We start from the raw sequence: 57,671 nt of genomic DNA on the forward strand, positions 1-57,671 counted from the left end.
AACGAAGCAAGGATGATGCCCCAGATCGGCAGCGACAGCCTTGCGCGACGGACCCTTGCGAACGCGATCAGGATGATCGGCCACACGATGTAGAACTGTTCCTCGACACCCAGCGACCACAGGTGCAACAGTGGCTTGGTCTCGCTGCTTGCGTCGAAGTAGCCGGCCTCCGACCAGTTCAGGATGTTGGATATGAAGAACGCCCCGGCGAACGTGTGCTTGCCGAGGCTGCGGAATTCGTCGGAAAGCAGCGTGAACCAGCCGATGGCATAGGTCGTCGCCAGTACCAGGAACAGCGCAGGAAAGATCCTGCGGATGCGCCGCGAGTAGAACTCGATGTAGTTGAAGCTGCCGGATTTCGCCATCGACGAGAAGATGATCCCGCTGATCAGGAAACCCGAGATCACGAAGAAGATGTCGACGCCCACGAAGCCGCCGTGCACCCACTGCGGGAATCCGTGGAAGCCCAGCACCGCAAGCACGGCGACGGCGCGCATCCCGTCGATGTCGGCCCGGTACGCCAGGTGTCCGTAGCCGTGCGTGCGGGGCTGGACCGGGTGCGCGTGGAGGTGCTCGGCGGCGCTGTCGGACACATGTCCGTGCTGTATCCGCAGGCTCGCCGCGGATTCCCGGTCGAGTGCATTCGGATCGGGCGTGGTCAGCGGGATGTTCGACATGATCCTGTGTTTGAACGCCCTGGACGCACGATACGCCCGACCATGACAACGGGCCTTCCTGATCAATCCGGACAGAACGCAGCCGCCTCTCGGCGCGCAAGGCCAACGATGTGATGCGATGCGCAGCCGGCCGTGCCTTGATTGCCGCTCGACGGCTCAGGCACCGTCGAGCATGGCCCGCCAGCGGTAATACACCATCCCCACCATCTCGTGCAGCGCATTCTCCGTTTTCTCCAACGCGCTGCGTTGCGGCACGATCAAGCCCGGGAAGTCCAACGGCACCTGGCGCCTGTCCGCCACCACCGCGCAGACATCGAAGCCTGCCACGCGCATTGCGTACACCGCGCGTTTCATGTGCGCCGCCGAGGTCACCAGTGCAATCCGCTTCGGCAGCGCAGGACGCATCGCCGCGAGCTCCTGCGCGCTGGCCCACGTGGTCAATGACCCGTCCTCGACCCGGATCGCGGACTCCGGAACCCCGAGTCGCCGCGCGTAGCCCAGCATCAGGCCGGCATCCGCAATGCCGTCGCCGAACCAGCTTCCACCCGACATGACCAGCTGGCGTCCGCGGCCCCCATGCCACCAGGCCACCGCGCGATCGAGGCGACGCCGACTGGCGAGGCCGAGCACCGCGAGATCGTCCGGGCCCGATGCCCTGCCCGACAACCCGCCGGCCAGCACCACGGCCGTCGTCGGCATCCGGGACCGGCAATCGTGCGCGCCCACGGTGGTGTTCTCGAGGCGGCCAAGCAGGATGTTGGCCACCAGCGGCGTCATCGCCGCGACCGCCACGATGGCGACGACCGCGCAGGCCCGGAGCGCCATGCGTCTGCGTTTCCCACATCGCAGCGAAAGGCAGGCAGCCAGCACGGCCACCAGCAGCCAGGTCAGGGGCGACAGGATCAGCCACATCGCCGCTTCAGCCTGGCCACTCCGTCGTGCCGTTCACGCTGATCGCGCGGCCCGCTGCTTGTGCAATTCGATCTGCAGCAGCCAGGCCTGGTCCTGGAAGATGCGGTGGCGCAGCAGCCGGTCGTCGACCCAGCGCGATGCGCGGATGACCGCCTTGTTGTTGAGGCACAGCATCGGCGCATAAGGGCGCACCAGGGCCTGGTAGGAAATCCGCACATCGAAGTGGCGGCGCAGCAACGCGATCGCCCCATGGTCGAACGGATATTCATCGGGCGTCCGCAGGTGCGGCGTGAGTTTCCGGAATGCGCGCAGCAGCATGTTGCCCTGTGCCGGCTCCACGAAACGCGCGAACCCGCGATTCGACAGCTTCCTCGCCAACGCCGGCGCGAAGCGCGGCAGGTCGAGGTGGTGCAGTACGCCGTGCCCGAACGCATAGTCCACGCTGCCGTCAGCCATGCTGTCGAGCACGTTCGCATCATCGACCTTGAATTCAAAGCCGCCCGGCAAGCCGAGCTGCTTGCAATGTTCGATGGCCGCCGGGCTGATGTCGATCCCGACGTAGCGTCCGCAGAATCCCCGCAAGGCCAAGGCCTGGTCGCCGCGGAAGCAGCCAATCTCCAGCACCGTGCGGTCCAGGCACTCGTCCGGCACGGCACCGAACTCGTAGACGTCCGCGACCGAGACATAGGCATAGCCGAGCCGGTCCTCGTCCTCGTCGTTGATCCGGGCGTCATGGAAGTCGGCCTCGATCTTGGCCCGGACATCGAGTGGCTGCTGGCTATTCATGCGGTTCCCCGCTGCATGCGGCTTTCCATGAATCACGCGAACCGTGCCGCAAAACGGTCAGGCGCAGGTTCCGCGGCACCCGGATCAGGCGGTGCCGGCCAACCCCCGCTTCGCCCGGCGCCAGCCCAACAGGAGGTTGCGCAGGCGCGCATCGAGCAACAACACCGGCACCACGTACGCCAGCAGCCACAGTCCACCGGAAGCGAGCAGGCGCAACCATTCGGAACGCAACCCGAACAGGCCACTGGACTTGAGCGCCACGAAAAACAGCAGGGCCGCCGAACCCGCCGTCAGCAGTGCACGCCGGTCAGGCAACTGCAGCAGGTCCCTCGGGCAGCACAGGCAGACCCCCAGCGCCAGGAACCCGTAGCTGATCGCCGTCGCGTAGACCGCCCCCATCATCCCGATCGCCGGGATGAAGAACAGGTTCAGCACGATGTTGATCACCGCCGCGGCGAACGTGAGCTTCAGCACGGTCATGGTGCGCTTGTGCAGCAGCAGCCCGTAGGCGCTGATGTCGATGAGCGGGTAAAGCGCGTACAGGGTGCCGATCCAGGCGAACACCGGCCCGGACGCCGCCTTGTCCGAACCGCTCACCGCGCGCAACAGTTCGCTGCCGGTGCTGGCGATGGCCACGGCGATGCCGAGCGAGACGTAGGTCATCGGTAGCAGGATTCGCCGCTTGAGCGCTTTCACCTGCTCCGCACCGCCGGTCTCGTACATGCGATTGGCGACCGGGATGAAGGATTCCGACAGCGATGCGCTCATGAACACGCTGACCTGGATGGCCAGCGAGTAGCCGATCGTATAGATGCCCACCGCCGCATAGTCGCCGAGCATGCCCTTGAGCATCACCCGGTCGATCGAGATCAGCGCGATCGCGGCGATCTCGTTGGCGACCAGCGGGAACCCGTAGCGCAGCGCCTCGCGGAACTGATCGTAGTCGACCGCCTCGCGCGAGAACTGCAGGGTCTTGCGGACCCAGCGCACGTAGAACGCGAGCACCAGGATGGCGGCGAGGATCCTGCCGCCATAGGCCGACAGCGCGCTGCGCTCGATCAGGATCACCGCGGCCAGCATCAACACCAGTTCCAGCCAGCGCCCCGCCACCCGCGTCACCGTCAGCAGCCCGGACATCTCGCCGGCGCGCAGCACCATCTGCACCAGGCTCGCGAACACCATCAGCGGGATCGCCAGCACCGCGCACCACATCACCGGCGAGAATTCCACGCCGCCGAACCAGGCGATGGAACCGAGCACCGCCACTGCCAGCAACCACAGCAGCAGCGACGCCAGCATCGGCAGCAGCAACAGGTTGGTGGCGAACTTCTCCAGACGCCCGAGGTCGCCGCCGTGCGGATAGAAGCGGATGATCGCGTGCTGGGCGCCGAGCTTGGCCACCGCCACCGCCATCATCACCCAGGTCTCGTAATAGCCGAGGATGCCGTACTGGGTGTTGTCGAGCAGGCGGGTCAGCGCCGGGAACGACACCGCGCCCGCGAGCAGCACCAGCACGTTCGCGGTCGAATAGCGCAGGTAGTGGGTTCCGATGCCCACCGTGCGCACCGGGGAACCCGCACGCTGCTGCGGGCGGCCAGGCGTGACTGCCGGCGCGCTGGTCATGGCTCCGCGCGAAACTGTCGCACACGCGCCAAGTGGCTGGAACGAAGGGATTGCGGGACCGTCGGCATTCCTTGTTGAACGGATCACGGCACGGAATCAGGCCAGCGGCCGTCAGCTGGCGACGACCGATTCCCTGAACCGTTCAACCAGTTCCGGTTGCTCGACGACACTGTCGTGCCGCGCATCGACATCGATGACGTCGACGCAGTCGGCGAACCCGCCCCAGCCCAAGGTGGGATCCTCGTCCGCCCCTGCCTGCGTGGCCTTGAAGAGCACGACCCGCCCCGGATAGGGCCGGGGGCGGTAGGCCGCAAGCGCAAGCTGGTTGGCCCGTTCCACCAGGTGGATGCGCAACTCCCGCGGCACGGACCGTCCCTGTCCGAACCATTGCCGCAGACGCATTGCCGGCAACCGCCAGAGCCTGAACCAGATGCGGCGCCAGAGCCAGGAGCGCTGGCTGGCGTCGAGCCGGCGATAGAGTGCCGGCCAGCGATGCGGGCGCCACGGACTCTCTCCGCCCGCTTGCCCGATGCCGGGGCAATGGGTATCGAACAGGCCGAGCAACGCGATCCGCCCACCGGCGTCGAGCAGGCGCCGCGCGACCTCAAGCGCCACCACCCCGCCCATCGAGCCCCCGGCCAGCAGGTAGGGGCCGGCAGGATGGACGGCGCGGATCTCCCGCGCGTACCGGTCGGCCATCGCCGCGATCGAAGACAACGGTGCCTCGTCGTCGTTCAGGCCGCACGATTGCAAGCCGTAGACCGGCTGGGCCGGCGGCAGCGCACGCGCGATGTGCAGGTAGTTCAGCACGTGGCCGCCGACCGCATGCACCAGGAACACCGGCGCCCCCCCGCCGCCTGAGCGCAGCACCACCAGCGACGACCCGCCATCACGCGCATGTGCATCGGGGACGCCGTCCCCGCCCGGAGCCGGATCGAGTTCGACTGCCTTGCGCAGCACTTCGGCCAGTTGCGCAACCGTCGGGTGCGCGATCAGCACAGACAGCGGCAAGTCGATGCCGTGGCTACGGCGCAGCTCGGCAAACATGCGTACCGCAAGCATCGAGTGGCCGCCCAGTTCGAAGAAATTCTCGTGGATGCCGACTGGTTCGCGCGCGAGAAGGCGTTGCCACAGGCCACACAGTTCACGTTCGAGTCCGTCGCGCGGCCCGGCCATCGCGACCGCTCCCGCCGGAACCCCGGCTGCAGGCGCCGGCAGCGCACGTCGGTCGATCTTGCCATTCGGCGTCTTCGGCAAGCTCGGCAGCACCACGATCCGATGCGGCCGCATATACGGCGGCAGTGCCGCGTCGACCCTCGCGCGCAAGCGGCTGCCCAACTCCGCCGGCTCATCGCCGCTGCCGGCATAAAGGACAAGCTCGAGATCGCTGCTGGCCGCGGTGCGCGCGACTGCCGCGCATTCGACCACGCCCGCCTCTGCTGCAGCCACCGCTTCGATCTCGCCGGGTTCGATCCGGAACCCGCGCAGCTTGATCTGCGCATCGACGCGGCCGTGGAAATACAGCTGGCCGTCGCGGATGCGCCCCAGGTCGCCGCTGCGGTACATGCGCGAACCGTCGCCGGCGAACGGGTCTTCGACGAACCGCTCGGCGCTCAGCCCGGGAGCATGCAGGTAACCATCCGCCACGCCCGCGCCACTAATCCAGATCTCGCCGATCACACCTGGCAGCACCGGCCTTTGCCCCGAATCGAGCAGGTAGAGGCGCGTATTGGCCACCGGCTTGCCCAGCGTGACCGCCGGCGAATCCGCGCCAAGCCGCGCGGCGCTCGACCAGACCGTGGTTTCGGTGGGCCCGTACAGGTTCCACAGCTCGCGGCAGCGAGGCAGCAGTGAGGTTGCCAGCGCCGGCGGCAACGCTTCGCCGCCGACCAGCAGCTTCAACGGCCGCAGGACCTCGGCGCGCCCCACCTCCTGCAACAGCGACAACAGGGTGGGCGTGGTCTGCAGCACCGTGCAGCCGCGACGCTCGATCAGCCGCGACAGGGCCTCGGGGTCGCGGTGCTCGTCGTCGTCGGCGACCACCACGCGCCCGCCGCACAACAGCGGCAGGTACAGTTCGAGCGCGGCGATGTCGAACGAAAGCGTGGTCGCCGCACAGATGGCGTCATCGCGCCCGAAGCCCGGCGCTTCGCGCATCGCCTGCAGGAAGTTGGCCAGGTTGCGATGCAGGATGCGCACGCCCTTGGGGTCGCCGGTGGAGCCCGACGTGTACAGCACGTAGGCCAGGCTGCCCGGATCGATCGCCGGCAGCGGTCGCATGCCGGCCACGCCCCCGGCTGCCAGCGCGTCGAACGCCAGCACTTCGCGCCCGTCCGCGACGCCATCGGGCAGCGACTGCGGATCCGACGCCATCACCAGCGACAAGCGCGCATGCGTGGCCATCCACGCGAGCCGCTGCGCGGGGAACGCGGGATCCAGCGGCACGTAGGCTGCGCCGCTGCGCAGCACGGCGAGCACCGCCACCAGCATGTCGATCGAACGAGCCATGCAGATGCCGACCAGTTGCCCCGGCGCGACGCCGCGAGCGGCCAGCGCCGAAGCCACCGCGCGGCTGGATTGGTCCAGGGCGGCATAGCTGATCCCGCGATCGCCACATTGCGCGGCGCAACGGTCTGCGAAGTCGACGAAGGCGCGATCCAGCAGCGCAGGCAGCGATGTTTCCGCCGTCCAGTCGCGCGCGCGTTCGTTCACCAGCGCAAATCCGGCGGTCGCGGAGGCATCCCCGCAACCGATCGCGGCCACCGGAACGTCTTCCCCCGCCGCCATCTGCGCGAGCAGGTCGACATAGGCCTGGCACCAGGCGCGCGCGGTCGACGGGTGGTAGAGCGCGGTGTGGTACTGCAGTTCGAGCAGCATCCCGCCCGGCAGCGGCCGCCACTGCCACGCCAGTTCCCAGGCCGTCGCCAGGTGCGGCAGCACGCGCAGCCGGCAACCGACACCGTGGAAATCCAGTCGCCCGATCCCGGGATTCAGGCTCAGGATCGATTCGACCAGCAGCATGCGGCCGGGCTCGCGCACCAGGGCCAACGCATCGACGATCCTGCCCAGCGAGACGTCCTGATGATCCATCGCTTCGCGCATCGCATCGTGGACGCGCTGGACGAAATCGGGCAACGATTCCTGCTCAAGGATCCGGATGCGCAGCGGCAAGGTGCTGCCGGTGTCGCCGACCACGCGCCGGCCACGCCCGCGCGCAGCGCCGGCGACGGGAATGCCGCAGACCAGGTCATCCTGGCCGGACAGGCGGTGCAGGAGTAGCAAGTAGCCCGCCAGCAGCAGGCTGAAGCGGGTCACGCCCAGCTCCCGTGCCGCCGCGCGCAGCCGGTTCCACAGGTGCGCCGGTATTTCCAGCTCGAGCGTTTCGGCCGCGAATGCCAGTTGCGGCTTGCGCGGGAAGTCGGTCGGCAGGCGCAGGGGCTCCGGCAGGTCGCGATAGCGTTCGAGCCAGTACGCCAGCGAGCGTCGACCCGCGTCCCCATCGCGCACCGCCCGCTCGGCGGCCAAGTACTCGATCCACGAGTCCACGGGCGGTATCGCGCCCGTGCCCGCGACGGCGTCGTTGTAGTGCGCGGCCAGGTCTTGCAGCACGATGCGCAGCGACCAGCCGTCGAACACGAGGTGGTGCGCGCGCAGGAGCAGGCGCCATTCCCCGGCGGACAACCGACACAGCCACGCCTCGACCAGCGGCGGCCTTGCCGGATCGAAAGGGATTGCCGCGCGCTGCGCGGCGAATGTCGCGTATGCGTCCACTGGATCGAGCGCACTGCGGAAATCGTGCTGTCGCAATTCGATGCGGCTGGGCGGCTCGTGGACCTGGGAGCTGCCACCTTCGTCGAAGCGCATCGACAGCGCCTCGTGTCGATCCACGACCGCACGAAACGCACTCGACATCGCATCGACGTCCAGCGATCCGTCGAAAGCAAGTTCGCAACCTTCCCCGAATGCCAGTCCGGCAGTCTCGCTGTAACGACTGCCCAGCCATTTTTCCGCCTGGGCATCTGTCAGCGGGTAGTGTCCGCGCCAGGACTGGACATCGGTCGCCCACTCCGCAGTTGCCTCCCCCAATTCACTACTCCTGCAACTCATGGCGTACGACCGGGACGCCGACCTTTGTCGAACCGGCACAAGCGGACCTGCGCCATCCGACACGAATCAGGCAAGGCCTGCACGCATCCACGTAACTGCACAAGCTCCATTCCCATAAACGCAACAAGCACACGAATCCGGCAATACAACCTGCTCGACACATCGGTTCCATCGCGTTGAAGTTCCAGCATTCACCCGACAAGGTCGTTCAAACCACTTCCTTAACAGGGGAATTTCACGATCGATTCAGAAATTCACATTAACTCGCCATAACCACCTGTCGCTCACGCGCCCAAATTAGGAACCGCATTCCAGAAGCCGCATAAACGATGGATACACTTGCAATCGGACATCCCCCGTCCAGCAAAACCCCGCCCTCTCCACAATCGCAGCGTCGCCGAATGCGGCCTGCAGGAGTCTTGTTCCCTAGATGATTACCCGTACTCGCAGGCGCGGCCTGCCCTTGCTCCTCCTGGCAACTCTTGCTCCCTCGCTCATGCTGGCCGCCGGAGCCAGCAATGCAGCCACCCTCTGCGACAACTTCTACTCTCCGGCATTCGAGCTCGCCCAAGGCAAGCTCAATCCCAAGATGGTTTCCCGTTCCAAGCCCGCGAAAGGCGTTCCGACCCGCGAGCCCAACTTCAACACCTGCCTGGTCAGGGCGACCGACCACCGGACCGAACCGTCCGATACCTTCGTGCGCAACGACTATTCGCGCAGGCAGGCATTCAACACCAGCAGCAGTTACTTCATCACCTATTCCAATGACGGTTCCTGGCATCTCTACAACGCCAATACGCTGAAGCACGTGCGCAGGCTCACCACCATGGCCGGTGATGCGGAGCCGCAGTGGCATCCGACCAATGCCAACATCCTCTACTACCTGCCCACGATGGGCGGCACCAAGCTGATGAAGGTGGACGTGCGCACCAATACGGCCAGCGTCGCCGCCGACTTCAAGGGCCGGCTGCCTTCGTGGGCCCGGACTGCCGCCCACATCCGCACCAACTCCGAAGGCTCGCCGTCCGCCAACGGACGCTACTGGGGTTTCCTGGTCTACGACGCGAGCTGGAACATGCTCGGCCATATGGTCTGGGACCTGCAGCAGAACAGACTGGTTGGCAGCCGCAAGACCTCCGCTTCGGCGGACAATGCCAGCATCTCCCCATCGGGGCGCTGGTTCGTTGTCTCCGGCGCCAATGGCGTCTGGGCGTGGTCGGCCGATTTCAGCAAGAAGAAGAAGATCGATGCCAGCATCGGCGCCCACTCGGACATCGCGATCGGGCCCAACGGCAACGACTATTACGTCACGGTCGACTACGAAAGCAGCAATGGAGATGTGTTCTTCGTCGACCTCGACAAGTGCCCCAGCGTGAGCGCGTCTTCGTCGTCGGCCCCCGAATGCCCGCGCACGGTGCTGTTCTCGATGTACCCCACCGGCGGCTGGGCGACGTTCCATTTCTCGGGCAAGGCGTACAAGAAGCCGGGCTGGGTGCTGGTCAGCAGCTACGACGCCGGCAGCAGGGACGGATCCAGCCCCTGGTTCAAGGACAAGGTCTTCGCGGTCCAGCTCAAGGCATCGCCGAAGATCTATCCGCTGGCCTACACCCGTCGGGTTCCGGTCACCAGCGGTGACACCACCGGCGCCGGCAATTATTGGTCCGAGCCACATGCCACGACGAATCGCGCGTTCACCCGGATCTCGTTCAATTCCAACTGGGGCAACAGCCGCGGCGTGGACATCGATGTCTACACGATCAAGCTGCCCCCCGATGTTCTGAAATGAATGCGAGCGCGGAAACGGCGGTGCCCAGCATCCCCCGGTCGCTTCCAGCGAAGAAGGGCACTGCCGCCGCGGCGCAAGTCAGTCGCGCCCGTTCACAGCCCCATCCTGCGACAAACGTCACGGGCTAGAAAAGCGTCACGCAGGTCCCTTGGATTATGCAACGACAAGGCCGGCGCATGCCGGCCTTGTCGTCCGTGCCCGACCGCAAAAACGATTTAGCGGCGCCCGCGAAGTGGGAGCAGCTGGCCAGGCGACGTAAGCGCAAGGCAGTCGCCTGGAAAGCAAGAACAATGCCAATAAAAGTCAACGTATTGCGTCATATTTCACGCCTAAATCGCGAGTTTTATTAACCTGTCGTAACCATTTCCGGCAACAAGTGCCCATTTTCTGAACACGCATCCCAGAAATCCAGAAAACGGCCTATACACTCCGAACCGGACAAACCCCCTCATTCACAAAATCAAGTGTCGCTGGATGCGGCCAACAGGAGCCTATCCGGATGATTTTATCTGCCTCAGGCAGGCGCGGCCTGCCCTTCTTCCTCTTATCCCTCTTATCGTTATTGGCCCCCACGCTGTTACTCATGCCCGGGGACAGCCAAGCCGCCACATGCGACGGCTTCTACTCTCCGGGCTTCACGCTCACCGAAGGCAAACTCAATCCCGCAACGCCTGCCCTGGCCAAGCCCGCAAAGGGCGTCCGGATCCAGGAACCCAACTTCAAGACCTGCCTGTTCAGGGCCACCGACCACCGGACCGAGCCCTCCAGCTACTACCTTCGCAACGACTACTCGCGCAGGCAGGCCTTCAACGCCAACAACACCTACTTCCTGGCGTACTCGAACGACGGGTCGTGGCGCCTGTACGACGCCAACACGCTCAAGCAGTTGCGGGTCCTGACCCCGGGCGGCGACGCCGAGCCGCAGTGGCATCCCACCGACCCCAATACGCTCTACTACCTGCCGACCACCGGCGGCACGAAGCTGCTGAAGCTGGACGTGCGCAACAACCAGTCCAGCACCGTGATCGATTTCGTCGGCAAGCTGCCGACGTGGGCGAACTCCGCGACGCACATCTGGACGCGCTCGGAGGGCGCGCCCTCGGCCAACGGTCGCTACTGGGGCTTCCTGGTCTACGACAACAGCTGGAACATGCTCGGCTACATCGTCTGGGACCTGCAGCAAAACAAGCTCGTGGGCAGCCGCCAGGCCTCCGGCAGCGTTGACAATGGCAGCGTGTCGGCCTCGGGCCGCTGGTTCGTCGTGTCCGCCGACAACGGCGTCTGGGCATGGTCCGCCGACTTCAGCAGGAAAATCCTGATCGACTCGATGGGCGGCGTCCACTCGGACCTCGGCCTGCTGGCCAACGGCAATGACTTCTTCGCCTCGGCCGACTACCAGAGCGACGGCGGCGACGTCTACTTCGTCAACCTGGACACCTGCCCCACCGTTCCGGCTTCGGCGACGTCGGCATCGCGCTGCCCGCGCACCGTGTTGTTCTCGATGTACCCGACCGGCGCCTGGGCCACCCTGCACTTCTCGGCCAAGGCATACGACAAGCCGGGCTGGTTGCTGCTCAGCACCTACGACAGCCAGAGCAACCGTGGTTCGGTGCCGTGGTTCGACAACAAGGTCATGGCAATCGAGGTCAAGGCTTCACCGAAGATCTATCCGCTGGCGTTCACACGCCGCGTAGCACCGGCAAGCGAGCAGGGCCAGACAGGCGCCGACGCCTACTGGACCGAACCTCACGGCACGGTCAACCGCGACTTCACGCGGGTGTCCTTCAACTCCAACTGGGGCAACAGCTCCGGTGCGGACATCGACATTTACACGATCCAGCTGCCTGCCTATGCGCTTGGCGGCGGTACCACGCCCCCGCCGCCGACTCGCGTGCCGAGCACCGGCGGCAACCTGCCGCCGGAGCAGAAGGGTGGCAGCTCGGTCGCAGCATCGAATCCCGCAGCCGCATTGCCCGCCAGTTCCGGCAGCACGGAAACGGTTTCGATCGGGTGCGTGCTATGCGCGCATCTCGACCAGGCCCGTTCGACGATGTCGGCGTTCGCCAGTTACATGTGGCGACACGCCAAGCCGCTGCTACGCTCGGCGGCCAACGTGCTGGATTTCGGATCCGACGCAGACGCCACGCCCGCTCGGGCAGTGCATGCGGCCCGCGCCACCGCCGCTACCGCATTGCGCCAGCCGGAACCGGCCAGTACTCCGGTCACGCTGGCCGCCCCGAAGGCAGACATGGAGACCACGACCACTGCGCCGACGACCCGCGAAACCCGCGCCAGGGCGCCCGCAGCAGCAGCGGCGGGCGCCTGCGATGCCTCGGACCGTGCCGTGGCTTCCACGCCGCGTGAGCCCGCGGACGACAAGTGCAGGGCAAGGATCGCCACGACGCCCTGAACCGGGCGCACGAAATGGCGCACGGAAGCGATCATCGAACCCACACGAAGCCGGCGCATGCCGGCTTCGTCGTTCATGCATGCTCCGACCGGCTGCGATCGCGGACATCGAGCACCTCGAGTCCATCGATCGCGCTGTAGGTGTGGCAGCCATCCATGCCGAGCCCCCAAGCTGCGAGCCGGCCGAGCGGCCGCTCTTCGTAGCGGGTCGGACTGAGCACCGTGACCTCCCGGAATGCGACTTCCGCGCCATAGCTGGGCCCGCAGTTCTGCGCGGGCCGGACCAGGCGGCCACGATGCTTGAACAGGCGCCCCGCCGGGCGCGCATGGCGCACGTCGCTGACGATCGGGTTGGCCGGATGCGGCAGGAAGGGGCTGGTGAGGCTGTCGGCCACGAACAGGAACAGTTCATCGCAGGTGCTGCCGCCGCTCTCGGACACATTGGCGAACAGGTACCAGCGCCCGTTGTGGCGGTACAGCGTCGGATCGACGCAGGCGCGTCCCTGGATCAGGTCGGTCACGCGCGTCCAGCGCAGCGGGAATGCTTCGGCGCGATACAGACTGGCACGCCGCGCCGCGCCGGATTCCACCGTCATGTACCACTCGCCCTGCCAGCGGAACGGCTGCGGGTACGACAGGTGGAAAGGTTCGTCGAGCACGACGCCCAGTCGCTCCACGGTGCCGTCATCCCGCACCTGCAGGCAGATGATGATGCCCTTGCCGCCCATGTCCTGCGGGAATTCCTCGACGAACAACAATCGTCGCCCGCCGTCCTCCACCAGGCACGGGTCGGCCCAGGCATAGCCGTGCGGCGGGCGCAGCGTGGTGTATGCGCCCATGACCGGGGCCGCCGGGTCCAACGGCGCAGCGGCCTTGCGCAACACGAGTCGCCAAGGCTCCCCCTGCCCCAGGCCACGCAGCCGGTCGAGGCGGCGACGGACGAAATGCATGCCGGCGATCACGAATGCGCGCAGCCCCGAGGCGAATGCGCGCGGTCGTGGCGTCAATCGCATGCGCGCGACCTGGCGCACCGGAGCGCCCAGTTCGCCGGCCGCCAGCCCGCGCAGCGAGCGCATCAGCAGTGCCGGCAGCTTGCGCATCGCCAGCTCGCGCTGTTCGACGAACGAGTGGTGCTGGGTCGAACCGCGGCTGGCCTCCAGTTTCTGCACCTGGCCGCCTGGATAGACCAGTTCCAGCGCGAACACGGTCGCGCCATCGCCCGCCAGCATCGGCGCGAGCAGGTCAAGCCCACCGTGGACGGCGTCCACGAGGCTGGCATCGAGTATCCAGCATCCCGATTCCGCGCAATCGGCAAGCACGTCGGCCCAGTCTTCCTGGCCGAGCAGCAGGATCACGTCCGGGCGCAGCGCCTGCACGCGCGCCCGCAATTCCTCCAGCGGCGCGCCGGGTTCAAGCATGGGCAACGGCAGCATCGGGCCGAAATCCTCGACCCTGGTTTCGTCGAGCGTGCCGGCGTCCTCGCGATGACGCCTGCGGATGCGTTCCAGGGCGAGGTGGACCTGCACGTCCACTGCAACGCTGGCGACCGAGGGTGACTTCGCATCCGCCACCGGGATCACGATCGGTTCGATCCATCGGCTCGACGCCGCGAGCTCGACGAACCGGAACAGCCATGCCGGTGCCGTCTGCGGCAGCAGGAGCACGACGCGCAGCGGAGAGAACCCCGCGGGCGGCGCCGCGTACAGCGGGGTCGCGGCGACACTCGGGGGCGCGGGTGTGTCCGTGGCGGAACGGCCCTTCATCGCGCGCTCCAGCCCGCCCGTTCCTGCGTGAGCATCCATTGCTCGATCGTGCCCAGCAGGCGGTCGCGGTGTTGCCGCGCGTAGAACGTATGGTCGCAGTCGGGCCAGTAATGCATCTCCACCACAGGGCTGCGCGCCACCCGCCCGAACATGGCCACGAACTGACGCGGATGCAGGAACAGGTCCGCGTAGCCGCCCGTGTAGATCCAGAGCGAACGGGCACCGCGCCGCACGAGCGCCGTGAACTGTCGCCGGGCTTCGGCGCGCCCGGGCCAACCGCGCTCGGCCGCGATGAAGGGCATTCTGCCGGCGCCCGCTGCCGCCGCCGTGGCATTCGCCGCGGTCCGGCCCAGCAGCCGGCGCGCGATCCCGAACCATGCCCCCGGGCCGCGCCTCAATGCACCGGCGATGCGGGCGAAGTGGAACCAGAAACCGGTGAAGCTGATGCCGTCCAGCATCAGCATGCCGACCACGCGCCGATCGCGTGTCGCCAGCGCCCAGCCCAGGTCGGCGGCGCTGCATACGCCACCGACCACGAAACGATCGACGCCATGGTGCGCGGCAAGGTGGTCCAGCGCGGCCAACGTCGCCTCCTGCGTGTCGCATCCTGGCAGCCGCGGCGCTTCCCCCACGCCCGGCGTGTCGAAGCGGAAGGTGCGGATGCCATGCGCGGCGAGCCGTTCGGCCAGCTCCACGTGCAGGCGAAACGGGCCTGCGCGCGGGATCAGGCCGGCGTTGGGCAGTACCAGGACCGGCGAGGTCGAGACTGGATCGCCGCTGAGGATGCCGACCAGGTGCTGGCCGGGACCGAAAGTCACCAGCTGGCTCACGATGCAGAAGCCTCCTGCACTTCGGGCCAGCCGGGTCGCACCTGCGACCTTGGATGTGTGCATGGCTGCGCCAGCGCCGTTGCGAGCGCGTCGACCACCTGTTGCAACCCCGGCGAGACGAACAGCGCCCCGTCCATGCGCGTGCTGTCGCCCATGCGGGCGGCATCGGCTGGAAGTTCGAACACCCGCTGCAGTTGGAGCGATGGCAGCTGCACCCCGGGGCGCAACACGCCCCAGGCGGGGGGACGATGGCGCCAGCCATCGGAGCGGGCCTGCACGCCAGCCAGGTCACGCCGTAGTTGCCGGGAAACCTCGAAACCCATCAGCTGCCGGTCGCTGCCCTCCATCGGCAGCCCGCCGCGCCGCGGGTAACGCGCGGTGGAACGCAGTTCCGCGGCATCGGCATCCACAAGCTCGCCTATCCAGCCCGCACCGTCGACCACGGGCTCCCAAAGCACCACCCGCTCGACCTCCCCACCCGAGGCCAGCCACGACGACAGCGCCAGCGCGCCGCCGCGGAACGCGAGCGCCGCGACCCCGGTGACACCGGTCGACGCGCGCAGCGCCGCCGCGGCAACGCCGATGTCTTCGCGCATCGAGGCCAGGTCCATGTGGTCGCCCCGGCCGTCGGAATCACCCGAGCCGAAGAAATCGAACCGCAGGCACGGAATGCCGGCGTCCGCGAGGCGAATCGCGACCTGCGTGAGCATGCGCCGGCTACGCAACTGTTCGTGCAGCAGCGGCGGCACCAGCAGCATGCCGCAACCAGGCGCAGGCGTGCGCGCCGGATGCAGGGCCGCATACAGGCGTCGCCCGTCGCCCCCGATCCAGTGCGGCAGCCAGTGTCCGGCGTCCGCCATCGCGGCTTATCCCGTTGTCGCCTGGCGACCGAACAGCCGCTTCATGCCGCGCAACAGCCCCGAGCCGGACGCAGTGCCGGCATCGTGCGTGGCGACCGCAGGTAGATCGGTGGCGATCTCGCCGACGCTCTGTGCCGCCAGCTGCATCAACTTGATCCGATAGCCGGTCTCGCGCGCGACGCGTTCGGACATCTGCACGGCGAGCATCGAGTTGCCGCCGATGTCGAAGAAGTTGTCCGCGGGCGCCACCTCGAAGCCCAGGACCTCGCACCAGACGCCGATCAGGTAGGTTTCGCGCGGGCCGAGCGTTGGCTGGCCATCGGCGGTGGGGTTTTGCATGCAGGGCTCCCTGTCGATGTGATCTTCATGCGGTGCGTTGTGCACCTGAGCATCCGCGAAGTACGAAGCCAGTGCGGCCACGGTGCTCTTCTGCAACAACGTCCGTAGCGGCAACGGGCGGCCAAGTTCGCGTTCCAGTTCTGCCGCAAGGCAGGCCCCCCGGGCCTCGCCGCGCAGGGCGAGGAAATCGTCGTCGATGGCAAGCCCCGGCAACGCCAGCACGCGCGCCACGACCTGCGCGATGCGGGCCTGCAGCGCGTCGCGCGGCGCGATGCGCCCGTTCGCACCCGGCGCATGGTCTGGCGCCGGCAGCGCGGCGCGGTCGACCTTGCCGTTCGGCGAGAGCGGAAGCGCGTCGATCACCACGACGTGCTGCGGCACCATGTAGGCGGGCAACCGCGCCTGCAGGTGGCGGCGCATCGCCTGCGGTGCTGGCGCATGGCCGGGCGCGGCGACGACGTAGGCCACCAGGCGCACGTCGCCCGGCCGGTCCTCGCGCACGGTGGCCACGCAGGCGGACACGCCATCGCATGCGGACAGCGTCGCCTCGATCTCGCCCAGTTCGATCCGGTAACCGCGCACCTTGACCTGCGAATCGAGGCGGCCGAAGTGCTCGAGGGTGCCGTCGCAGCGCCAGCGCCCGAGGTCGCCGGTGCGATACAACCGCGCCCCCGCCCGCGCGTCGAAGGGATCGGGCACGAAACGTTCTGCGGTGAGTTCGGGGCGGCGGTGGTAGCCCAGGGCGACGCCGTCGCCGCCGATCCACAGTTCGCCGGGCACGCCCAGCGGACACGGCTGCCCGTGGGCATCAAGCACCCACACGCTGGTGTTGTCGATCGGCATGCCGATGTTGATCGCGGCCACCGGTGTCGCGACGCGCGCGCAGGTCGACCAGACGGTGGTTTCGGTGGGCCCGTACATGTTCCAGGCCTCGTCGCAGCATCCAGCCAGGGCGACGGCAAGGTCGCGTGGCAGCGCCTCGCCACCCACCAGGGCCTTGAACCGTGGACCACCCCGCCAGCCTGTCGCCAGCAGCACGCGCCAGCCGGAAGGCGTGGCCTGCATGCAGGTGGCACCGCTGGTTTCGAGCAGCCGGCGCAGTTCGTAGCCATCGCGCTGCGCGTCGCGCGGCGCCACCACCACCTGTCCGCCCGCCACCAGCGGCAGAAACAGCTCCGGGATCGACATGTCGAAGGACGACACGGTTGCAGCGACCATGCGGTCGTCGGCGCCGAAACCCGGCACGCGCTGCATGCTGCGCAGCAGGTTCGACAGCGCCCGGTGCGGCACCACCACACCCTTGGGCTTGCCGGTGGACCCGGAGGTGTAGATCACGTACGCAGGGCTACCGTGGCTTGCGTCGCGCGGGCCTTCGGGCAGCGGCTCACAGCGTCTCCATGCCATCTCATCCATGTCCGTGTCGATCACCAGCATCGACGGATGGTCGAACGAGCCGGAGAGCTCCTTGCTGCACACCAGCAGCCGCAGCCCGGCGTCATCCACCATGAAATCCAGGCGCGTGCTCGGATAGTCCGGATCCAGCGGCACGAATGCCCCACCCGCCTTGAGGATGCCGAGCACCGCCGCGTACAGCATCGGGCCGCGCTCCAGGCAGACGCCGACGAAATCGCCGCGGCCGACGCCGCGATCGCGCAGCGCGTGCGCGATCGCATTCGCGCGCTGCTCCAGCGTTTCGTAGTTCAGGGCATCGCCTCCGGAAGAAACCGCGACACGCCCCGGCATCTCCGACGCGCGGGCCGCGATGGACGCGTGGACCAGCATGCCATCGCCATCACCGACGCGCGGCGATTGCAACGCGGCCAGTGCCTGCCGTTCGCGCGCGGACAGCCAGTCGAGCGCATCCCACGGTTGTCCGGCGTCCTCGACCGCACTGCGCAGCAAGGTCTCGAAGGCTTCAAGCCAGTGCTGGACCGTGGCGGCATCGAACAGCCGCGCATCGTAATCGCAGGCCAGGCGCAGCGCATCGTCGTCGCGCGGAATGATGCGCAGCCGCAGTTCCGGCATGGCGTCGGCGATGTCTCTCGCCGACCTCGCCGCGGCGGGCTGCCCGAAATCGAAAACGGCGCGAACCTCCGCTGCCACTCCGGTTTCATCACCGGCGACCGGAATGCCGGCCGCAGCACGGGAGCGCGCGCACGCAGCCGCGGCCTCGCGCAGTGCGCGCGCGGCGTCGGTCATGGCCATCGCAAAGCCGGCACCGGGCGCGGTGTCGAGGCGTATCGGCAAGACCGCGGATTGCCGCTGCCCGTCGTGGCGCAGCACGCTGCAGGCCACGCCAACCGACACGGCTTCCTGTCGCGAAAGACGCCGAAGCCATGCGGCGAAACCGGCGAACAGCACGGCAGACAGGTCGCAGCCCGCGTCGGCGCCCAGGCGTCCGAGTGCGGCGACGAACGACGCATCCAGCGCGCCTTCCACGCAGCCACCGACATATTCGCCCGCGCGCAACCGCGGCCGATCGCAGGGCAGATCCAGCAACGGCGCCGCTGCCGCGCCGGCATGCCCGTTCCACGCATCGATTCCCTTTGCCGGGAGATCCTCCAACCGCTTGGCACTGGCGAGACCCGGGACTGCTCCCATCACGCCGATTCCACCGTCGCAGCATCGGCGCCGCTGCCCGCCCGCTCCGCGGCAACCTGTGCGAGTGCGCCTACGGTGCTACGGGGTGCGGCCACGATTGCGCGCAGCAGCGCCATGTAGCACTCGCGCAGGCCCAGCACGGTGCCTTCCAGCAGGATGTCGGCGTTGTAGATCAGCCCGCCGGTCATGCCGCCGCCGTCTTCGACGAACCACAGGCCCAGGTCCTCGGTCGCGCCGGGCTGGAACACCTCGATGCGGCTGTGGTCGAGGTTGCCCCAGCGCACCACGCGCTGGCGGATGTCCTGGAACGAGAACAGCGCCTGGTACAGCATCGCGCCGCCGCCCTCGCTGCGCAGGCTCAGCTCACGGGTCAGGTCCTCGAGCCGGATGTCAGGCGCGGAGAAGCTGTCGAGCACCACGTCGCGCACCTTGCGCACCAGTTCAGCGAACGGCTGCGCCGGGTCGATCTCCATGCGCAGCGGCAGCAGGTTGGTGAAGTAGCCCATCAGCCCTTCGACTTCCGATGAGTTGCGCCCGCGCACCGGCGTGCCGATCACCATGTCGCGCTGGCCGGACGAGTGCGCGAGCAGCATCGCGTAGGCGCTGAGCAGGGTCACGAAGAGGGTGACGTCCATGCCGCGGCTGCAGGCGTGCAGCGCCGCGGTGAGTTCGCCGGGGACGACCACCTTGCACGACGCGCTGCTGCCGGACATGCCGCGCTTGCGCGGCTTGTCGGTGGGCAGCGCCTGCGGCCGGCCGCCCTGCGAGTTCGGCGCGCCCAGGCGCTCGCGCCAGGACGCCAGCTGCTTCGCGTACTCCGGACCCTTGACCCATTCGTTGTGCCAGGCCGCGTAGTCGCCGTAGGTCACCGGCAGTTCCGGCAACTGCGGCGCACGCCCTTCCAGCAGGGCGGCGTAGATCTCGGCGACGTCCGAATACAGCAGGTCGAACGACCAACCATCCCAGATGATGTGGTGCGGCATGAAGAACAGCGCGTGCTCGTCCTCGGCCAGCTTGAACAGCTGCGCACGGAACAGCGGCGCCTGCGACAGGTCTGCAAACGGGGTTTCCACCATTGCCTGCATGCGGCGCGCAACCTCCGCCTCGCGCTCTTCGGCCGGCAGCGCGCTCAGGTCCTGCACGTCCAGCAAGCCGGGATCGATGGCGTCGTGCACCACCTGGACGGACTCGCCGTTCTCGGTCCCGATCGTGGTGCGTAGCACGGTCTGGCGCTGGGCGACTTCGCGGAACGCGCGGTCCAGCAGGGCCACGTCCAGCGGCCCGCGCAGCCGATGCCCGGACGGCGTGTTGTACGACAGCATGCCGGGGTTGAATGCCTCCAGCATGCGCAGCCGCTCCTGCACCAGCGACAGCGGCGCGCGACTCTGGTCCTGGCGGCGCATGATCCGGGTGCGCGGCGTCGCAAGACCCGCACTTTCGTCGACCACCTCCGCCAGCCTGGCCACCGTCGGTCGGTCGAACACCGAGCGCAGCGACAGTGCCGCGCCCAGGTCGCGGTTCAGGCGCGTGGTCAGCTGCGCGGCCAGCAGCGAATGGCCGCCAAGCGCGAAGAAGTCGTCGTGCACGCCGATGTCCGGCACACCGAGCACCTGCGACATCGCCTCGGCGATCGCGCGTTCGGTCGCGTTGCGCGGCAGCACGATGTCGCCGGCGGCATGGAGGCCCGGGTCGGGCGCCGGCAGCGCCTTGCGCTCGACCTTGCCGTTGGGCGACAGCGGGATCGCGCCCATGGCGACGAAGTGCTGCGGCACCATGTACTCGGGCAGCATCGTCTTCAGGTGCGCGGACAGCGCAGCCGGATCGAGCTGCGCGCCGGGCCTGGCGACGACGTAGGCCACCAGTCGCACGTCACCCGGGCGATCTTCGCGGGCGATGACCACGGCTTGCGCCACCGACTCGTGGGCAACGAGGTTGTTCTCGATCTCGCCCAGTTCGATGCGGAAGCCGCGCAGTTTGACCTGGAAATCGTTGCGACCCAGGTACTCGATGGCGCCGTCTGCGTGCCAGCGCCCGAGGTCGCCGGTCTTGTACATGCGCGCACCGGCTTCGCGCACGAACGGGTCAGCCAGGAAACGTTCGGTGGTCAGTTCATCGCGGCCCAGGTAGCCGCGTCCGACCTGCACGCCGCCGATGAAGATCTCGCCCGACACGCCCACCGGCACCGGCTGGCCGAATCCGTCGAGGATGTAGATGCGGGTGTTGGCGACCGGGCGTCCGATCGGCACCGCGGCGCCTGTAACGCCGGCACTGCAGTCCCACGCGGTGACGTCCACCGCCGCTTCAGTCGGCCCGTAAAGATTGTGCAGCTCGACGCCGGGCAGCTTCTGCCGAAACGCCTCGACCAGCGACGCAGGCAATGCCTCGCCGCTGCAGATCACCCGCCGCACGCCGGCACAGGCGCGGCCGATGTCGGCGTGTTCGAGGAAGGCGTGCAGCATTGACGGCACGAAATGCAGGGTGGTCACGCCACGCGCCTGCACGATGTCTGCCAGGTACGCGGGATCCTTGTGCCCTTCCGCGCGCGCCATGACCAGCCGCGCGCCGGACAGCAGCGGCAGGAAGAATTCCCACACCGAGACGTCGAAGCTGAAAGGCGTCTTCTGCAGGACGATGTCGCCGGCACCGATGCCGTATTCGTCGCGCATCCACAGCAGGCGGTTGACGACGCCGCGATGCTCGTTCATCGCACCCTTGGGCATGCCGGTCGAGCCGGAGGTGTAGATCACGTAGGCGAGACGGGTTGCCGCCATGCCGCCCGAAGCGATGTCCGGGTTGGCCTCAGGTTGCCGCGCCCAGTCCGGCTCCGGTGCGTCCAGCACCAGCTGCGGCACCAACGGATCGATCGCGACCAGCATGCCCGCCAGCGCCTGCTGGGTCAGCAGCACTGACGGCCGGCTGTCCTTGAGCATGTAGGCGAGCCGGTCGGCCGGGTATTTCGGGTCCAGCGGCACGTAGGCCGCGCCGGCCTTCAGCACGGCCAGCAGGCCCACCACCATCTCCAGGCTGCGCTCGGCGCACACCGCGACGCGGTCGTCCGGCTTCACGCCCAGCCCGCGCAGGTGGTGCGCCAGCTGGTTGGCGGCGGCGTTGAGTTCATCGAAGCGCAGGCTCGCGCCTTCGTGCTCGACCGCGACCGCATCGGGCGTGCGCCGCACCTGTTCCTCGATCAGCTCGTGGAGGCAGCGGTCGCGCGGATAGTCGACCTGGGTGTCGTTGAATTTCTCCAGCACCAGCCGGCGCTCGGTCTCGGCCAGCAGCGGCACGCCCCCGAGGGCCTGGCCATCGTCCTCGACCATTGCCTCGAGCATGGTGCGCCAGTGGCCCAGCCAGTGGCGGATGGTGGAGGTGTCGAACAGGTCGCGGTTGTACTGGCATTCCAGCCGCAGCTGGCCCTGCACCTGCACCGCGTTGACGAACAGCTCGAAGTTCTCGAACGTGCGCGCGTTGCTGGCGAAGTCCATCTCCAGCCCCGGGAACGCGGCGTGCTCGTGGTCCAGCGCCTGGTCGATGTTGAACATCACGCTGATCAGCGGCAACCGCGACGGATCGCGCGCGACCTTGAGCTTGCGCAGCAAGGTCCCGAACGTATAACGCTGGTGGTCGAGCGCGTCGAGCAGGGTCGACTGCGCATCGTCGATGGCCGTGGCCACCGGTTGCGCGGGATCGAGGTCGAACAGCAGCGGCAGCGTGTTGACGCAGTGCCCGACCAGATGATCGTGGCCGTCGACCGACTGCCCGGCCGCGGGAATGCCGACCACCACCTGCGACTGGCTGGACAGTCGCGACAGCAGCGCGGCGAAGCTGGCCAGCAGCGTCGCGAACAGGCTCACGCCGCGACGCGCCCCCATCTTGCGGATCGCGGCGACCAGCTCGGCGTCGAGCACGTAGTCCTCGCGCGCGGACGCAAAGCTCCGGCGCGCCGGACGCGCGCGGTCCGGCGGCAGGTCGAGCACTGGCGTGCCGCTGGAAAAACGCGACAACCAATAGGCTTCGTCGGTCGCAAATCCCGCATCGGCGTGGCGCGTGGCCTCGGCCAGCGCGTAGTCGGCGAAGTCGTCCGCGGGCGGCAGCGTCGCCGGGGTGCCCAGCCTTTGCGCGTACAGGGCGGCGAGTTCGCGTGTCAGCACCCACCACGACCAGCCATCGCAGACGATGTGGTGCGCGGTCAGGACCAGCAGGTGGTCGTCGCCGCCCAGGCGCAGCAGTTCCGCGCGGAACAGGCGGTCGTGCTGCAGCGCGAACGGGGTCTCCACCGCCAGCCGCAGGCGTTCGGCGACGGCCGCATCGCGCGCCGTCTCGTCCAGCGCAGCGTAGTCGAACACCGGCAGTTCCAGCTGCACGCCGTCGAGCATGCACAGCGTGTCGCCCTCCGGGCCGAGGTTGGCGCGCAGCGCGGCGTGGCGATCGAGCAGGCCCTGCAGGGCGTCGCGCAGCGCGTCGGTGTCCAGCCGGCCCTTGAGCCGCATCGTCACCGATTCGTTGAATGCCAGCGAAGCATCGCGGCCGAGCTGGTCGGCCAGCCAGATCTCGCGCTGCGGCTCGGTGGTCGGCACCACGCGCGCGAGCGCGCCCTCGGCGAACGGGTCGTAATCGACTGCGGTTCCCGCTGCGGGGATTGGCTTGACTGCGGACATCATCAACCTACTTTGAGGAACTTGCCGGGGGCATCGGGGTTGGGCACGAACCAGGCCGGGCGTCCCTCGGGATCGCGCCCGAGGCGCGCACCGGGCACCGCGGGGCGCGCCGGGTCCATCACCGTGTGCGCGGTGGCCGCACGGCGCGGCAGGAACTCGGACTCCTGCAGCTCGGTGATCGAATCCTTGAACGCCTGGATGATCTTCCTGAAGTCGGCCTCGCTGTGCGCGGTGGTCAGGAAGCACGGAAAGTTGTCGAGGATGTGCACGCCGCGGCTGCGCATCATCGCGAACAGCAGGTCCTGCAGCGGGTGGTCCTCGAGGAAGAAGGTCTTCCACACCGAGGCGAAGTGACGCACTTCGACCGACGCACCGACTTCGGCACAGAAGGCGTTGAGTTCGTCGGCCATCGCGGTGACGCGCGTGTTGAGGCGCTCCTGCATCTGCCCGCCCTGCGCCTTGACGTGTTCGAGCACCGCCTTGGCCGCGGCCAGCGCCAGCGGGTGGCGCACGAAGGTGCCGGCGAAATAGGTGACGCCCACGGTCGGCACCGAGTCGTCGCCGAACTGCCAGTGGCCGCCGTCGAGTGCGTCCATGTACTCGCGCTTGCCCGCGATCACGCCGATCGGATAGCCGCCGCCGACGACCTTGCCGTAGGTGCCGAGATCGGCCTGGATGCCGAACAGTCCCTGCGCACCCGCTGGGTGTGCGCGGAATCCGGTCACCACTTCGTCGAAGACCAGCAGCGCGCCGGCCTCGCGGGTGACCTCGCGCAGCTCTTTCAGGAATTCCACCGGGCGGAAATCCGGGCGCCGGCTCTGCACCGGTTCCACCAGCACCGCCGCAATCTCGTGCGCGCGCTCGCGGATGACCTGCATCGCTTCGGGCGTACCGTAGTCGAGCACCAGCACGTGCTCGGCGGTGTTGCGCAGGATGCCCGGCGCGGCCGGCACCGCGCGCAGCTTGCGGGTGCCGCGCACAATCATCTCGTCGACGATGCCGTGGTAGGCACCGGTGAACAGCACCACCGTCTCGCGCCCGGTCACCGTGCGCGCGATGCGCAGCGCACCAAGCACCGCCTCGGAGCCAGTGTTGCACAGCGCCGCGCGGTCGTGCCCGGTCACCTCGCACACCAGCCGCGTGACGTCGCCGGCCAGCGGGTGCTGCGGGCCGATCTCGTAGCCCAGGTCGAGCTGCCGGCGTATCGCGTCGACGACGAAATCCGGCTGCCAGCCGAACAGGCTCATGCCGAATCCGTTGAGCGCGTCGACGTACTCGTTGCCGTCCAGGTCCCACAGATGCGAGCCCTTGGAGCGCTCGACCACGATCTGGTAGGTCATTTCCTTGAGCATCGGCTTGAAGCCGTTGACCACGCGCGGGTCGGCCATGTGGGCGCGGTTGGCTTGGGTGTAGTCCTTCGACTTGCGGGTGCGCGCGACATAGCGCTCGATGAAGGCGTCGAGCTTGCGGCGCTGGTGCAGGCCGAGTTCGCCGGATGCGGACTTGTCGATCCGGGCGATGGCACCGAAAGCCTTCTTGACGTCGTAGGTGGTGTGGGCGATCGCGGCCTCTTCGTCGTCGACCGTCGTCGGGGCCGCACCGGCCACCGGTTGCACGACCGGCGTTGCGGCCGGCGGAGTGACCGGCACGGTTGCCGGTGCCGTCGCAGCGTGCGTGGCCATGACAGGCGTCGCGGCTGCGCCGGACAACAAGGCCAGCTGCTGCGACATCAACTGCATCTGCTGCTCGATGACGTGGCGCATGTAGTCGCCACCCGCCGCCGGCTGCGACGGCGATGCGGCCATCGCGAACGCCACGGCGGGTGCGGCAGGCACCGCGGGCGTGGCGACCGGTGCCGCCTGCGGGACGGGTGCAGCCTCCGGCGGAAGTTCCTCGTCCAGGCGTGCGGCAAGGCGGTCGAGCGACGAACACTCGCCCATCAGCTGGCGGAAGCTGACCTTGCTGCCCAGGCTCTTCTGCAGCTGCAGCGCGACCTGGGTGAGCATCAGGCTGTCGAGGCCGAGCTCGATGAAGTTGGTGCCGCTGTCGGCGTCGGCGAGGTCGAATCCCGCGACGTCCTCGAAGAGGTCCTTGAGCTGCGCGATCAGGCGTGGTTTGCGATCCATGGTGGCAACCGGTTGGGCTTGCATGTGGGGAACGGGGATATGGGGAGCGGGCTGCGCCTGGATTGCTTGCAGCTCGGTGAGTCCGGGAACGGCGGGCGCCGCGGCAGCGACCGGGTGGGAAGGCAGCGCATCGACCCAGTGGCGCTTGCGTTCGAACGGATAGGTCGGCAGCTGCACGCGGCGGCGGATGCTGCGCGTGTCGAAGATGGCCGGATCGATCGCGGCGCCGTGGCACCAGAGTTGGCCGGCAGCCAGCCGCAGCAGCGCGACCTCCCGGTCCGGAGCATCGGCCAGCGACGCGACCGCGCCCACCTGCTGCTTCTGCACCTGCGGGTGCTGGCGCGCGAGCGTGCACAGCGTGGTGCGCGGCCCGACCTCGAGCAGGACACGTGCGCCGCCGCCGTCGAGCAGGCGGCCCAGCGCGGGCGCGAAGCGCACCGGCTCGCGCAGGTGGCGCGCCCAGTAATCGGCGGACGTGGCGGCGTCGGTGTCGAGCCAGTCGCCGCTGACGGTGGAGATGATCGGCAGCGCGGGCGCGCGGCGTGGGGTCGCCTCGACCAGCGTGCGGAATGACGCGACCACCGGCTCCATCATTGCCGAGTGGAAGGCATGCGAGGTGCGCAGCGCGCGGCAGGCGATGCCGTCGCCTTCCAGCTGCGCCTGGAACGCCTCGATCGCGTCGAACGGCCCCGCCACCACGCAGCTGCCCGGGGCATTTTCCGCAGCCATCGACAGTGTGGCCGGCAAGCGCTGGTCGATGGCGTCGAAACCGGCGCGCACCGACAGCATCGCGCCGGCCGGCTGCGCCTGCATCAGTCGCCCGCGGTGCGCGACCAAGTGCATCGCATCGGGCAGCGTGAACACCCCGGCGAGGGCCGCGGCGGCGAACTCGCCGACACTGTGGCCGATCATCGCCGACGGCTGGATGCCGCGATGCATCCACAGCCGCGCCAGCGCGTACTCGATGGCGAACGTGGCCGGTTGCATCACCGCGGTGGGCAGCAGCGCCTGCGCGTCGTCGCCGAACATCAGGTCGCGCAGCGACACCGTTTCGAAGCCGGGCTCGCCGGTGAGAGCGTCCACGCACTCGTCGATCGCTTGCCGGAACACCGGCTCCGCGGCGTACAGCTCGCGGCCCATGCCCGCGTAGACCGCGCCCTGCCCCGGGAACAGGAACACCACGTCGCTGTCGCGCGCCGGCCGGCTGCGCGACGCCACCGATGCCAGTTCGTCGCCCCGCAGCTGCGTCGCCGCATCGGCGCCGTCATCCGCCACCAGTGCCAGCCGATGCGCGAAAGCCTTGCGGCCGACCGCCAGCGTCCACGCGACGTCGGCAAGGTTGCCGTCCGGCGTTTCCATCAGGTGGTCGCCAAGCCGCCTTGCGGCCTGCGCCAGCGCCGCAGGCGTGCGCGCCGACAACACCAGCAACTGCGGACCGTGCGCAGGCTCAGAATCGGCACGCGCCGGCGCCTGCTCCATCACCACGTGCGCATTGGTGCCGCCCACGCCGAACGAACTCACGCCCGCACGCCGCGGCGCATCGCCGTCCGGCCACGCAGTCATCGCGTCGTTGACCACGAACGGCGAGCCGGCGAAGTCGATCGCCGGGTTTGGTCCCGTAAAGTGCAGGCTTGCCGGGATGCAGCGCTGCTGCAGCGACAGCGCGGTCTTGATCACGCCGGTCGCGCCGGCCGCGATCACCAGGTGGCCGACGTTGCTCTTGGCCGAACCGATGCGGCAAAAGCCGGTGTCGTTGGTGTGGCGGCGGAACGCCTTCGACAGGCCTTCGATTTCGATCGGGTCGCCCAGCGGCGTGGCGGTGCCGTGCGCTTCCACATAACCGATGCTGCGCGCGTCCACGCCCGCGTCGTCCAGCGCCATCGCCACCAGCGCGGCCTGGCCCTGCGCGCTGGGCGCGGTGAAGCTGGCCTTGTCGGCGCCGTCGTTGTTGACCGCGCCGCCGCGGATCAGCGCGACCACTTCGTTGCCGTCGGCGATCGCATCGGACAGCCGCTTGAGCAGCACTACCGCCGCGCCGTCGCTGAACACCGTGCCCCTGGCGTCGGCGTCGAAGGTGCGCGTGTGCCCGTCCGGCGACAGCATCGCGCCTTCCTGATAGCGGTAGCCGCTGGCGGGTGGACAGGTGATCGATGCACCACCAGCCAGGGCCATGTCGCAGCGGCCGGCGCGCAGGCTGTCGACGGCCTGGCAGATCGCCACCAGCGAGGTCGAGCAGCCGGTGTGCACGCTGATCGCCGGACCGGTAAGGTTGAGCTTGTGCGCCACGCGGGTGGCGATGTAGTCCTTCTCGTTGCCGAGCATCACCTGGAACGCACCGACCTTGTCGACCAGATCCGGGTGCTGCATCACGTGGCGCTGGAAATAGGTGGCGTTGTACATGCCGGCGAAGATGCCGACCGGCCCGGCCGACTCGCCCGGTGCATGTCCGCCGCGCTCCATGCACTCCCAGCACAATTCGAGGAAGATGCGCTGCTGCGGATCCATCAACTCCGCTTCGCGCGGGCCGATGCCGAAGAACGCCGCATCGAACAATTCGACGTCGTCGACCACGCCGCGCGCCGGCACGTAGGCCGGATCCGCACGGTCCTCTGCACTGACGGCCGGGTCCAGCGTACTGGCGTCGAAATGGCGGATCGTGTCGCGCGCCTCGCACAGGTTCCGCCAGAACGCCTCGACATCGGCGGCGCCGGGGAAGCGGCCGGCCATCGCGACAATGGCGATCGGTTCGTCCGCGGCGCCGGTGCGGCGATCGACGGCACGACTGATGCGCGTGGCATCGATGGTGCGGCTGGCCTGTCCGCGCAGTTCGGCGGCAAGCAGCGCCGGCGTCGGGCGGCCGAAGATGATGGTCGTGGCGAACGCACCGTCGTGACCGGGCATGCGGCGGATGCGTTCGGCGAGCTTCACCGCCAGCAGCGAGCTGCCGCCGAGTTCGAAGAAGTTGTCGTGGCGGCCGGCGCGGTCGATGTCGAGCAGTTCGGCGAACGCCTGGCACAGCGCATGCTCGAGGGTGTCGGCGCCCGGTTCGAACGCCACTGCGAGTTCGGGCCTGCCGTGCCCGGGCGCCGGCAATGCACGGCGGTCGAGCTTGCCGTTGGCGGTGACAGGCATCGCCTCGAGCCGGACGTAGCGCGCTGGCACCATGAAGTCCGGCAGCGTCTTGGCCAGGAACGCGCGCAGCTGCGGCGCCGACGGCGCTTCGCCCTGCACCACGTAGTAGGCCACCAGCTGCTTGCCGCCGACGCTGTCGTCGCGCGCAATCACGGCACAGGATTTCACCCCCGCGTGCCCGGCCAGCGCCGCCTCGATCTCGCCCGGCTCGATGCGGAAGCCGCGGATCTTGACCTGGTGGTCGGCGCGGCCGACGAACTCGATGCTGCCATCGGGCAGATGGCGCACGCGGTCGCCGGTGCGGTACAGGCGCCCGCCGGGCTGCCCGAATGGGTCGGGCACGAAGCGTTCTGAGGTCAGGTCGGCGCGGCCCAGGTAGCCGCGTGCCACGCCTTCGCCACCGACATGCAGGTCGCCAACGACGCCCACCGGCACCGGTTCGCCGCGCGCGTTGAGGATGTAGACCTGCGTGTCGGCGATCGGCCGCCCGATCGGGATCGAGGCCGCGCCTTCCGGCACGCTTTCGATGCGATGGGTGCAGGTGAAGGTGGTGCATTCGGTCGGGCCGTAGCCGTTATGCAGCGCCGTGCCGGGCGCGGCCGCGCGCATGCGTCGCACATGCTCGACCGACAGCGCCTCGCCGCCGGTGAACAGTGCCTGCAGCCCGGACAGCTGGCGCGGATCCTCGTCGACCACCGCGTTGAACAGCGCCGCGGTCAGCCAGGCCGTGGTCACGCCGTGGCGGCGGATCGTCGCCTCCAGGCCAGCGCCGGTCGGCAGTTCCTCGTCATGCACCACCACGCAGCCGCCGTTGAGCAGCGGGCCCCACAGTTCCAGCGTCGAGGCGTCGAAGCCCAGCGGCGCGGCGTGCAGCATCCGGGTCTGCGGACCGAGATCGATGTAGTCGACGTCGCACACCAGGCGCAGGATCGAGCGGTGGCGGATCTCCACACCCTTCGGCGTGCCGGTCGAACCCGACGTGTACATGACGTAGGCCAGTGCGTCGCCGTCGATGCCTGCATCGGGATCGTTCGCGATATCGACGTCGGCCGCTTCGACAATTTCGTCAACGACGATGCGGCGCAAGGCGCGCCCGGGCAGCAGGTCGCGCTGTGCCGCATCAAGCAATGCCACCCGCACGCCGGCGTCGTCCAGGGTGAAGGCAAGTCGTTCCTGTGGCTGCGCGACGTCCAGCGGCAAGTAGGCGGCGCCCGCCTTCAGCACAGCCAGCACCGCGACCACGGCCTGCGCCGAACGCACCATGGCGACCGCCACCACGTCACCGGCCGCGACGCCTTCGGCGCGCAGGCGCGAGGCAAACACGGTGGCACGACGGTCGAGCTGCGCGTAAGTGAGCGTTTCCGCGGCGTCGATGACGGCCGGCGCACCGGGTGACTGGTCGCGGATCGCAGCGAAGCGGCCGTGCACGGTATCCCGAAGCGATCGCGGGCGTGCGGTGTCGTTCCATTCGCGCAGCTGGCGATCGCGTTGCTGCGGATCGAGGATGTCGATCGCGTCGGTGGAACCATCGCGGGCGGCGAGCAGTCCGGCGAGGGCGCGCAGGGCCGCGTCGGCCAACAGCGCAATCGCATCCGTTCCCAGGGGGGCGTGGAACCTGGCCACGAGCGACGGCGCGTCGCCCCGCGAGGACACCGACCACAACGAATGCGCGGTGTCATGCGCGGATTCGATCGGCGCATCGGCTTGCACGACGGCCCATGCGGCGGGCACGGGCGCCGCGACGGCTTCCAGCGCAGCGGCCTGCCGCAGCAGGCGCTCGACGTACACGGCGCAGGATTCCAGCGCGCCCTGGCGGATGCCATCGGCACCGATCATCGTGGTGGTCGCTGCGCTGGCGCCGGTCAGGCGCGACTCGACGATCGCCAGCGCCGCGCACAGCAGCGTGCCGGCGTCAGCGCCGGCGGACAGCGCCGCATGCCAGTCGCGCGCCAGCTGCGGCGGGAATGCGACATCGCAGGCGTCCCCGCCGCTGCGCCCGGCCACGGCCAGCGGCAGCACGTCCAGCAGGCCAATGCCATCCTGCGGGGTGGACGATGCCGGCACGTCCCGGCTCACCGGGCGGCCCTTGCACGGGTGTACGCCATCGCCATGGCCTGGCCCGCGTTCACGAGGCAACCACCTCGGCGAACGCCTGCGGCGCCGGGGCGCGCGACAGGAGCGCGGCGATGGCATGGGTCGCGGTGTCGAAAACCGAGGCCGGCGCGACCATCGGCGGGGTGATTTTCATCCTGCGCATCAGCGCGTGCGACTTGTGCAGCAGCGCATCGCGGCGCGTGGCGTCGGTGTAGTAGGTGAAGCTGGCGGTGACCGACGGTTCGCCGCCGTTCTCGACCATGTGCGGGCTGGTCGACGGCATGTAGGCGCCCTGCCCCGGTTCCAGGTCGAAGACCTGCGCCCGCTCGCGGAACTCCTCGCGCCAGCGCAGCAGGTAGCGCTCGTTGCTCAGGTGAAACAGGTCGCGCGAATGCTCGCTGGCGACCACGGTGTCGCGGTGGTCCCAGACGTAGATGCGCTTGGTGCCGTGGATCTGCAGGATGAAGTTGTGTTCCTTGTCGAAATGGAACGGCGTGACCGTGTTCGGCGAGGTGACGAAGATCCAGCCGCCGCGATGGCACATGCCGGGGTCGACGGCTTCCACCCGCGGGCGAACGCTTTCGAGCACTTCGCCGACCAGCCCGCGATAGGTCGGGTCGATCTGCACGTTGAGCAGCGAGGTCCACGCACTGGCATCGCGGATCGCGCGCAGGGTCTCGGCCGCGGACTTCGGGTTGGGGAACAGGTCGGGCGCGGAGTTGAAGGGCGTGCCGGGCTTGGCGCCGCTGGCATGGCTGCGGATGCTGCCCCGCGCCTCGAGGCGCTCGCCCAGCGCCAGCAGCGCGTCGGGCTGCAGCAGGGGGTGGTCCGACAGGTGATGCCGGACGGCCATGATGCGCCACGGATCAAAGGTCCCGGAGTCGAAATCGATCCACGGCCCAGCGCGGTACGCCGCTTCCGGCAACCGCATCAAATCCTCGCTGATGGCATTCATGAGATCCCCACACGCATGTTGCTTGCATGGGGAGAAACGGATGTGGGCCCCCAACGCGGCCACCGTCCGCGCCAACCGCGCATTTGCCGGCAGCGTGCCGGTACGATAGCCGCGCGGAGGGCTGATGAAGAACCCGGACTACAACCACCTCTACTTCGAGCTCGGCCTGAAGCCCGGCTGCAGCATCGACGAGCTGCGGCATGCGTATCGTCGCCACGTGGCCGGCCTGCATCCCGACCGGGGCGACCCTGGTCGGCGACGCGACGATGGCGCGTTGCCACTGTCCGACCTCAACGCCTTATACGGCGAAGCGATCAGGTTCCAGCAGCGCTATGGCAGATTGCCGGGTGCTCCGCAGCCGATCCACGCCCGCGCATCGACGTCCGCGCCAGCGTCGGCCGACGTGGGCGCAGGCCCAGGCAACACGTCGAGCAACCCGGGGCCGCGTTTGTGGCTGGCCTTGCTGCTGGTCGCAGCAGTGGTCGCGGGACTGGTGCTCGGCTCTCCGGAGACGGCTGCACCGACCGCGCATGGAAGTGCCGATGCAGCGCCGGAGGCACGGGTTTCGCCTCCGAAGCCATCGCCAACGCGGCTGGAGCTCGGCATGGATATCGCCACCGTTCTCGCCATCCAGGGCGAACCGGTCGGGAAAAGCGATGTCGAATGGAGCTATGGCCCATCCTGGCTGCGATTCGAGAAGGGCAAGCTGGTGGACTGGTACAGCTCGCAGCTCTATCCGCTGCGCACCGGCAGCACCAAACCCCCGGCCGAAGCAGCGACGGAATCGGCTCCCTAGCGCGCGCCGCGCCGGAACATCACCACTTCCACCGTCTGCAGCAGGATCATCAGGTCCAGCAGCAGGCCGTGGTTCTTGACGTAGAACAGGTCGAACTTCAGCTTTTCCTCGGCATCCTGCACTGAGGCGCCGTACGGGTAGCGCAACTGCGCCCAGCCCGTCAGGCCCGGCTTCACCGAGTGCCGCACGCTGTAGTAGCGGATCTCGCGATTGAGCTGGTCGACGAACTGCGGCCGCTCGGGCCGCGGGCCGACGAAGCTCATTTCGCCACGCAGCACGTTGAACAGCTGCGGCAGTTCGTCCAGCCGCGTCTTGCGGATGAAAGCGCCGACGCGGGTCACGCGGTCGTCGTTGGTAGCCGCCCAGCGCGCCACGCCGTCGCCCTCGGCGTCGGTGCGCATGCTGCGGAACTTGACCAGGCTGAAGCCCTGCCCGCTCTCGCCGACGCGCACCTGCCGGTACAGCACCGGCCCCTTCGATTCGAGCCGGATGCACAGCGCCACCACCAGCATCGCCGGCCAGCTCACCAGCAGCAGCAGGCTGGCGGCAACCACGTCGAAGAACCGCTTGCTGAGCATCCGCGGCAACGAGTGGTCGAAGCCTCCCGAGAACACCAGCGCCGACGGCTCGACCACGTTGAGCTTGAGCATCCCGGCCTCGCGCTCGAAGAAGCCCGCCAGGTCGATGACGTTGACCCCCTTCTGAGCGCACGCCAGCATTTCCTCCATCGGTAGGCCGCCGCGGCGTTCGTCGGGCGCGACCACGATTTCGTGGATGCCCAGGATCTCGGTCAGCTCGGGCAGCCCGCAGTCGGAACGCACGAGCAGCTTGTCTTCGACCTCCACGGCCTGTCCCGGGACGGGCAGGAAGCCCACGATGTTGAACGACTGGCGGTCGCTGCTGCGGCGCAGGCGGCGGTTGATCAGGTCGGCATTCGCGCCGGCTCCGTACACCAGCACGCGGCGCTTGAACACTTCGGTGCCGAACAGGTGGTGCGAGCCCATGCGCAGCAGGTAGATGCCGAGGAAGCCGAGCATCAGCGACAGCGCCAGCACGCTCCGGCCGATGTAGGTCTGCGGCACCACGTAGTACAGCACCAGCAGCGCCACTCCGCCGAAGCCGAAGGACAGCAGCAGGCGCAGGAGGAAATCGACACGGTTCTGGCGTACGTGCGCCTGGTACAGGCCGAACGCCGCCATCGCCATGGTCATGACCAACGCGACCACGAGGCTGCGCAGCGGCGCGGTCTGGATGTAGGCGTCGCGCCCGACGTTGTCGCCAATGAAGCGCAGCCAGACGCCGCCGGTCACGGCCAGCATCAGCAGCACCATCTCCAGCACCCAGAGCATGCGCATCGCGCGCACCGAACGGCTCGATCGCGCGGCTTTCATGCGTTTGCCTCCCCTCGCCATGCGACGGCCGGATGGCGCGAATCAATCGCCTGCGATGGGACGGCCTCGAGCCGCCTGACCCTGCGACTGCCTGCTTCCCGAATGTCCATGCATCCCCCTGCTACCCATCGTCCGCTGTCGCGGAACGGCCATCGGCATTTGCCTGGTGTCAGGTCGAACGCATCCGCGTGCCACGAGAGGCCACCGGGTGATGCGTGCGCGCAGGGCTGCGGTCAGCCGGCGGGCGCAAGCCACGTGCTGGCGATGGCTCCCGGCGCCGCGGCAACTGCCGCCAGGAACCGTTCCCCGCCATCGAACAGCCGGATCGTGGCGGTGCCGTTCCGGGCGTTCCCGGGCAGCGCGAGCACGCGATCCGTGGGCGCCTCGAACCGGTCCATCTCGACCGCCATGCCGATCCCGGCCGCTTTCAGCAGCGCCTCCTTGCATACCCAGAGCGACAGGAGCGCCCGCTCGCGCTCGCTGTCGGGCAAGGCCGCCAGCGCGGCCAGTTCACGCGGGTGGCAGACGCGGCCGGCGATCTCGACCATGTCGCCGGCGCGGGTCGCGGGTTCGATGTCGATACCGACCGGCCCCGCGGACGACACCGCAATCGCCACCAGCCCGTCGGCGTGGCTGAGGCTGGTCAGGAGCCGGTCGCCGGCGACGACCGGGCAACCGCGCGCGTCGCGCCCCAGTGGCACCTCGCCGGGTGCGCACTCCAGCACCGTGGACAGCAACAGCCGATGGCAGGCATAGGCCAGCGTTGTCAACGCGCGATCGTCCGGACGTCGCTTGCGCAGCACGCGCTCGCGCTCGTCGATGTCCAGCAGGGCGAAAGCTTCGGCATTCCAGCGTGACCACGCATCGGCCGCGATGAAGACCGCCAGCGTTCCCTGACCGCCCGCGAACGGCCAGCCGGCGGATGGGAGCGCATGTTCGAACGCGGTGGGCAGGTCCATCGGTGGATCATCGCGGCGATCGGTGCTCCGCACCATAGCCCGGCGGCGGCGGCGAGCGTGGCCCGGCGCGGGACGGGACGGGACGCAGGCGCCGGCTGTCCCCATGCAACCGCGCACGCCGTTGTCTCCAACGAACCATAGACAGGAGCGGGATCCGCGAAACCATGCAATCCGAGCCGAACACGATCCGCTCCCTCCTGGGCCGCAGCGGCCTGTATGCACTGGAACTGCCCGCGCTGCGGCCGCTATCGGAACCGCTGCGCCGCCGTCTGTTCCGGCGCCCCTACAGCACGGAGAACGATTACTTCGGCGTCTATCCGACATTCGCCGCAGCACAGGCGGCCGCCAATGGCCTGTCTTCCCGTGAACTGCCGGCCAGCTACGACATCGACGCCGCCGGGCGCCTGTACCGGGACCACATGCAGCGCATCCGCGTCAGCGACTACCCGCTGGTGTTCTGGCTCGGACGTCTGATTGCGAACGGACAACGCCGCATCTTCGACCTGGGCGGGCACATCGGCGTGAGCTACTACGGGTTCCGCGAGTACCTGGACTACCCTCCGGACCTGACCTGGACGATCCACGATCTGCCCTCGGTGATGGCCGCGGGCAAGCGCTGGGCGGAAGGGCACGACGCCAGTGGCCAGCTGTCCTTCACCGACTTCCCGGAGCACGCCGACGGCAAGGACATCCTGCTGAGCACGGGGGCACTGCAGTACCTCGACTACACGCTGCCGGAACTGCTGCAGCGACTGCAGCGCAAGCCACCGCACGTACTCGTCAACCTGACCCCGATGCATCCGGAACGCAGCTTCTTCACCCTGCAGAACCTGGGCATTGCGATCTGCCCGTACCGGGTGTCGTCGGTGGTGGAGTTCACCGAAGGCATGCAGGCGCAGGGCTACCGGCTCGTCGACCACTGGAAATCGCTGGAGCGCCACCTGCGCGTGCCCTACGAGCCCGGCTGCACCGTCGACAGCTATCACGGCTTCCATTTCGAACTCGCCAGCTGACGGCAGGACACAAAAAAGCCGGCGAAGCGATTCGCCGGCTTTCGTGTTGTCGCTGGTGCGCCCGGAGAGATTCGAACTCCCGACCCCCAAGTTCGTAGCCTGGTGCTCTATCCAGCTGAGCTACGGGCGCACATGAAACAGAAGCGGAATTCTGCCGGAATACCGGCTGCTTCGTCAATCGACAACATCCGTCGACCGATTTTCCCGTCGCGACCCGAACGGGCGTCGGCGGATTCCCGCGAACGCATTCGCGGGAGGCATTCTGGAACTGGCGGAGACTGAGGGATTCGAACCCTCGATGGAGCTTTTGACCCCATACTCCCTTAGCAGGGGAGCCCCTTCGGCCACTCGGGCAAGTCTCCGGACCTGTCGGCCGGCAATTGCCGGACCGGAACAGGACGCGAAGAATACCGGGTCATTCCTGCTCCGGCAAATCTCCCTTCGAAGCAGCGGCCTTCGCGCCCGAATCAGCGTCATCGCCGCGCTGGATGCGCTCGTAGATCTCTTCGCGATGAACGGCCACGTCCTTGGGCGCCGTGATACCGATACGCACCTGATTGCCCTTGACGCCGAGCACGGTCACCGTGACCGAGTCGCCAATCATCAAGGTCTCGCCGACGCGGCGGGTGAGGATCAACATTTGTCTATCTCCATGGGCCGACCCGGCAAGCCGGGCCGAACGTTTCCGGCCTGATTGCCGAAAAAACGTTTACAAGTCGGAAAAGCGAACGATGTTAAGGGCTGCGGCCGGCCATGGGCAAGCGTCTGGTGCCATGGCTTTCGGCGTTATTCATCCAGTCGCGCAGCGACCCAGGTGGCGACCCCCTCAAGCGCCGCAGCGAGCGCCGGCCCGTCTTCACCGCCGCCCTGTGCAAGGTCCGGACGACCGCCGCCCTTGCCCCCGATCTGACCGGCGATGTGCGACAACAGTTCCCCCGCCTTGATCCGCTTCAGCGCCTCGCCGCCGACACCGGCGACCAGCGCGGCTTTTCCGTCATTGGCCCCCGCCAGCACCACGACGGCAGGCCCGAGCTGCTGCTTGAGACGATCGACCGCGTCGCGCAGCGCCTTGGCATCGAAACCCTCCAGCCGCGCCGCAAGCACCTTGATCCCGCCGACGTCGACGGCCTCGCCCGCGAGGTCCGCAGTCGCGCCGCTGGCGGCCTTGGCCTTCAGGGTGTCCAGTTCGCGCTCGAGCTTCTTCTGCTTGTCCAGCAGGCCACGTAGCTTGTCGGCGACCTCGGCGGACGTGCCGCCCAGCAGGTGGGCGGCTTCGCCCAGGCGTTGCTCTTCCGCCGCAACGTGGTCGAGCGCGCCCTGCCCGGTCACCGCCTCGATCCGGCGCACGCCGGCCGAAACGCCGCCTTCGGACACGATCTTGAACAGGCCGATGTCACCGGTGCGCGAGACGTGGGTGCCGCCGCACAGTTCTGTGGACGCCTCGCCCATACGCAGCACGCGCACGCGCTCGCCGTATTTCTCGCCGAACAGCGCCATGGCGCCGAAGTCGAGCGCTTCCTGCATGTCCATGTGCCGCACTTCGGCGGCGTGGTTGGCGCGGATCTCGGCGTTGACCCGACGTTCCACCTCGGCCAGCTCGGCCGCGGTCATCGGCTGGAAGTGGGAGAAGTCGAAACGCAGGCGGTCGGGTGCCACCAGCGAACCCTTCTGGGTGACGTGCGTGCCGAGCACCTGGCGCAGCGCGGCGTGCAACAGGTGCGTGGCGCTGTGGTTGAGGATGGTGGCACCGCGCCGTGCGCCGTCGACGGCGGCAACGAGGTGGTCGCCGACCTTCAGCGTACCGGCGGCGAGCCTGCCGACATGGCCGTGGAACTGGCCCGCGTACTTCTGCGTATCGGACACAGTGAAGCGCACGCCCTGCTCGTCCAGCTCGCCGGTGTCGCCGACCTGGCCGCCGGACTCGGCATAGAACGGGGTGCGGTCGAGGAACACCACGGCCTCCTCGCCGGCAGTGAGCGATTCGACCGGGCGGCCATCGCGCAGCAGCGCGACCACCTGCAGGCCGCCGGCGGTGAGCGCGTCGTAGCCGAGGAATCCGGTGGGCTGCAGCTTCGCGACGAGATCGGCCGGCAGGCCGGTGTTCGAGGAAAACTTGCCAGCGGCGCGTGCGGTTTCGCGCTGGTGTTCCATCGCGGCGTCGAAGCCGGCCATGTCGACCGACAGGCCGCGCTCGCGCGCGATGTCGGCGGTGAGATCGACGGGAAACCCGTAGGTGTCGTAGAGCCGGAACGCGTCCGCGCCCGGGATCGTCCCCGTGCTGCGCGCGGCGAGTTCGTCGAAGATGCGCATGCCCGAATCCAGGGTCTCGGCGAATCGCTCTTCCTCGGCCTTGAGCGCGCGCTCGACCAGCTCGCGGCTGCGGGTGAGTTCCGGGTACGCATCGCCCATCAGTGCGTCCAGCGTGGCGACGAGCTTGTGGAAGAACGGCTCGCGCACGCCCAGCATCCAGCCATGGCGCAGTGCGCGGCGGATGATCCGGCGCAGCACGTAGCCGCGGCCTTCGTTGGACGGCAGCACGCCGTCGACGATCAGGAAGCTGCAAGCACGGATATGGTCGGCAATCACGCGCAGCGACTTGTTCTCCAGGTCGCTCGTACTCGTGAGCTCCGCAGCCTTGCGGATCAACGCCTGGAACAGGTCGATCTCGTAGTTGCCGTGCACGTGCTGCAGCACTGCCGCAAGGCGCTCCAGGCCCATGCCCGTGTCCACGCACGGTGCCGGCAGCGGCAGCAGCGTGCCATCGGGCTGGCGATCGAACTGCATGAACACCAGGTTCCATATCTCGATGAAGCGGTCGCCGTCTTCGTCGGGTGAGCCGGGCGGGCCACCGGCGATGTGCGCGCCGTGGTCGTAGAAGATCTCGGTGCACGGGCCGCAGGGGCCGGTGTCCGCCATCTGCCAGAAATTGTCGGAGGCGTACAGCGCGCCCTTGTTGTCGCCGATGCGGATGATGCGTTCGGGTGGCAGCCCAACATCATCGCGCCAGAAGCCGAAGGCTTCGTCGTCGTCGTGGTAGACGGTGACCAGCAGGCGTTCGGCCGGGATCTTCCACACGCCGGTCAGCAGCTCCCACGCCCAGGCGATCGCGTCCTTCTTGAAGTAGTCGCCGAACGACCAGTTGCCGAGCATCTCGAAGAAGGTGTGGTGGCGCGCGGTGTAGCCCACCTGGTCAAGATCGTTGTGCTTGCCGCCGGCGCGCAGGCAACGCTGCACGTCGGCCGCGCGCACGTAGCTGCGCTTCTCGGCGCCGAGGAATACATCCTTGAACTGCACCATGCCCGAGTTGGTGAACAGCAAGGTCGGATCGTTGCCGGGCACCAGCGACGCCGACGGCACGATGGTGTGGCCGCGGGCGGCGAAGAAATCGAGGAAATCGCGACGGATATCTGCGGTGGTCGGGGTCTTTGGTGTGGGCATGCTGGCGTCTGTGGGCTGGCGGGTGCAGCCGGATACCGCGGTGTCCACAAAACGTGCGGACGCGGGACCGGGCGAACAACCCAATACGCCTAGATTAACAGGCCGCCAGCCAGCGCCGGCCTTGTGCCGATGGCCGGGATACCGCGCTTAATCGATATCGGGGACGCCCCGGGTGGCACTGCGGATGGTGTCGCCGTCGAAGCCGCGGCGCAGGAGGAAATCCGCGGCTTTCCGCCGGCGTGCCAGGTCGCCGAAAAAGTCGTCGCCGAAGCGGCAGCAGGCGAGTTCGTACGCGCGCCGGGGCCAATCATCCTCGCCCGCCTCGGCCAACGCGGCGAAGGCCCCGGCGACCATGGCCTCGTCGAGGCCATGGGTCCCCAGTTCGGCGCGGATCCGGAGCGGGCCATAGCCCGCCCCCGCCCGCCAGCGCGCGACGCTCGCGGCGAAGCGAGCATCGTCCTGCCAGCCCTCGGCCGCCATGCGTTCGACGGCCGCCTCCGCCTCGTCCCTGGCGACGCCACGCGCCGCCAGCTTGTTTGCCAGTTCCTTGCGCGAATGCTCGCGCCGCACCAGGAGCCCCAGCGCGCGCTGCGCCGGGGTGGGTTCGGGCCGGCGCCGCTTGCGCCGACCTTCATCGGCCGGCGCGCCGGGTTCCGATGTGTCCTGGGACCGCACGGAAGACACGGCTCGATCAGGCTTCCGCGTCTTCTTCCGCGGCCTTCTCCACCACCGCGGGCACGAGGTCGGCTCGCAGCGCCGCTTCGATCTTGGCGGCCACCGCCGGGTTGTCCTTCAGGTACTGGCGCGCGTTCTCCTTGCCCTGGCCGATGCGTTCGCCGTCGCAGCTGTACCAGGCGCCGGACTTCTCCACCAGCTTGGCGTCCACGCCCATGTCGATCAGTTCGCCTTCGCGGCTGATGCCCTCGCCGTAGAGGATCTCGGTGACGACCTGCTTGAACGGCGGCGCCATCTTGTTCTTGACCACCTTGATCCTGGTCTGGTTGCCGATGATCTCGTCGCCCTTCTTGATCGAACCGATGCGGCGGATGTCCAGGCGCACCGAGGCATAGAACTTCAGCGCGTTGCCGCCGGTGGTGGTTTCCGGGCTCTGGCCGGGCATCATGATGCCGATCTTGTGGCGCAGCTGGTTGATGAAGAACACCATGCAGTTGCTGCGCTTGATGTTGCCGGTCAGCTTGCGCAGGGCCTGGCTCATCAATCGTGCCTGCAGGCCGGGCAGTTGGTCGCCCATTTCGCCCTCGATCTCGGCACGCGGGGTGAGCGCCGCGACCGAGTCGATGACCACCATGTCCACGGCGTTGGAGCGCACCAGCATGTCGGCGATCTCCAGCGCCTGCTCGCCGGTGTCGGGCTGCGAGACCAGCAGGTCCTCGACGTTGACGCCGAGCTTCTGCGCGTAGGTGGGATCAAGCGCGTGCTCGGCGTCGATGAAGGCGCACACGCCGCCCAGCTTCTGGCATTCCGCGATGGTCTGCAGGGTCAGCGTGGTCTTGCCCGAGGATTCAGGGCCGTAGATCTCGACCACGCGGCCACGCGGCAGGCCGCCGATGCCCAGCGCGATATCGAGCAGCAGCGAACCGGTCGGGATCACCGGCACCACTTCGGCGACGCGGTCGCCCATGCGCATGACCGAGCCCTTGCCGTACTGCTTCTCGATCTGGGTCAGGGCGGCGGACAGCGCGCGCTTCTTGTTCTCGTCCATCGTGGTGGTCCTCGTCATTGTGGGTATGGGGCGTTGGGGGCAGTCTGGCCGGCCCGGGTCGCAAGGGCTGCGACCTTGGCGGCGGGAAACAGGATGGCTTCGGCCCGCAGGCCGATGGAATCGGCGCACGCCCCGCATGCGCGTCGGGAAACACCGCGGAATACGGGCGGGAATCCCCGATTCACCGGTTGGGCCTCACCAGGCCGCAATACAGGCCTTCGATGGCGAACTCCTGGTCCGGCATCACGTCGATCGGCGAGTAGTCGGGATTGCGCGGCAGCAGCCGGATGCGGTCCTTGCCGATCTTCAGCAGCTTGACCGTGATCTCGTCGCCGACCCGGGCGATGACGATCTGCCCGGAGCGCGCGTCCGCGGTGCGGTGCACGCCGATCAGGTCGCCGTCGAAGATGCCCTCGTCGCGCATCGAATCGCCCTTGACCTTGAGCAGGTAGTCCGGCGCCGGCGAGAAGAACGCGCGATCCATCAGCACCATCTGCTCGGCGGCCCCGAATTCGTCGGCGCCCGCGCCGATCGGGAGGCCGGCCGCAACCTGCCCGAGCACGGGCAGTTGCAGCACATCGCCATTGGCCGCGGGCAGTGCCAGCTCCTGCTGCGCGGCCTCGGGCACGCGCAAGAGGCGGATGCCCCGCGCGCGCCCGGGCACGCGCTCGATGGCACCCGCGGCTTCGAGCGCGTCGAGGTGGTACTGCGCCGCGCGCACCCCGCTGAAACCGAAGGCGCGGGCGATTTCCGCCTGCGACGGCGGCATGCCTTCCGCCTCGAGGCGCTCGGCGATCAGGTTGAGGATGGCTTGCTGGGTGTCTGACAGATTCATGGTTAGTAGTAATACTACTAATAGATCAGACCCGCAAGTCCTCCAATCCCTGCAACGCCGCGGCCACCGTCTGCCGGCGCACGCGGTCGCGGTTGCCTTCGAAATGGAAGGCTTCGGCGCGGGCGTAGCCGCCGCGACGCTTCCAGCCGATCCAGACGGTGCCGACCGGCTTGTCGTCGCTGCCGCCTCCGGGGCCGGCGATGCCGGTGACCGCGACCGCGATGCTGGCGCCGGAATTGACCAGCGCGCCGGACACCATTTCCACCACCGTCTCGCGGCTGACCGCGCCGTGGAGTTCCAGGGTTTCGGCGCGGACGCCGAGCAGCGCCTGCTTGGCTTCGTAGCTGTAGGCCACCATGCCGCAATCGAACCAGTCCGACGACCCGGCGATATCGGTCACGGTCTTGGCGATCCAGCCACCGGTGCAGCTCTCGGCAGTGACCAGGTGGTCGCGCGACTCGCGCAATTGCGTGCCGAGCGATTCGGCAAGCACCTGGAGCTCGGCGTCGGTAGGAGTCGGCATCGATGGCACGTCGGGGGACGAAGGGGCTTCCTTTTAGCCCAAATCCCCGCGCCTGTCGCGCGGCGGCGGCGATCCGGGATGCACGCAGTCCATGGCGACGTCGCGAATGCGCGGGCGCGGCTGCACGCCTGCACAGCGAAACCCGGGAGAACGCGCGGGACACCAGTGGCGATGCAGACGCCGGACATCAGGCATTCGTCCACAGCCCGTCCCGGCCGAAAAAAAGCCCGCCATCACTGGCGGGCCATGCATCCTCTTCGACCGCGCTCAGTACTGCACGCGCAGCGTCACGCCGTAGGTCCTCGGCGCACCGAGGAAGGCGTTCCACGCGCCTGGCTGCAGAGGCGCGTCGAAGCCGACCTGCTTGTAGGTTTCGTCGGTCAGGTTCTGGCCCCAGAACTCGACGGTCCAGCGCTTGTCCTGCGAACCGATGCCCAGGCGGGCGTTCACCAGCGCGAAGCCGTCCTGCACCTTTTGCGGATCCAGGTCCGAACCGGTGTTGTGCTCGGACATATACTTGGTGCCGATGTTGAAGCGCCCCAGCAGGTTGCCGCCCATCCGCCACTGGTACGTGGCCGAGGCCGAGGCCGACCACAGCGGCGCAAAGCTGATGTGGTGACCGGGCAGGTTCTCCAGTGCGCCGCCGGGCTGCAGGTCCGGGTACGGCATCTGATTGCCGTAGCGGGTGTCGGCGTAGGTCACGCCGCCCTGCAGGCTCAGGCCGTCGAAGCCGGTCTGCCACAACAGTTCGACTTCCGCACCCTTGGACACCACGTCCGGCAGGGAACGCACCACGTAGCTGGTGCCGAGGAAGCTGTTGAGCTGGAAGTCGGTGAACTCCTGGTAGAACAGCGTGCCGTTGAGCAGCAGGTTGCCGTCCATCCAGGTGGTCTTGGCGCCCAGCTCGTAGCTGTCGACGAATTCGCCGGGGAACGAAGTGTCGTCCACCGGCGTGATGCCCGCGGTGCCGCTCGACAGGCCGTCGTTGGACTGCACCCGGTCGAGGTTGAAGCCGCCGCCCTTGTAGCCGCGCGCGGCGGACACGTAGGTCATGACCGCATCGTTCCAGCGATACGCCGCCTTCACCGTCCCGGACCATTCCTTCTCGGTCATCTTCTGGTCGGTGACGCGCCCGTTGTGCAGCACGTTGGCCCAGGGTAGGCACATGTAGCCGGCAATGCTGGGTGCCACCGCGCCGACCAGCGCGGCCTGCTGCTGCGGCGACAGGAATCCCCACGCCGGGATCCGCCCCGCGAGCGCCGAGCCCACCCGCACGCCGAGGTTCGACAACAGCATCCCGCAACCGGCGCTGCCGTTGGGATTGGCGTAGGCCGAGGTCAGCTCCTTCTTGTCGTGCGTGTAGCGCAGGCCGATGGTGAAGTCGAGCTTGTCGTTCGCGTGGAAGGTGTTGTTGGTGAACAGCGCCGCGCTCTTCGAATTCTGCTCATACAGGTCCTGCGCGGCATCGCCGATGAAGTTGGTGCCGAACGGCACGCCGCTGACCTGGGAGAAGAACGTCGCCGGGTTGCTGGTATCGACCGTGACCCCCAGCGGCTGCAGCTGCGCGGCCAGCCCACCAAGCACCTGACTGCCGACCAGCGTGGACAGGTACGGCTCGTAGTCGGCGCCGATCACATACTGGTCGTGGCGCTCCAGGTCCTCGTCGGAATAGAACATGCCCACCATCCAGTCCCAGCGATCGGTGCTGCCAGTCAGGCGCAGCTCCTGGCTGAAGGTCTCGAAGGCGGTGGAGGAATCGTCGTACTGGTTGCGGCGGTACAGCAGGTCGGCGCCGGAGAAGTCGAAGTCCAGCGCGTTGATCGTCTGCCAGTCGCGGAACGCGGTGATCGAGGTCAGCGCGGCGCCACCCAGCCAACCCGTGTCCCAGTCGACCTGCGCCGAGATGCCCTTGTCCTTGACGTCCTGCTCGGTGCTGCGGTTGCTGTAGGCGAGCCTGCGCTCCGGATCCGGCGTCCCGATCACCCCCGGGCCACCGGCCAGCGCGTTGAGGATCGCCGCCGGACCGGCGCCGGTGGCGTCGCGGGAGGTGGTCACGCCGGTGCAGCAATGCTCCTCGCGGCTGGTGAAGTCGCCGATGAAGTTGATCGACAGATTTTCGGTGGGCTCCAGCAGGAGCTGGCCGCGCACGGTGTGGAAGTTGCGGTCGCTGTCTTCGGTTTCTGCGCGCGGACCCTTGCCTGTGTTGACGTCGGTGACGCCGTCGCGCTTGCGCTTCGCGGCGTAGATGCGGAAGGCGGCGTTGTCGCCCAGGGCATCGTTGTAGGCGCCGGAAACGCCGACCTCGCCATAGTTGCCGACGGTGACCTCGCCCTCCACGCCCTGCGTGTAGCTGGGCCGGCGGGTCATGACGTTGATGACGCCGGCCGAGGTGTTCTTGCCGAACACCGTACCCTGCGGACCCTTGATGACCTCGATCCGCTCGATCTCGCCCAGGTCGCCGAAGCCCACGCCGGTGCGCGGACGGTAGACGCCGTCGATCACCACGCCCACCGCCGACTCCAGGCCGGCGTTGTCGCCGTTGGTGCCGACGCCGCGGATGCGCGCGGTGGTCTGCGATTCGTTGGTGGTCGAACTCACGTGCAGGCCGGGCACCAGCAACTGCACGTCCTTGATGTCGGTCACGCCGGTGTCGCGCAGCAGCTGTTCCGGCAGCGCCGTGATCATGATCGGCACGTCCTGCATGACTTCCTCGCGCTTCTGCGCGGTGACGGTCATGGTGGCGAGCGTCACCGGTTCGTCACTGTCGGCAGCGGGCTTTGCCGATGCATCGGCCGTCGTGGCCTCCTGCGCCTGCACGGCGACTGACATCGTCAAGCAGGCCGCGAACACCGCGGCGGCGAGCGTCTGGCGTTGCGGTTGGCGGATAGCCATGTGTTCCCCCTGTCTGGATTGAATGAGCGTGCCCTGTCCCGCGCGATGCGGTCACTCAACTTCCGGCCCGGCGCGACAGGAGCCATGGACGCCTCCGCCTGCCGGATTCGCACGTGGCCATCGTGGGGGAAAGGCCGCGCGCGGCCGCGGCGATGGAATGCCGCGGAAAACTGAACCGGGCAACGTATAGCACAGGATCGCGGCGCTTTGGCGATCGCCACAATCCTGCCCCCGCGGACTCCCGGGTTCGGGTCGCGCGGGTGCTTCGGGCACACTAACGGTTCTGCCCGACACCCCTGCCCCGGATCCGATGTCCCACGAACAGCACACCCCCCTGATGCGCCAGTTTTTCGCGGCCAAGGCCGAGCATCCCGACGTGCTGCTGTTCTTCCGCATGGGCGATTTCTACGAGCTGTTCTACGACGACGCGCGCAAGGCGGCGAAACTGCTCGACATCACCCTGACCCAGCGCGGCAACTCGGCCGGCCAGCCGATCCCGATGGCGGGCGTGCCCCACCACGCCGCCGAGGGTTACCTGGCAAGGCTGGTGGCGCTGGGCGAGTCGGTCGCGATCTGCGAGCAGATCGGCGACCCGGCCGCGAGCAAGGGCCTGGTGGAACGCAAGGTGGTGCGGATCGTCACCCCCGGCACGGTGACCGACGAGGCGTTGCTGTCCGAGCGCCGCGACACTCTGCTGCTCGCCCTTGCCCGCGGAAAGAACGGTTACGGCCTGGCCTGGGCGGACCTGGCCGGCGGCCGTTTCCTGGTCAACGAGGTCGCCGGCGACGATGCGCTGGAAGCCGAACTTGCGCGCCTGGATCCGGCCGAACTGCTGCTGCCCGACGAAGACGGCTGGCCTGCCTTCGCCGCCACACGCGGCGGCACGCGACGCCGCGCGCCATGGCTGTTCGACGCCGATAGCGGCCGCCGGCAGCTGCTGCAGTTCTTCAACCTGCACGACCTGTCCGCGTTCGGCATCGACGACCGCCCGCTGGCCATCGCCGCCGCAGGCGCGCTGCTCGGCTACGTCGAGGAAACCCAGAAGCAGCGCCTGCCGCACCTGACGTCGATCGCGGTGGAATCGAGCGACGGCGCGATCGCGATGAACGCAGCCACGCGCCGCCACCTGGAACTGGACACCCGCGTCGACGGCGACCAGAAGCACACCCTGCTCGGCGTGCTCGACAGCACCATCACCCCGATGGGCGGGCGCCTGCTGCGGCGCTGGCTGCACCGGCCGCTGCGCGACCGCGACGTCGTCGGCCAGCGCCACCACGCCGTTGCATCGCTGATCGACAGCCGCCGCGATTCCGACCTGCGCGAGACGTTCCGTGCGCTCGGCGACGTCGAACGCATCCTCACCCGCATCGCCCTGCGCTCGGCGCGGCCGCGCGACCTGGGCACGCTGCGCGATGCACTGGCGATGCTGCCGCAGGTGCGCGAATTGCTGTCGCCGCTCGACTCGCCGCGGCTGCAGGCGCTGGTGGCCGGGCTCGGCGAGCACGACGCGCAGGCTGCATTGCTGGCGCAGGCGCTGGTGGAGCAGCCGCCGGTGCTGGCCCGCGACGGCGGCGTGTTCGCCGACGACTACGATGCCGAACTCGCCGAACTGCGCCGGCTCTCGACCCACGCCGACCAGTTCCTGGTCGACCTCGAGCAGCGCGAGCGCGCGGCCAGCGGCATCCCGACGCTGAAGGTCGGCTACAACCGCGTCCACGGCTATTACCTCGAAATCAGCAAGGTGCATGCGGCCAAGGCACCGACCCACTACACCCGCCGCCAGACCCTGACCGGCGCCGAGCGCTACATCACCGAGGAACTCAAGGCCTTCGAGGACAAGGTGCTGTCGGCGCGCGAGCGTTCGCTGGCGCGCGAACGCCTGCTCTACGAGGGCCTGCTCGACGCGCTCAACGAGCACCTCGAATCGCTCAAGCGCTGCGCCGCGGCGCTGAGCGAGCTCGACGTGCTGGCCTGCTTCGCCGAGCGCGCGCAGGCGCTGGACTGGTCGCGGCCGGATCTGGTCGACGACGCCTGCCTGCAGGTCGAACGTGGCCGCCACCCGGTGGTCGAGGCGGTGCGCGACGAACCGTTCGAGCCCAACGACCTGATGCTCGACGACGCACGCCGGATGCTGGTGATCACCGGCCCCAACATGGGCGGCAAGAGCACCTACATGCGCCAGAACGCGCTGATCGTGCTGCTCGCCCACATCGGCAGCTTCGTGCCGGCGGCACGCGCAACGATCGGGCCGATCGACCGCATCCTCACCCGCATCGGCGCCGGCGACGACCTCGCGCGCGGGCAATCGACCTTCATGGTCGAGATGAGCGAGACCAGCTACATCCTGCACCACGCCACCGCGCAGTCGCTGGTGCTGATGGACGAGATCGGTCGCGGCACGTCGACCTACGACGGCCTTGCGCTGGCCGACTCCTGCGCAAGGCACCTCGCGGCGGTCAATCGCAGCTACACGCTGTTCGCCACGCACTACTTCGAACTCACCGCGCTGGCCGAACCAGGCAGCGGCATCGCCAACGTGCACCTCGACGCGGTGGAACATCGCGACAAGGCCGGCGGCGAAACGCTGGTGTTCATGCACGCGGTGAAGGACGGCCCGGCCGACCGCAGCTTCGGCCTGCAGGTCGCGGCGCTGGCAGGCCTGCCGAAGGCGGTGATCATGCAGGCGCGCAGCCGCCTGGCCGAACTGGAACGGCACATGCGCGACGCCGCCCCGCCGCTGTCGCCCGATGCGCTCGATGCGCCGCAACAGATCGGCCTGTTCGCGCCCGCGTCGGCGGCGCTCGACACGCTGGCCGGCATCGACCCGGACGAGCTGACCCCGAAGCAGGCGCTCGAAGCGCTGTACCGGCTCAAGTCGCTGACGTGAACGGTCAGTCCGACGTGCGCGTCGATGCGCTGCTGGTGGGCAGCGCGAAGCCGTACACGCGCCCGGGCAGCAGCAGCGCGATCGACAAGCATCCGCTCGCCGGCACCGTGTCCATCGGCGAGTTGGGCTTCGTTGGCGACGAGCAGGGCGACCCGCGCGTCCACGGCGGGCCCGACAAGGCGATCCACCACTACGCGTTCGACCATTACTCCGCGTGGCGCGACGAACTCGGCCCGCTGCCGCTGCTGCAGGCGCCGGGCGCGTTCGGCGAAAACATCAGCACTCGCGGCCTCGACGAAGGCAACGTCTGCCTCGGCGACCGCTTCCGCCTCGGCACGGCGCTAATCGAAGTCAGCCAGGGTCGGCAGCCGTGCTGGAAACTCAACGACCGCTTCGACGTGCCCGACATGGCGCGACGCGTGCAGTCCAGCGGACGCACCGGCTGGTACTACCGTGTCCTGCAGCCGGGCGCCGCCCGGGCCGGCGAACTGTTGCGGCTCGATGCGCGTCCGTATCCGGCATGGACGCTGCGACGGCTCGGCACGCTGTTGTTCGGGCGCGCACTCGCACGCGAAGCGCTGGAGCCGGCGCTGCAATTGCCGCTGGTGCCCTCGTGGCGGAAGCTGCTGGAACGCCGGCTGCAGATGGAAGAGGTCGAAGACTGGAGCCGGCGCATCGACGGCCCGGACCGACTTTGACGCTCTCCTACGCGCGGCCGTCGTAGGATCACCCTCCCATCTCCGAAGGACACACCATGGCCAGCCTCACCCACGACCTCGCCTCGCAGTTGCAGGGCGCACCGGTCCAGCAGGTCGCGCAACAGCTCGGTATCGATCCGGCACAGGCCTCTTCCGCGGTCGGCGCCGCGTTGCCGCTGCTGATGGGTGCGCTTGGCCGCAACGCCAGTCAGCCCGAAGGCGCGCAGGCGCTGTTCGGCGCGCTGCAGAAGGACCATGCCGGTGGCGACCTGGGCAGCGTGCTGGGCGCGGTGCTCGGCGGTGGCCAGAGCCGCCAGACCGACGGCGCCGGCATCCTGGGCCACATCTTCGGTGGCAACCAGGAGCGCGCGCAGGCCGGCGTCGCCCAGGCCACCGGGCTGCAGAGCGGCCAGGCGGGGCAACTGCTGAAGATCCTCGCTCCGATCGTGATGGCCTACCTGGCCAAGCGCATGTTCCAGCAGCGCGAAGGCACGCAGGCCGGCGCGGCGAACGCGGATCCCGACGTGCTCAGCGGCATCCTCGGCCAGGAGCAGCAGGAAATCCGCCAGCAGGGCGGCCCCGGCGGCGGCCTGCTGGGCGCCGTGCTCGACCAGGACGGCGACGGGCAGCTGGGCATCGGCGACCTGATGAAGATCGGCGGCGGCCTGCTCGGCGGCCGGCGCTGACGAGCCATCGGGCCGGGAACCGAAACGGCAGGCCTGGCCCGCCGTTTTTCCGTTCCGGGAGTCGGAAACCCTCGCGATAGTCCAAAGCTATCAGTCTGTTTGCTTCGTTCGATTTCCCCTTTCCGCACAACCGGGCTAGCTTTGCGGTTCACCTTCGATCCGGGAGCCCGCACCGTGAGCAAGCCCACCGACAAGCCCACCCACCTCACCACCCAGTTCGGCGCGCCGGTGCCGGACAACCAGAACAGCCTCACCGCCGGCCCGCGCGGCCCGCTGTTGTCGCAGGACGTGTGGCTGCACGAGAAGCTGGGCAATTTCGTGCGCGAAGTGATCCCCGAGCGGCGCATGCATGCCAAGGGTTCCGGCGCGTTCGGCACCTTCACCGTCACCCACGACATCACCAAGTACACCCGCGCCGCGATCTTCTCGAAGGTCGGCAAGAAGACCGAGATGTTCGCCCGCTTCACCACCGTGGCCGGCGAACGCGGCGCGGCCGACGCCGAGCGCGACATCCGCGGCTTCGCGCTGAAGTTCTACACCGAGGAAGGCAACTGGGACATGGTGGGCAACAACACCCCCGTGTTCTTCATCCGCGACCCGCGCAAGTTCCCGGACCTCAACAAGGCGGTCAAGCGCGACCCGCGCACCAACATGCGCTCGGCCACCAACAACTGGGACTGGTGGACGCTGCTGCCCGAGGCCCTGCACCAGGTCACCATCGTGATGAGCGACCGCGGCATCCCCGCCAGCTACCGCAACATGCACGGCTTCGGCTCGCACACCTACAGCTTCTGGAACGAGGCCGGCGAACGTTACTGGGTGAAGTTCCACTTCCGCACCCAGCAGGGCATCAAGAACCTCACCGATGCCGAGGCCGCGGACATCATCGGCAATGACCGCGAGAGCCACCAGCGCGACCTGTTCGAGGCGATCGAGCGCGGCGACTTCCCGAAGTGGAAGCTGTACATCCAGGTCATGCCCGAGACCGACGCGGAGAAGGTGCCCTACCACCCCTTCGACCTGACCAAGGTCTGGCCGAAGGGCGACTACCCGTTGATCGAAGTCGGCGAGTTCGAGCTCAACCGCAACCCGGAAAACTTCTTTGCCGACGTCGAACAGGCCGCGTTCGCACCGAGCAACCTGGTGCCGGGCATCGGGCCATCGCCGGACAAGATGCTGCAGTCGCGCCTGTTCAACTACGCCGACGCGCAGCGCTATCGCCTGGGCGTGAACTACCACCAGATCCCGGTCAACGCCGCGCGCTGCCCGGTGCACAGCAACCACCGCGACGGCCAGGGCCGCGCCGACGGCAACTACGGCGGCCTGCCGCACTACGAGCCCAACAGCTTCCACCAGTGGCAGGAGCAGCCGCAGTACCGCGAGCCGCCGCTGAAGATCAGCGGTGACGCCGACTGGTGGAACTACCGCGACAACGACGACAACTACTTCAAGCAGCCCGGCGACCTGTTCCGGCTGATGACCCCGGAGCAGCAGCAGGTGCTGTTCGACAACACCGCCCGCGCCATGGGCGACGCGCCGGACTTCATCAAGCAGCGCCACGTCGGTAACTGCAGCAAGGCCGATCCCGCGTACGGCGCGGGCGTGGAGGCGGCGCTGCGCAAGCTCGGCGCATTCGCCGGCACCACCTCGCCCAACAGCCTTGGCGAAGAGGAGCAGCCGGCCCAGGCCTGAGTCCGGTACATCCGGTCTTCATGCGAACGCCGGCAGTCCGACTGCCGGCGTTTCGCTTCTGCGGAACGGCGCCCTTGCAAGAGCGGCTTCAGCCGCGGGCTCTTGTCGTACAGCCAGCCTGGCTTTGAAGATCAAAAGCTCGCGGCTGAAGCCGCTCCTGCAAGAATCCTGCGGGATGCGCAACCACCATCAGGACGCATCGATATCCCCAAGTGCGCGGATCAGCCTGCGTGCGCGCTTGTCGGGCTTGCCTTCCGGCGCCTGGTAGCCGGCCCGCGCGGCGCGCAGCTCGGCGAGGCGGTTCTCGCGCGCATCGCGCGAGGCTTCAGACTCGACGTACAGCATCCGCGCCACCGCCGCCGTCCCGCGCTTCTCGCCGATCGCGGCGACCTCGACCTCGAAAGTTTCCTCGCCGCGCACGATCCGCAGCGCATCGCCTACGCGCACGCTGCGCGAGGCCTTGGCACGCTGGCCATCGATCTCGACCTTGCCCGTCTCGACTGCCTGCTTCGCCAGGCTGCGAGTCCGGTAGAACCGCGCTGCCCAGAGCCAGATGTCGAGCCTGGTGGTTTCGATGCTCACCGGACTGCACGATTTCGCATGGCTCCAGTTTGCCCGAATCCCGCTGTGCGTTGCCGTGAAACCAGGCTGTACCCGGCTTCTGGCAAGATGCCGCGATGCCGAACGCCAGGACGCGCGACCTGACCCAGGGCCCGATCGGGCGCACGCTGTTCGTGTTCGCGCTGCCGATCCTGGCCGGCAACGTGCTGCAGTCGCTGAACGGATCGGTCAACGCGATCTGGGTCGGCCGCTTCCTCGGCGAGGAGGCGCTCACCGCGACCGCGAACGCCAACAACATCATGTTCTTCCTGATCGGCGCGGTGTTCGGCGTCGGCATGGCCGCGACCATCCTGGTCGGGCAGGCGATGGGCACGAAGGACACCGCGCAGGCCAAGCTCGTGATCGGCACCAGCGCCACGTTCTTCTTCCTGGTGTCGCTGGTGATCGCCTTCGCCGGCATGCCGCTGTCGCGCCACATCCTGGTGTGGATGAGCACGCCCGCCGAGTCGCTCGCGCTGGCCGAGTCCTACCTGCGCATCATCTTCATGGCCGTGCCGTTCCTGTACATGTTCGCCTTCCTGTCGGCGATCCTGCGCGGCTCCGGCGACACCCGCACGCCATTCGTGTTCCTCATGCTGGCGGTGCTGCTGGACATCGTGCTGAACCCGCTGCTGATCTTCGGCATCGGCCCGCTGCCGGAAATGGGCATCGCCGGCTCCGCCACGTCGACCCTCGTGGCCAACGTGATCAGCCTGGCCGCGATGCTGCTGTGGCTGCGCCATCGCCGCCATCCGCTGTGGATCAGCCGGCACGAGAACGCCGTCTACAAGCCCGACATCGCGATCCTGCGCGCGCTGGTGGTCAAGGGCGTGCCGATGGGCCTGCAGATGATCGTGATCTCGCTGGCGATGATCATGATGATCAGCATGGTCAACGCATACGGCGTCGACTACGCCTCCGCCTATGGCGCGGCGCTGCAGCTGTGGACCTACATCCAGATGCCGGCGATGGCGATCGGCGCGGCGTGCTCGTCAATGGCCGCGCAGAACGTCGGCGCCGGCCACTGGGACCGGGTCAACGCTACCGCGCGCACCGGTACCGCGTTCAATTTCCTGATGACCGGCGCGCTGATCGCACCGGTGATCCTGTTCGACCACACCACGCTGTCACTGTTCCTGCCCGACGGCAGCGCGGCGCTGGAACACGGCCGCCATCTCAACCACATCGCGGTGTGGTCGTTCCTGTTCTTCGGCGTGAGCTTCGTCATCTCCGGCGTCGTGCGCGCCACCGGCGCGGTGATCCCGCCGCTGGTGATCCTGGGCATCGCGATGTGGGGCATCCGCATCCCGTTCGCCGACCTGCTGCAGCCGACTTTGGGGATCGATGCGATCTGGTGGAGCTTCCCGGTCAGCGCGCTGTGCTCGATGTTGATGTCGATGGCGTATTACCGCTGGGGCAACTGGCGCAAGGCGAAGATGCTCAAGCCGGATCCGGATGCGGTCGCGGTGCCATCGGAAGTGCCGTCACAGGTGCCTTCGCCGGTCGCCGACCAGGGGCCACGGGCGTGACCCCAGCGGGTGGAGTGCTGTCGCAGGAGCGGAAGCCGCGATGTCTTGCGCGGGGCAGGCATCGCGGCTTCCGCCGCTCCTGCGAATAACCAGGAACCAGGAACCGGGAGCCAGGAACCGCCGTTTCCACGACAGCCGTGCCAACGAAAACGGCCACCCCGAGGTGGCCGTTCGTGCAGCGATGCCGGGAAGATTACTTCGCGGCGGCAGCGGCTGCGGCAGCAGCGGCACGCGCCTTGGCGTTGCCGGCCAAGTCTTCCTTGATGCGCGCCTTCTTGCCTTCCAGTCCGCGCAGGTAGTACAGCTTGCCGGCGCGCACGGCGCCACGACGCTTGACCTCGACCGAGTCGATCGCGGCACTGTGGGTCTGGAACACGCGCTCGACGCCGTAGCCGTGCGAAATCTTGCGCACGGTGAAGGCGGAGTTGAGGCCGGCGTTCTTCTTGCCGATGACCACGCCCTCGTAGGCCTGCACGCGCTCGCGGTTGCCTTCCTTGACCTTGACGTTGACGACGATGGTGTCGCCGGGGCCGAAGTCGGGCAGCTGGCGCTGGGCCTGTTCGGTTTCGAAATTCTGCAGCAGCGTGTTGATCGAGGGCTTGTTCATGACGATGACCTGGGTTGCTTGCCTGTTGGGAGTGCCTTGAAGGCGTTGTTGTAGCGCGAGTGCACGTGGACCCGCGTCTTGGCATGGTGGAGCGAAGCGGGCAATTATAGCGGCAATTTTCCCTTGCGCGCTAGGGGGTTACGTGGCGTTGCCGGAACCATCGCCGGCCGCGGCCAGGAACTCCTCCAGCAGCCGGCGATCGACTGGCGACAGGGCGTCGCGGTCCAGCAGGTCCGGGCGCCGCAGCCAGGTCCGGCCAAGGGCCTGCTGGCGTCGCCAGCGGGCGATTCCCGCGTGATTGCCCGACAGCAGCACCGCCGGCACGTCGCCCAGCGCATGTTCGACCGGCCGGGTGTAATGCGGGCAGTCGAGCAGGCCGTCGCCCTCGAAACTGTCCTGGACGGCGGATTCGGCATCGTTCAGGGCGCCCTCCTGCAGCCGGGCGACCGCATCGACGACCACCGCGGCGGCCAGTTCGCCACCCGAGAGCACGTAGTCGCCGATGGAGAGTTCCTCGTCGACTTCGGCCGCCAGCAGGCGTTCGTCGACGCCTTCGTAGCGGCCGCACAGCAGGATCATGCGCGGCTCGGCGGCCAGGTCGCGGACCTTCGCCTGGGTCAGCGGCCGGCCCTGTGGGCTGAGGTAGATGACGCGGGCAGGCGCCGGATCTGCCGCGCGCGCGGCGGCGAGGCAGGCGCGCAGCGGGTCGATCATCATCACCATCCCGGGGCCGCCGCCGAACGGCCGGTCGTCCACGCGGCGATAGTTGCCCTCGGCATGGTCGCGCGGATTCCAGCCGTGCAGCGACAACAGTCCACGTTCCTGCGCACGACCCACAACGCCGTGGCCGGCGACCTGGGCGACGAACTCGGGGAACAGGCTGACGATGTCGATGCGCATGGATTCCACTCCTTCCCTTCAAGGGAGGGGCTTCAGAACTCCGGATCCCAGTCGACGGTGACCAGCCCGGCATCGAAATCGATGGAGACGATGTAGTCCGGCTGCAGGAAGGGAATCATCCGCTCCCGCTCGCCTTCGGCCACCAGCACGTCGTTGGCGCCGGTGGAGAACAGATGCGAAACGCGGCCGAAATCGACGCCTTCGCGATTGACCACGCGCAGGCCTTCCAGGTCGACCCAGTAATATTCGCCGGGCTGCGGCGGTGGCAGCGCCGAACGCGCCACCCAGACCTCGCTGCCGCGCAGCGCCTCGGCGGCGTCACGATCGGCGACTTCCGGAAACGTCGCGACGATGCCCTTCGCGGTCAGGCGTCCACGCGCCCCCGCAAGCTCCCGCTCGCGGCCCTGCGCGTCGCGCAGGATCCATGGCTGGTAGCGGAGGATCGCGTTGGCGGGCTCGGTGAACGACTCGAGCTTCAGTTCGCCACGCACGCCGAACGCGCCGTGGACCCTGCCCAGCAGGATGCGGCGCGTGGAAGATTCCATGTCGGCAATGGCCGCGCCAGGCGCGGCCGAAGCATCAGGCAGCTTCGGCTGCCGGGGCAGCCGCGGCGATCTTGGCCGCTTCCTTGTACAGGTTGCGGACCTTGTCGGTCAGCTGCGCGCCCTGCCCGACCCAATGGTCGACGCGGGCGATATCGAGCTCGATGCGCTTCTCGGCGCCCGACGCGACGGGGTTGTAGAAACCCACGCGCTCGATGTTGCGGCCATCGCGTGCGCTGCGGTGGTCGGTGACGATGATGTGGTAGAAGGGGCGCTTCTTGGCGCCGCCACGGGTAAGGCGGATCTTGACCATGGTGTGTTCTCGTGTTGCCCAGTCGCCAGGACGGCGAGGTAAGCCGGGCATTGTAAAGCACTGAAGCGGATCATGAAAAGCCCGCGATATCCGATTTTCCGGGCGGCCGGCCCGGCCTGTCCGACCCCGCCACGGAATATCGGGAATCGCTACACGGGCTGCCAAGGCCTGCCGGCCAGCGCCTGTTCCAGCAGGCCAGCGAGGCCGCCGTCCGGCGCCCAAGCCACCCCGTCGACGCCGGCGAGCGCCCATACGCCGCGGGAATTGCAGGCGAAACCGGCCCGGAAGCCCGCCAACTCGGGCAGGCGCACCTCGCGGCTGACCTGCGCCACGCCCAGTTCGTCCAGGCCCGCCCGCAGCAGCCGCTCGCAGGTCCCGCCCAGTGCCGGCGCCAGGGGCCAGACCACGGCCTGCCCGTCCCAGAAGCCTACGTTCCAGACCGAGCCTTCGCTCACCCGGCCGTCGTGCCCCACGAACAGGGCATCGTCGTAGCCGGCAAGCCGCGCCTCGCGGGCGAAATGGAGCAGGGGGAAGGTGCCGACATGCTTGATGTGTGGCAGCGCGCGTTCGTGGCGGAAGGACTTCACCCGTCGCGGTTCCGGCTCGGGATCGGCGGGCGGCGAAATCGAGACGATCACGTCGACCTCGACCGCCCGCAGCGGATCGCGGAGATCGAAGTCCGGCGCGCAGATGGTCACGCGCGCACTGCAGTCGGGGACACCCGCGGCGTCGAGTCCGCGACGCAATCCATCGAGCACGCGGGCATCGTCAAGGTCGGTGGCGAACAGCTCGCGAGTCGCCTCGCGCAGGCGACGCAGGTGCAGGTCGAGTCCGCGTACGGCGCGGTCGCGCACCTGCATCGTGGTGAAGTGGCCGTAGTTGCGCAGCGCCAGCGCGTGCAGGGGCCGCGCAACAGCCGGCCCGGGATCGTCGGTTTCGACGATGCGGCCATTGCACAGGATCACAGCCAAGGCTCAGGCTCCGGTGGGAACGGCCATGGCCGCGATGTTTCGTACCGGAGATCCAATCGCGGCCATGGCCGCCCCCACCAGACACACCGGTCGTGTCGATGTCATCTCAGCGGAACGGCATCCCGCCGCCGCCCATCATGCCTTTCATGCCGCGCATCATGCCCTTCATGCCGCCGCGGCCCAGCTTGCCCATCATCTTTTCCATCTGCTGGTACTGCTTCATCAGCTTGTTGACGTCGGCCGGGGTGAGCCCTGCGCCCTTGGCGATGCGGGAGCGGCGCGAACCGTTGAGCAGCATCGGGTTGCGGCGCTCCTTCTTGGTCATCGAGTTGATGATCGCGACCATCCGCGGCACTTCCTTGCCGGTGACCTGCGCCTTGACGTGGTCGGGGATCTTGCCCACGCCCGGCAGCTTGTCCATCAAACCCGACAGGCCGCCCATGTTCTGCATCTGCTCGAGCTGGTCGCGCATGTCGTTGAGGTCGAACTTGCGACCCTTGGCGACCTTCTCGGCCAGCTTCTGCGCCTTGTCCTGGTCGACCTGCTGTTCGACCTGCTCGACCAGCGACAACACGTCGCCCATGTCGAGGATGCGGCTGGCGATGCGGTCGGGGTGGAACACGTCCAACCCGTCGACCTTCTCGCCGGTGCCGATGAACTTGATCGGCTTGCCGGTGACGTAGCGCACACTCAGCGCGGCGCCGCCGCGGGCATCGCCGTCGGTCTTGGTCAGTACCACGCCGGTCAGCGGCAGCGCCTCGCCGAAGGCCTTGGCGGTGACCGCGGCGTCCTGGCCGGTCATCGAGTCGACCACGAACAGCGTCTCGGCCGGGTTCACCGCGCCGTGCAGGGCCTTGATCTCGACCATCATCGCTTCGTCGATGGCGAGGCGGCCGGCGGTGTCGACGATCAGCACGTCGGCGTACGACTTCCGCGCATCGTCGATGGCGGCGCGGACGATGGCTTCCGGCTTCTGGTCGGCGGTGGACGGGAAGAACAGCACGTCGACCTGCTGCGCCAG

At 68.3% G+C, this 57,671-nt stretch carries 37 protein-coding genes and 2 tRNA genes (2 of these 39 only partly in view); 9 read left to right on the forward strand and 30 right to left on the reverse strand.

The features are described 5' to 3' along the window. From ACTJIL_RS06735 to ACTJIL_RS06755, 5 genes are all read right to left on the reverse strand, one after another. Nucleotides 1-677: the start of an acyltransferase family protein gene (locus ACTJIL_RS06735; RefSeq protein WP_440754774.1), read on the reverse strand. It extends 1,408 nt beyond the left edge of the window; 677 of the gene's 2,085 nt are visible here — the first part of the coding sequence; the start codon lies at nt 675-677; its stop codon lies beyond the left edge, outside the window. A 156-nt stretch (nt 678-833) separates the two neighbouring features. Next, nucleotides 834-1,589: a YdcF family protein gene (locus tag ACTJIL_RS06740; protein WP_440754775.1), complete on the reverse strand. Its 756-nt coding sequence runs from the start codon at nt 1,587-1,589 to the stop codon at nt 834-836. Nucleotides 1,590-1,622: 33 nt separating this feature from the next. Then, the gene (locus ACTJIL_RS06745) at nt 1,623-2,375 is read right to left on the reverse strand and encodes a class I SAM-dependent methyltransferase (protein WP_440754776.1); all 753 of its coding nucleotides are present in this window, start codon (nt 2,373-2,375) and stop codon (nt 1,623-1,625) included. Between the two features lie 84 nt (nt 2,376-2,459). Beyond that, a complete protein-coding gene (locus ACTJIL_RS06750; RefSeq protein ID WP_440754777.1) occupies nt 2,460-3,998 on the reverse strand; it encodes an oligosaccharide flippase family protein in 1,539 nt (512 codons plus the stop codon). A gap of 111 nt (nt 3,999-4,109) precedes the next feature. Further along, entirely contained in the window at nt 4,110-8,084 is a 3,975-nt protein-coding gene (locus ACTJIL_RS06755; RefSeq protein WP_440754778.1) for a non-ribosomal peptide synthetase, read from the reverse strand. A 517-nt stretch (nt 8,085-8,601) separates the two neighbouring features. Here ACTJIL_RS06755 and ACTJIL_RS06760 point away from each other — a divergent pair. Both ACTJIL_RS06760 and ACTJIL_RS06765 read left to right on the forward strand, forming a co-directional pair. Then, nucleotides 8,602-9,891 carry a hypothetical protein gene (locus ACTJIL_RS06760; RefSeq protein ID WP_440754779.1) on the forward strand — a complete coding sequence of 430 codons (1,290 nt, stop codon included), beginning with the start codon at nt 8,602-8,604 and terminating at the stop codon, nt 9,889-9,891. Between the two features lie 583 nt (nt 9,892-10,474). Then, the gene (locus tag ACTJIL_RS06765) at nt 10,475-12,301 is read left to right on the forward strand and encodes a hypothetical protein (protein ID WP_440754780.1); all 1,827 of its coding nucleotides are present in this window, start codon (nt 10,475-10,477) and stop codon (nt 12,299-12,301) included. Nucleotides 12,302-12,374: 73 nt separating this feature from the next. On the opposite strand, the gene ACTJIL_RS06770 is transcribed toward ACTJIL_RS06765, so the two are convergent. The 7 genes from ACTJIL_RS06770 to ACTJIL_RS06800 all read right to left on the reverse strand — a co-directional run bounded on the left by ACTJIL_RS06770 (nt 12,375) and on the right by ACTJIL_RS06800 (nt 31,655). Beyond that, complete coding sequence (locus ACTJIL_RS06770; RefSeq protein ID WP_440754781.1) at nt 12,375-14,063, reverse strand: glucosamine inositolphosphorylceramide transferase family protein; 1,689 nt, start codon at nt 14,061-14,063, stop codon at nt 12,375-12,377. Next, nucleotides 14,060-14,893, reverse strand: a complete 834-nt coding sequence (locus tag ACTJIL_RS06775) for an alpha/beta hydrolase family protein (RefSeq protein ID WP_440754782.1) — start codon at nt 14,891-14,893, stop codon at nt 14,060-14,062. Before ACTJIL_RS06775 ends, ACTJIL_RS06770 begins: the two co-directional genes overlap by 4 nt. Next, on the reverse strand, nt 14,890-15,753 hold the full coding sequence (locus ACTJIL_RS06780; protein WP_440754783.1) for a hypothetical protein: 864 nt from the start codon (nt 15,751-15,753) through the stop codon (nt 14,890-14,892). Before ACTJIL_RS06780 ends, ACTJIL_RS06775 begins: the two co-directional genes overlap by 4 nt. A gap of 6 nt (nt 15,754-15,759) precedes the next feature. Next, a complete protein-coding gene (locus ACTJIL_RS06785) occupies nt 15,760-18,561 on the reverse strand; it encodes a non-ribosomal peptide synthetase (RefSeq protein WP_440754784.1) in 2,802 nt (933 codons plus the stop codon). Between the two features lie 131 nt (nt 18,562-18,692). Then, nucleotides 18,693-23,348: an amino acid adenylation domain-containing protein gene (locus ACTJIL_RS06790; protein ID WP_440754785.1), complete on the reverse strand. Its 4,656-nt coding sequence runs from the start codon at nt 23,346-23,348 to the stop codon at nt 18,693-18,695. Between the two features lie 2 nt (nt 23,349-23,350). Then, nucleotides 23,351-30,670, reverse strand: a complete 7,320-nt coding sequence (locus ACTJIL_RS06795; RefSeq protein WP_440754786.1) for a hybrid non-ribosomal peptide synthetase/type I polyketide synthase — start codon at nt 30,668-30,670, stop codon at nt 23,351-23,353. Between the two features lie 61 nt (nt 30,671-30,731). Further along, nucleotides 30,732-31,655 carry a cupin-like domain-containing protein gene (locus ACTJIL_RS06800; protein ID WP_440754787.1) on the reverse strand — a complete coding sequence of 308 codons (924 nt, stop codon included), beginning with the start codon at nt 31,653-31,655 and terminating at the stop codon, nt 30,732-30,734. Nucleotides 31,656-31,779: 124 nt separating this feature from the next. Between ACTJIL_RS06800 and ACTJIL_RS06805 the strand changes: the two genes are divergently transcribed. Beyond that, nucleotides 31,780-32,451: a hypothetical protein gene (locus ACTJIL_RS06805; RefSeq protein WP_440754788.1), complete on the forward strand. Its 672-nt coding sequence runs from the start codon at nt 31,780-31,782 to the stop codon at nt 32,449-32,451. On the opposite strand, the gene ACTJIL_RS06810 is transcribed toward ACTJIL_RS06805, so the two are convergent. Together ACTJIL_RS06810 and ACTJIL_RS06815 are read right to left on the reverse strand one after the other, a co-directional pair. Beyond that, nucleotides 32,448-33,842, reverse strand: a complete 1,395-nt coding sequence (locus tag ACTJIL_RS06810; protein ID WP_440754789.1) for a TIGR03013 family XrtA/PEP-CTERM system glycosyltransferase — start codon at nt 33,840-33,842, stop codon at nt 32,448-32,450. The genes ACTJIL_RS06805 and ACTJIL_RS06810 overlap by 4 nt on opposite strands. A gap of 233 nt (nt 33,843-34,075) precedes the next feature. After that, a complete protein-coding gene (locus tag ACTJIL_RS06815) occupies nt 34,076-34,801 on the reverse strand; it encodes a 4'-phosphopantetheinyl transferase family protein (RefSeq protein WP_440754790.1) in 726 nt (241 codons plus the stop codon). A 164-nt stretch (nt 34,802-34,965) separates the two neighbouring features. On the opposite strand from ACTJIL_RS06815, the gene ACTJIL_RS06820 reads away from it, so the two are divergent. Further along, entirely contained in the window at nt 34,966-35,814 is an 849-nt protein-coding gene (locus ACTJIL_RS06820) for a TIGR04325 family methyltransferase (protein ID WP_440754791.1), read from the forward strand. Between the two features lie 53 nt (nt 35,815-35,867). On the opposite strand, the gene ACTJIL_RS06825 is transcribed toward ACTJIL_RS06820, so the two are convergent. From ACTJIL_RS06825 to ACTJIL_RS06865, 9 genes are all read right to left on the reverse strand, one after another. After that, nucleotides 35,868-35,944, reverse strand: a tRNA-Arg gene (locus ACTJIL_RS06825). 139 nt (nt 35,945-36,083) lie between these two features. Then, a tRNA-Ser gene (locus tag ACTJIL_RS06830) sits at nt 36,084-36,176 on the reverse strand. A 53-nt stretch (nt 36,177-36,229) separates the two neighbouring features. Continuing rightward, the gene (gene csrA / locus ACTJIL_RS06835; RefSeq protein WP_440754792.1) at nt 36,230-36,454 is read right to left on the reverse strand and encodes a carbon storage regulator CsrA; all 225 of its coding nucleotides are present in this window, start codon (nt 36,452-36,454) and stop codon (nt 36,230-36,232) included. 146 nt (nt 36,455-36,600) lie between these two features. Beyond that, nucleotides 36,601-39,252 carry an alanine--tRNA ligase gene (gene alaS / locus ACTJIL_RS06840; protein WP_440754793.1) on the reverse strand — a complete coding sequence of 884 codons (2,652 nt, stop codon included), beginning with the start codon at nt 39,250-39,252 and terminating at the stop codon, nt 36,601-36,603. A 147-nt stretch (nt 39,253-39,399) separates the two neighbouring features. After that, nucleotides 39,400-39,936: a regulatory protein RecX gene (locus ACTJIL_RS06845; protein ID WP_440754794.1), complete on the reverse strand. Its 537-nt coding sequence runs from the start codon at nt 39,934-39,936 to the stop codon at nt 39,400-39,402. Nucleotides 39,937-39,943: 7 nt separating this feature from the next. Beyond that, a complete protein-coding gene (gene recA, locus ACTJIL_RS06850; protein WP_440755867.1) occupies nt 39,944-40,975 on the reverse strand; it encodes a recombinase RecA in 1,032 nt (343 codons plus the stop codon). A 181-nt stretch (nt 40,976-41,156) separates the two neighbouring features. Then, on the reverse strand, nt 41,157-41,810 hold the full coding sequence (lexA, locus tag ACTJIL_RS06855; protein ID WP_440754795.1) for a transcriptional repressor LexA: 654 nt from the start codon (nt 41,808-41,810) through the stop codon (nt 41,157-41,159). Nucleotides 41,811-41,835: 25 nt separating this feature from the next. Next, nucleotides 41,836-42,333: a CinA family protein gene (locus tag ACTJIL_RS06860; protein ID WP_440754796.1), complete on the reverse strand. Its 498-nt coding sequence runs from the start codon at nt 42,331-42,333 to the stop codon at nt 41,836-41,838. Nucleotides 42,334-42,600: 267 nt separating this feature from the next. Continuing rightward, the gene (locus tag ACTJIL_RS06865; protein WP_440754797.1) at nt 42,601-45,225 is read right to left on the reverse strand and encodes a TonB-dependent receptor; all 2,625 of its coding nucleotides are present in this window, start codon (nt 45,223-45,225) and stop codon (nt 42,601-42,603) included. A gap of 310 nt (nt 45,226-45,535) precedes the next feature. Here ACTJIL_RS06865 and mutS point away from each other — a divergent pair, with 310 nt between their 5' ends. The 4 genes from mutS to ACTJIL_RS06885 all read left to right on the forward strand — a co-directional run bounded on the left by mutS (nt 45,536) and on the right by ACTJIL_RS06885 (nt 51,188). After that, nucleotides 45,536-48,112 (forward strand): DNA mismatch repair protein MutS, encoded by a 2,577-nt coding sequence (mutS, locus tag ACTJIL_RS06870; RefSeq protein ID WP_440754798.1) that lies wholly within the window; start codon nt 45,536-45,538, stop codon nt 48,110-48,112. Next, the gene (locus tag ACTJIL_RS06875) at nt 48,109-48,810 is read left to right on the forward strand and encodes an MOSC domain-containing protein (protein ID WP_440754799.1); all 702 of its coding nucleotides are present in this window, start codon (nt 48,109-48,111) and stop codon (nt 48,808-48,810) included. The genes mutS and ACTJIL_RS06875 overlap by 4 nt, the downstream gene beginning before the upstream one ends. Before the next feature lie 56 nt (nt 48,811-48,866). Beyond that, nucleotides 48,867-49,496, forward strand: a complete 630-nt coding sequence (locus ACTJIL_RS06880) for a DUF937 domain-containing protein (RefSeq protein WP_440754800.1) — start codon at nt 48,867-48,869, stop codon at nt 49,494-49,496. Between the two features lie 174 nt (nt 49,497-49,670). Then, nucleotides 49,671-51,188, forward strand: coding sequence for a catalase (locus ACTJIL_RS06885; protein WP_440754801.1), 1,518 nt, complete (start codon nt 49,671-49,673; stop codon nt 51,186-51,188). A 189-nt stretch (nt 51,189-51,377) separates the two neighbouring features. On the opposite strand, the gene ACTJIL_RS06890 is transcribed toward ACTJIL_RS06885, so the two are convergent. Next, the gene (locus ACTJIL_RS06890; protein ID WP_440754802.1) at nt 51,378-51,770 is read right to left on the reverse strand and encodes an RNA-binding S4 domain-containing protein; all 393 of its coding nucleotides are present in this window, start codon (nt 51,768-51,770) and stop codon (nt 51,378-51,380) included. A 95-nt stretch (nt 51,771-51,865) separates the two neighbouring features. Between ACTJIL_RS06890 and ACTJIL_RS06895 the strand changes: the two genes are divergently transcribed. Further along, nucleotides 51,866-53,317, forward strand: coding sequence for an MATE family efflux transporter (locus ACTJIL_RS06895; RefSeq protein WP_440754803.1), 1,452 nt, complete (start codon nt 51,866-51,868; stop codon nt 53,315-53,317). Between the two features lie 193 nt (nt 53,318-53,510). Here ACTJIL_RS06895 and rplS read toward each other — a convergent pair whose 3' ends face one another. The 6 genes from rplS to ffh all read right to left on the reverse strand — a co-directional run. Next, nucleotides 53,511-53,924: a 50S ribosomal protein L19 gene (gene rplS / locus ACTJIL_RS06900; protein WP_440754804.1), complete on the reverse strand. Its 414-nt coding sequence runs from the start codon at nt 53,922-53,924 to the stop codon at nt 53,511-53,513. Nucleotides 53,925-54,062: 138 nt separating this feature from the next. Continuing rightward, a complete protein-coding gene (gene trmD / locus ACTJIL_RS06905; RefSeq protein WP_440754805.1) occupies nt 54,063-54,824 on the reverse strand; it encodes a tRNA (guanosine(37)-N1)-methyltransferase TrmD in 762 nt (253 codons plus the stop codon). 32 nt (nt 54,825-54,856) lie between these two features. Next, on the reverse strand, nt 54,857-55,369 hold the full coding sequence (gene rimM, locus ACTJIL_RS06910) for a ribosome maturation factor RimM (protein WP_440754806.1): 513 nt from the start codon (nt 55,367-55,369) through the stop codon (nt 54,857-54,859). Between the two features lie 34 nt (nt 55,370-55,403). Then, the gene (rpsP, locus tag ACTJIL_RS06915; RefSeq protein ID WP_440754807.1) at nt 55,404-55,679 is read right to left on the reverse strand and encodes a 30S ribosomal protein S16; all 276 of its coding nucleotides are present in this window, start codon (nt 55,677-55,679) and stop codon (nt 55,404-55,406) included. A 149-nt stretch (nt 55,680-55,828) separates the two neighbouring features. Beyond that, on the reverse strand, nt 55,829-56,644 hold the full coding sequence (locus tag ACTJIL_RS06920) for an aminotransferase class IV family protein (RefSeq protein WP_440755868.1): 816 nt from the start codon (nt 56,642-56,644) through the stop codon (nt 55,829-55,831). Between the two features lie 112 nt (nt 56,645-56,756). After that, nucleotides 56,757-57,671, reverse strand: the 3' portion of a protein-coding gene (gene ffh, locus ACTJIL_RS06925; RefSeq protein WP_440754808.1) for a signal recognition particle protein. 450 nt of this gene lie beyond the right edge of the window; 915 of the gene's 1,365 nt are visible here — the last part of the coding sequence; its start codon lies beyond the right edge, outside the window; its stop codon occupies nt 56,757-56,759.

It is taken from the genome of Luteimonas sp. 22616 (assembly GCF_052044325.1).
Taxonomy (GTDB): domain Bacteria; phylum Pseudomonadota; class Gammaproteobacteria; order Xanthomonadales; family Xanthomonadaceae; genus Luteimonas.

Excerpts from the sequence above, each read along its gene's own strand:
- ACTJIL_RS06740 (WP_440754775.1), bottom strand. The coding sequence starts at position 1,589 with ATGTGGCTGATCCTGTCGCCCCTGACCTGGCTGCTGGTGGCCGTGCTG.
- ACTJIL_RS06745 (WP_440754776.1), bottom strand. The coding sequence starts at position 2,375 with ATGAATAGCCAGCAGCCACTCGATGTCCGGGCCAAGATCGAGGCCGAC.
- ACTJIL_RS06750 (WP_440754777.1), bottom strand. The coding sequence starts at position 3,998 with ATGACCAGCGCGCCGGCAGTCACGCCTGGCCGCCCGCAGCAGCGTGCG.
- ACTJIL_RS06760 (WP_440754779.1), top strand. The coding sequence starts at position 8,602 with ATGCTGGCCGCCGGAGCCAGCAATGCAGCCACCCTCTGCGACAACTTC.
- ACTJIL_RS06765 (WP_440754780.1), top strand. The coding sequence starts at position 10,475 with ATGCCCGGGGACAGCCAAGCCGCCACATGCGACGGCTTCTACTCTCCG.
- ACTJIL_RS06770 (WP_440754781.1), bottom strand. The coding sequence starts at position 14,063 with ATGAAGGGCCGTTCCGCCACGGACACACCCGCGCCCCCGAGTGTCGCC.
- ACTJIL_RS06780 (WP_440754783.1), bottom strand. The coding sequence starts at position 15,753 with ATGGCGGACGCCGGACACTGGCTGCCGCACTGGATCGGGGGCGACGGG.
- ACTJIL_RS06790 (WP_440754785.1), bottom strand. The coding sequence starts at position 23,348 with ATGTCCGCAGTCAAGCCAATCCCCGCAGCGGGAACCGCAGTCGATTAC.
- ACTJIL_RS06800 (WP_440754787.1), bottom strand. The coding sequence starts at position 31,655 with ATGAATGCCATCAGCGAGGATTTGATGCGGTTGCCGGAAGCGGCGTAC.
- ACTJIL_RS06805 (WP_440754788.1), top strand. The coding sequence starts at position 31,780 with ATGAAGAACCCGGACTACAACCACCTCTACTTCGAGCTCGGCCTGAAG.
- ACTJIL_RS06810 (WP_440754789.1), bottom strand. The coding sequence starts at position 33,842 with ATGAAAGCCGCGCGATCGAGCCGTTCGGTGCGCGCGATGCGCATGCTC.
- ACTJIL_RS06815 (WP_440754790.1), bottom strand. The coding sequence starts at position 34,801 with ATGGACCTGCCCACCGCGTTCGAACATGCGCTCCCATCCGCCGGCTGG.
- ACTJIL_RS06820 (WP_440754791.1), top strand. The coding sequence starts at position 34,966 with ATGCAATCCGAGCCGAACACGATCCGCTCCCTCCTGGGCCGCAGCGGC.
- csrA (WP_440754792.1), bottom strand. The coding sequence starts at position 36,454 with ATGTTGATCCTCACCCGCCGCGTCGGCGAGACCTTGATGATTGGCGAC.
- alaS (WP_440754793.1), bottom strand. The coding sequence starts at position 39,252 with ATGCCCACACCAAAGACCCCGACCACCGCAGATATCCGTCGCGATTTC.
- recA (WP_440755867.1), bottom strand. The coding sequence starts at position 40,975 with ATGGACGAGAACAAGAAGCGCGCGCTGTCCGCCGCCCTGACCCAGATC.
- lexA (WP_440754795.1), bottom strand. The coding sequence starts at position 41,810 with ATGAATCTGTCAGACACCCAGCAAGCCATCCTCAACCTGATCGCCGAG.
- ACTJIL_RS06860 (WP_440754796.1), bottom strand. The coding sequence starts at position 42,333 with ATGCCGACTCCTACCGACGCCGAGCTCCAGGTGCTTGCCGAATCGCTC.
- ACTJIL_RS06865 (WP_440754797.1), bottom strand. The coding sequence starts at position 45,225 with ATGGCTATCCGCCAACCGCAACGCCAGACGCTCGCCGCCGCGGTGTTC.
- mutS (WP_440754798.1), top strand. The coding sequence starts at position 45,536 with ATGTCCCACGAACAGCACACCCCCCTGATGCGCCAGTTTTTCGCGGCC.
- ACTJIL_RS06880 (WP_440754800.1), top strand. The coding sequence starts at position 48,867 with ATGGCCAGCCTCACCCACGACCTCGCCTCGCAGTTGCAGGGCGCACCG.
- ACTJIL_RS06895 (WP_440754803.1), top strand. The coding sequence starts at position 51,866 with ATGCCGAACGCCAGGACGCGCGACCTGACCCAGGGCCCGATCGGGCGC.
- rplS (WP_440754804.1), bottom strand. The coding sequence starts at position 53,924 with ATGAACAAGCCCTCGATCAACACGCTGCTGCAGAATTTCGAAACCGAA.
- trmD (WP_440754805.1), bottom strand. The coding sequence starts at position 54,824 with ATGCGCATCGACATCGTCAGCCTGTTCCCCGAGTTCGTCGCCCAGGTC.
- rimM (WP_440754806.1), bottom strand. The coding sequence starts at position 55,369 with ATGGAATCTTCCACGCGCCGCATCCTGCTGGGCAGGGTCCACGGCGCG.
- rpsP (WP_440754807.1), bottom strand. The coding sequence starts at position 55,679 with ATGGTCAAGATCCGCCTTACCCGTGGCGGCGCCAAGAAGCGCCCCTTC.